We start from the raw sequence: 57,671 nt of genomic DNA, 5'->3' as shown, positions 1-57,671 counted from the left end.
GCCTCGGCCGCGGCCTCCAGGAACGGCACGGGGCCGTCCACGCGCACGCCGCCGTTGCCGTCGGAGCGCAGTGGGTAGGCCGTCAGCGTGTGCCTGATCGCCGGGTACATCACCACGGCGTCGCGATCGACCATCGTGCAGACGGTGTCGAGGTGCATCGTGGCGCGTTCCTGCTCGATCGGCACCGCCAGCACCGTGTGCGCGAGACCGTCCGCGAGAGCGGAGCGGGCGAACGACTCCGCGCCCGCCGGGGTGGTGCGCTCGCCGACGCCGATGGCGATCACACCCGGCGCGAGCAGCAGCACGTCGCCGCCCTCCAGCGGGGCCGAGTGGGCGCCGTACGCGCGGCCCGTGCGGCGGAACCGCGGGTGGTAGGCGTAGATCAGGTCGGTCAGCGTCGTCTCGCGGTCGCGGGCGGGCAGTGCGAGCGACGTGATGGCCACGCGGTCGCCGACCCAGACCGACGAGTCGCGGGTGAAGAGCAGGTTCGGCAGCGGGTCGACGGCGAAGTCGATCGGCAGGTGCATCTTGCGCACCAGCGACGCGCCTTCGGCGGCCGGCATCTCCTCGAACGTCATGCCGGTCATCAGCACCTGCGCGAGCTGCGGCGCGTCCAGCGACGTGAGGTGGCTGCGCAGCGCGTCGGCCAGGTCGATGCCGAGGCGGCGCTCGTTGACGGCGCTGTGGACGCCCGCGATGCGCGCGCGGTTGTCCTCCAGCGCCTGGACCAGCACGTCCGCCAGCAACAGGACCTCGACGCCCTTCGAGGTCAGCGTCGCGGCGAACGCGTCGTGCTCCTCCTGGGCCCTGCCGACCCACGGCACGCCGTCGAACAGCAGCTGGTCGTTGTTGCGCGGGGTGAGCCTCTTGAGCTCGTTGCCCGGCCGGTGCAGCAACACCGTGCGCAGCGGGCCGACCTCGCTGTCCACGCGGGGCGCGGCGTCCGGAAGTGCTTCGGTCTCAGCGATCGTGTGCGCAGTCACCGAACGAGCGTAACGCCGAACAGCACAAATCGCCGCTGCTGAGCCCTGAAACGCAACGAATGAGGTGTGAATTTCGATTCAACAGTCAAATCATTAGGGCAACCAGCTCACTTTGCCGCGCAACATTGTGTAGCCCACGAACGCGACGACGTCGAGGATCGTGTGGGCGATCACCAGCGGCCACAGCCGCTTCGTGCGCTGCCAGTAGAACCCGAACACCAGGCCCATGACCAGGTTGCCGACGAACCCGCCGAAGCCCTGGTAGAGGTGGTACGAGCCGCGCAGGACGGCGGCCGCGAACAATGCCGTGTACTGCCGCCACCCGAGCTGCTGCAGGCGCGTGATCAGGTACCCGACGACGAGCACCTCCTCCGCCCACGCGTTGCCGGCGGCGGCGAGGATCAACGCCAGGCTCATCCACCACTGGTTGTCCAAAGTGGACGGCTGCACGGCGAGGTTCAGCCCGAGCGCCCACGCGCCGAAGTAGAACGCCAGGCCGGGGATGCCGATGATCGCGGCCAATCCGAGCGCGCCCAGCGAGTCCGCGAGCTTGCGGGTGCCGTCGAGCCCGATGACCTTGAGCTTGATCCCGGTGCGCCACAACAGGTACAGGCCGATGCCGCCCCACGCGGCCAGCTGCAGCACGCCGAGCAGCTGCGCCACCAGGTCCAGCAGATCGGCGCGCGCCTGCGGGACGTTGATCGCGACCGACTGCTGGTTGAGCGGGGTCGGCTGCAACAGGCTGTCGATCAGCCGCACGAGGCTGCGCAGGCCCGAGAGCCCGAGCGTCATGCTGAAGACGATCAGCAGCTCGATCTGGTAACCGCGCTTCTCGTCATCGGGGATCAAGGTCACCCGCGCGAGGCTACCTCTGGGACAAGAACGGGCAGCCCATCAGCCGACGCAGCTCGGCGGCGAGTTCCGTCGGCGTGCTGACCGGCTTGGAGAACGCGATCCGCACGTCGTGGTCCTCGCACTCCGCCTCGACCCGCAGCCGCAGCCCGAACCGGTCGAGCCCGAGCGGCCGCACGTGGCCGTTCCGCAGCTCCTCCGGAAGGTGCCGGGCGAGCTGGCCGACGACGTCGCGATGCGCCGCCTCCAGGTGTCGCAGCCAGTGGTCCTCGTTGCGGCAGAACGGGTCCGGCGTCGCGCTCGCGAACTGGTCCGGCCGGATCGACGACGTGCCCTCGGCGTCCGCGATCACCATCGACGCGGGTGTGAGCCTCAGCACCGAAGCGCCGTGACCCGCGTCCAGCAGGCGGTGGTCCGGCCGCACGTCGGCGATCGCGAGGATCTCGTCGCGCGCCTCCTGACCGTCCAGCGGGGCGATCCAGCCGGTGAGCCACAGCAGCCCGCGGACGGGTTCGCGCAACGCCACCGGAGCCTGGTCGGCGATCTCCAGCATCGCCGTCACCTCGGCGCGCGGGCTCTGCCACAGCTGCCCCACCAGCGGATGTTCGTCGGCGAGCAGCAATATCGCGGTGCCGCACGGGCGCACGTGGTGGAACAACGGACTGGTGCGGGACCCGGCCTGAGGAAGCAGCGCGGCCTGACCGCCACGAGCCGCGATCGTGCGGGCGCGCTCCGCGGCGTGCGGCGCCGGCGGGCGCTTGGTCTGGGTGTCGGTCACCGCTCCACCTCCTCGAAGGTTAGGCAAGCCTAACTTAGCTTTGCCCATCATGGGAAGGTCCACCTGTACGGTGGTCAGGTGGTCGTGCCCAACAAGCCGTCCACCGAGGTGACGGCGCTCGACGATCGGTGGACCCGGCACTGTGTCGACCGGGCGAGCCGTCGTGCCCTGGTGTGGACCGTTCTCGCGGGCTCGGCCTTCGCGCTCCAGTTCGTGCTGGTACTTGTGTGGTCGTGGTCCTCACCGGTGGCGCTGGTGCTGCTCTTCTTCGCCGCGGCCGTGCTGTGGGTGGTGACGCGTCGCCGTCCGGTGCGTTTACCGGAAGGTGAACCGTGGCATTTCGCCCATGTGCAGTGGGAAGGAGGGCGTCTGGTCGTGTTGTCGTCGCCGCCACTTCTGTTGACCGTGCGCGTCGGTCCTTTGCTGCGCGGACGAATCGCGCGCCATCGTCGCGTCTGGTTCGTGCCGCCGGACTCGGCGGGCAACACCGTCATCACGTTTCGCGGGGTACCGCAGCTGATCCCGGCGCGCGTGAAGAGATGATCATTGAGAACTGGAGCGACACCTGTCTCGTGCGGGCGGATCGTCGCGCTGTGGGGCACATTCTGTTTGCTCTGGCGACCTTCGCGGTCGTGCTCATGATCGGCTGGCTCTGGCTCACCGTGTTGTCCGTCCCGGTCGTGCTGGAACTGGCCGCGCCGGGGTTGCGGCACTTCTTCACCCGCCGCGGCACCCTGCAGCTGATCGCGCAGTTCCCGTTCCGCCCGGTGTCGGTGAGCTTCGTGGCCGGCCGGCGGATCGGCCGTCAGGCGTACCTGAAGGTGCACGACTCGGAGAACAACCTGAGGCTGCCCGAACTTCCGGAACGCGCGCGGGTGCTCGTCCGGCACACCGGCCGGATCTGGATCGCCGGTCCGGACGAACGCGGGCGTCTGGTGGCGATGACGCGCGGGCTGGCGTTCCTCACGCGTGGACGGGTCGTGGACCGCTAACGGCCCGTTGCGATGCCTTCGGACTCCGCCCACTGCGTGAGGTCGTCCTTGCGCAGCGCGGCCGCCAGCAGTTCGGGGAACTTGTCCGGCGTGCAGGCGAACGCGGGCGCACCCAGCGCGGAGAGCTTCGCGGCGAGTTCGTGGTCGTAGGCGGGGGTGCCGGAGTCGCTGAGCGCCAACAGGTTCACGACCGTGACGCCGCTCGCGACCAGTTCCCGGACCCGGCGCTGCAGTTCGGTCTCCGAGCCGCCCTCGTACAGGTCGCTGATGATCACGACGACCGTGTCGGTGGGCCTGCGGACCTGCGTCTGCGCGTAGGCGACCGCTCGGTTGATGTCCGTGCCGCCGCCGAGCTGGGCGCTGAACAGCAGGTCCACCGGGTCGCTGAGCTGGTCGGTCAGGTCCGCGACCTCGGTGTCGAACACGACGAGCCTGGTCGAGATCGAGCGGATGGACGCGAGCGCCGAGCCGAGAACGGCCGCGTGCACCAACGAGTCCGCCATCGAACCGGACTGGTCGACCAGCAGGATCACGTCCCGCATGGCCGCGGCCCGGCTGCGCCTGCGGTGACCGATCAGGTCCTCGACGATCACGGTCTTGTGCTGCGGCTGGTAGTTCTTGAGGTTGGCCTTGATCGTGGTCGCCCAGTCGACGTCCGGCAGCTGCGGCCGGTGGGTGCGCTTGGAACGGTCCACGGCGCCTCGGACGGCCTCGACGAGCCGGTCCTTCAGCCGTTTCTCGATGTCCTCGACCACCTTCTGCACCACGGCTTTCGCGGTGTCGCGGGTGCGGGCGGGGATGGCGCGGGAGAGCTGCAGCAGGGTGCTGACGAGGTGCACGTCCGGTTCGACGGACTGCAGCAGTTCGGGTTCGAGCAGCAGCTGCCGCAGACCGAGCTTTTCGACGGCGTCCCGTTGCATCACCTGCACGACGGACGTGGGGAAGTACTTGCGGACGTCACCGAGCCACCGGTGCAACTGGGGCGAACTCGCGCCCAGACCGGCACCTCGGTCGCCGCCACCGCCGTAGAGGCCGGTCAGCGCGCCATCGCGCCGTTGGTCGTCATCGCCCAGCTGCGCCACGTCTTCAGCACTGGGGCCTAACAAGAGCCGCCAGCGCCGCAGCCGTTCGTCGGTCATTTGAGGGCCGCCGCCACTTCTTCGGCCGCACGCACGACGTGAGGGCCGACAACGTCCGCGTCGAGCCTCTCCAGCGCCACGACGCCAACGGACGCCCTGAGGCCGGGAACGCCGCGCACAGGTGCCGCGACGCCGTACGCGTTGGGCTGCAGCTCACCCGTGGAGACGACCCAGTTGTCCACGGGCTGCGAGATGGCCTTGCCGGCCGCCCCGCGGTGCACCGGGTGACGGGAACCCACCCGGTACGCCACGTGGAAAGCGGTCCACGACGGTTCGACGACGGCGACGGCCTGGGCCTCGCTGCCGTCCGCGACGGTGAGGTGCGCGGTGGCGCCGACCTTCTCCGCGAGTTCGCGCAGAGCCGGGTTCGCGGCCATCCGGAGCTGGGGGAGGACGTTGGAGGCGAGCCGCAGCACGCCCAGGCCGAGCCGGACCTTCGAGCCCTCCCTGCGCACGAGACCGCGCGCCTGGAGCGGCACGAGCAGCCGGTAGACGGCGGCCCTGGACGCGCCGATGGCCGTGGCGAGCTCCGAGATCGACGGTGCCTCGGACTCCGCCTCAGCGACCGCCTGGAGCAGCGCCAGACCCCGTTCCAGGGTCAGCGAGCTCTCCTTCGTCGCTCCGACCATCACGCACTCCGAACTGTGCCCACCACCTCGGCGAGACCGACCACGGAACCGCCTTCACCGGGAGCCGTCGCGGTCAGCCTGACCGTGTCGCCGTCTTCCAGGAAGGACCTCGTGGAGCCGTCGTCGAGCTTGAACGGTTCCTTGCCGCCCCAGCTGAGTTCGAGGAACGAGCCGCGCTCGTCCTTCTCCGGTCCGGAGACCGTGCCGGAGGCGAACAGATCACCTGGGCGCACCGTAGCGCCGTTCACCGTCATGTGCGCCAGCTGTTGCACAAATGACCACGACATCTCCCGGAACGGAGGCCGCGCGACGATCGTGTCGTTCAGCTCCACCGTGATGGTGATGTCGAGGCCCCAGGGCTGATCGCAGGTCAGGTAGTCGTGCAGCTTGTTCGGCAGCGGCGGCGTCGGGACGCGTGCAACTGAGAACGCTTCGAGCGGGGTGATCCAGGCGCCGATCGACGTGGCGAACGACTTGGCGAGGAACGGGCCGAGCGGCTGGTACTCCCACGCCTGGATGTCGCGCGCCGACCAGTCGTTGACCAGCGCGACGCCGAAGACGTGCTCGGCGGCCCTGCTCGTGGACACGTTGGCGGCCTGCGGACCACCGCAGACGAACCCGACCTCGGCCTCGATGTCGAGGCGTTCGGAGGGACCGAACTTCGGGCCCTCGCTGCCGCGCCTCTGGCCGTTCGGGCGGACGATCTCGGTGCCGGAGACGTACACCGTGCCCGCCCGGCCGTGGTAGCCGATCGGGAGGTGCGTCCAGTTCGGCGTGAGCGCGTCGCCGTCGGGGCGGAACATCCTGCCGACGTTCTCCGCGTGGTGCCTGCTCGAGTAGAAGTCCACGTAGTCGCCGACCGTGAACGGCAGCTTCGCCGTCTCGATGCTCGTCAGTTCGGCGCCCTTGGGAGCGGACGTCGCGGTGACGATCTCCTTGAGCTTGGCGCGCAGGGCGCTCCAGACCGGGCGCCCGGCCTTCAGCAGCGGGTCCAGCGAGTCCGTCTGCACGTACTCGCTGCACTTGCCCAGGGCGAGGCTCCCCAGGAGCAACGCCTGGTCGCCGACGCGGACGGCCACGCCCCCGTCGACGACGCCGTAGGGGAGGGTCTGCGGTCCGAACGGCTGGTCTTCGGTGAAGTTCGGGTCGCTGATCCAGCTCAAAGCAGTCCAAGCCCTTCGAGGTCGGCGATCGGTTCGGCGAGCGAGCACGAGCCGTAGCTCGCGAAGACACCGCGGACGGCGTGCGCGGCCTGGTCGCTGAGCGCCTTGGCCTCGGCGGTGAGAGCCTCGGCGTCGGTGCTCGCGAGCGCCTCGCGGACGTCGCGGCCGGACAAGCTTCTGGCCGTGGCGACGAGGAGGTTCAGGAAGCCGTGGTGCGTGAAGCCCTGCTCGTCGGTGTAGCGGACGGCCTTGTGCAGGCCCGCCGTCGCCTTGAACGCGACGCCGCCACCGCTGACGACGGACAGGAAGTCCGCGACCTCGTCGACGCTGGGGAAGTTCTCGGTGCTCAGGCCTCCGCAGCGGAGCTTGGGCCAGCTGCCGTGCTCGATGACCCGGCGGACGCCGTCGAGCCACTCGGCCCCGCCGCGGCGGGGCTCGACGACGCGGATGACGTCCTCGGGGACGAACTCCGACACGCGTTCGAGCCACACCTCGTCCACATCGGACGGTGCGGGCATCTCGACCATGCGCAGAGCGAGGAGCTCACTGCGGCTCTCGACGATGGACACGGCCTTCGGCACGCCGCCGAGGCCGGTGTCGATCACGAGGCTGAGAGCGATCGGTTTCGGCGGCTTGACCTTGATGAGTTCGGTGATCAACTCGGCGAGGCGGGAGGCCGGGCACAGGAAGAGACCCATGACGCCAGACCACTCGCCGACTCGTCCGTCGAGGTGCCCGCGCACCGCGTCGGGCATCGGCGCGTTCCCCGGAGGGAACAGCGCGGCATCGTCCACAAGCCTCGCGAGCAGGGGCGGAGTACCGCGCGGACCGGGCGCACGGAGTTCGACAGCGCTTGACACGGCTGACACGCTAGCTGGGTATCGGTAAGTGAACAAAGATGTCCGATAGTCGAACGCCTCGGAGACGTCATGGCCTACTACCGCCAGGTGGGGGAGATCCCCCGAAAGCGCCACACCCAGTTCCGCAAACCGGACGGTGGGCTCTACGCGGAAGAGCTGATGGGAGTCGAGGGGTTCTCGGCGGATTCGGCCCTGCTCTACCACCGGTACCTGCCCACGGCGATCGTGAACGCGGAGACCGTGAAGGACGAGCGCGGGAGCGCTTCCCCGAACCTGCCGTTGAAGCCCCGGCACTTCAAGACCACGGATCTGACCTGGGCTTCTGACGACGTCGACGCGGTGACCGGTCGGCGGAAGTTGTTCGGGAATCCGGACGTGACCATCGGCTTTGTGGTCGCTTCGGTGCCTTCTCCGTTGTACCGCAACGCTTTCGGTGACGAGCTGCTGTACGTGCAGGGCGGCTCGGGCGTGATCGAGACGATCTACGGGGCGTTGGAGGTGGGGGACGGCGACTACGTGGTGATCCCGACCTCGTGCACCTACCGGGTCGTGCCCTCGTCGCCGATGTCGTTGCTCGTGCTGGAGGCGACCGGGCACATCGGGCCGCCTCGTCGCTACCTGTCGGCGAAGGGCCAGTTCCTGGAGCACTCGCCGTACTGCGAGCGGGACATCCGGGGACCTTCGGAGCCGCTGCTGGTGGAGGGCACGGACGTCGACGTGCTGGTGCGGCACCGCGCTGGGCTGACGCGGTTCACCTACGCGAACCACCCGTTCGACGTCGTCGGCTGGGACGGGCACCTGTACCCGTGGGCGTTGAACATCCGCGACTTCGAGCCGATCACCGGCCGCGTGCACCAGCCGCCGCCCGTGCACCAGACGTTCGAGGGCCCGAACTTCGTGGTGTGCTCGTTCTGCCCGCGCAAGGTCGACTACCACCCGCTGGCCGTGCCGGTGCCGTACAACCACGCGAACGTCGACTCGGACGAGCTGATGTTCTACGTGGGCGGCAACTACGAGGCGCGCAAGGGTTCCGGCATCGGCATCGGCTCGATGTCGCTGCACCCGTCGGGCTGCACGCACGGCCCGCAGCCCGGTGCGGTCGAGGCGTCGCTCGGCGTGGACTACTTCGACGAGACCGCGGTCATGGTCGACACGTTCCGCCCGCTGGAACTGGGCGAGGCCGCGGAGGCCTGTGAGGACCCGGCTTACGCGTGGACGTGGGCCCGTCGAGGTCCGGCCTGATTTCTTGTCGGGGGTGCTCGCTACTTTGGTTCCGTGAGGACACGAGCCGTTCCGATGCGCTGGCAGGGCCTGGGCAAGGCCCTGCCGGTGCTGTGGGGCCTCTACACGGGTTCCGGCAGCGTGCCGTACCGCGTGTGCGTCGACCTGGCCGCGGGCTCCGCGAAGTGCACGTGCCCGTCCCGCAAGTTCCCCTGCAAGCACGCCGTCTCGTTGCAGGAGCTGGACATCCCGGACGCTCTGCCGCCGGACTGGGTGGAGGAGTGGACCACCCGCCGCGCGGCCCGTGAGCTCGACTCCTCACCGGAAGCCGTGGCCCGCCGCCTCCGAGCGCGCGAGAAAACCGCGGCCAACCGCGCTCTGGCGATGTCCTCCGGCATCGACGGCCTGCGCGACTGGCTGCTCGACGTCGCCTCCGCGGGCGTGGCGTCCCTGCCCGGCCGCCCGGCCACCTGGTGGCAGGCCTTCATCGCCCGCATGATCGACGCGCAGGTCCCCGGCGTGGCCGCGGCCGTCGCCGAAATCCAGGAGATCGTCGCCCGCTCGGGCCCCCGCTGGACCTCCGACGTGGCCGACCGCCTGGGCGGCCTGCACCTGCTGTGCTTCGTCCAACCGCGCTCCCGCCTGGGCGTGACGATCCCCGAGGAAACCGTCAAGGCCACTCCGGGCGTCTCAGACCGCTGGGTGGCCGTGCTCCGCCTGGAAACCGACGACGGCCGAGTCCGCACCGTCCGCCAGTGGTGCTGGGGCCGCCAGACCGGCCGCTGGGTCGTCGCCATCCGCCACTCGGCCGTGGGCGCCCCCGTACCCCTGCTGCCGCACGGCCTGGAGTCCTCGGCCCTGGTCCACCCGTACCCCGGCTCAGACCGCGTGGCCCTGGGCGAACTGGCCGGCTCCCGCACCCCGGACCCGATCCCGGCACCGCCCTCCTGGCGCGCCTCTCTGGCCGCGTTGGAGCCGATGCTGATGGCCGACCCGTGGCAACGCCTGTTCCCAGTCGGCTGCGCCTCCGTCCGCCTGTGCGGCACCTCGCTGGCAGACGCCTCGGGCCACGGCCTGCCCGTCCGCGACGACAGCGGCCTGGACATGGCCCTGGCGCTGACCGGCGGCGCCCCCTTCGACGTCTGGGGCCTGTGGGACGGCCACGCGCTCCGCATCGGCGCCATCGCCCGCGACGGCGCCCTGGAGGTGGTGGCATGACCGCCGCGCCGTCACTGAACCGCCGCAGGCCTGTCGTGTTGGCGCCGCTTCACCTCACGACTGCCCCGCATCCGCGTCCTGGGGATGGCGGGATGGCTGCCGCACCGCCACAAACCCGCCGCCAACCCGCTGAGCCGGCTCCGTCCCGTCCGCGAGGCCTGGGAGGTGGCGGCGGGTCCGCCGTCCCGCCCCGCCCCTCGACCGTCGCCATCCCCATCCCGGAGGTGGCGGCGTGAAGGCCGAGTGGTCCAAGACCGTCCAAGACCTCCTGATCGGCACCACCCGAGGCGGAGGCTCCCCGACCGACCTGCTCGCCGACTGCGCCGCCCTGGGCGTCGCCGCGTTCGGCGCCACCCTCCCCCAGGAAGTCGCGGCCGACCCGCTGCCGCCGGCCCCGCCCGAGCCCGCCGCACTGCCGAGGCCCGCCGCCAGAGCCGTCCTCGAGGCGATCATGAGCGTCGACGACGAGGTCCTCCTCACCGAGTGGTGCGCGCTGGCCAAGGCCGGCAACGTCGTCGCCGAACACCGCATGCTCCCCGCCCTGCTCGCCCTCGGCACCGCCCGCCCAGGCCTGCGAGCCGCCGTCGTGGAGGTCCTCGGCACGCGAGGCCGCTGGCTCGCCGGCACCCGTCCCGGCTGGTCCTGGGCGAGCGGGACCTCCCCGCTGACCGAGGAGGTCCCGCTCGCGGAAATCCTCGACCTGCCCAGCGCCCAACGGGTTCGCGCGCTCCGCCGCAAGCGCAGGGCCGACCCGGAAGGTGTCGGCGCGTTCATCGCCGGGGAGTTCGAGACCTCTCGCCGTTCCGCCGACCGCCAGGTGCTCATCAGCGCCCTGGAAACAGGGCTGGGGCCGGGAGACGAAGAGCTCCTCGAAGCAGCCCTCGACGACAAGGCGGCCGCCGTCCACGACGAGGCCCTCCGCCTGCTGCGCAAGCTGCCGACCTCAGCCCTGGCCGCGAGAGCGACCCGACGCCTGAACCAGGGCCTCCAGCTCACCGAGGACGGGTTCGACGTCCAGACCGACGGGCTCTGGACCGAGCAGGCCGACCTCGACGAGCAGCGCGACCTCATGCGCGACGGCTCGGAGAAGGGGGTGGCGGGCCGCATCAGGGCCGCGGCCGCCAGCGTTCCGCCGTCGTACTGGACCGCCCGCCTCGACACCGACGACGTGAAGGCCGCCAACGTCCTCAGGAGGGGGCCCTGGGCCGCCGCGCTGCTGCGGGGCGTCGCCGATCAACTGGGTGCGGCCGCAGACCCGCGTCCCTGGGCCGCGGTCGCCGCCGAGACGTTGACCGGCATGGAGCAGCTCGAAATGCTGGCGGCGCTGCCCGCGAGCGTGGCCGAGCAGGCGGTGGTCGCGGTGTCCGTGAACTGGCATTACGACCTGCTCGACCACGCCTGCGCGCAGCTCCCGGCGCCGTGGTCGCCCGAGACCACCCGCGCTCTGCTGCACCGCTACGCTGCGCTGCCCGACCCGCGCTGGCGGAGTGGCCGGCCGCCGGCCGTGCTGCTGGCGCGCGGGGACGCCGACCTGCTCGGGGCCAACTGGGAGGGGCTCACGCGGCGGTGGCCGGAGAACTCGCTCGAGCTCGAGGTCCTTCGGCTGCGCATCCGGCTGCGCGAGTCGTTCGCCCCGCCGCCGGACGACTCCCGGTGACCCACCACACTTCGACGTACCCGAACCCAGGAGGCCCACTGTGACCGCCGTGCTCAGGCCGACGGCCGAACAGCAGTACGCCGCCGAACTGGAGGCCGTCGCGGCCCAGGACGACCGGCAGCGGCCGCCGAACTGGCGGCTGTCCCCGCGGGCCGTGGTCACCTACGTGCTGGGGGGCACGCTGCCCGACGGCACCGTGATCACGCCGAAGTACGTGGGGGCGCGCAGGCTGGTCGAGGTCGCGGTGGGCACGTTGGTCACCGACCGGGCGCTGTTGCTCGTGGGTGTGCCGGGCACGGCCAAGTCGTGGCTGTCCGAGCACCTCGCGGCGGCGATCAGCGGCGACTCGACGCTCGTGGTCCAGGGCACCGCCGGCACGAGCGAGGACCAGGTCCGCTACGGCTGGAACTACGCGCGGCTCATCGCCGAAGGCCCGAGCGAGAACGCGCTCGTGCCGAGCCCGGTCATGAAGGGCATGCAGAGCGGCGCGGTGGTCCGGGTCGAGGAGCTGACCCGCATGCCGTCCGAGGTGCAGGACTCGTTCATCACGATCCTGAGCGAGAAGTCGCTGCCGGTGCCGGAGCTGAACACGCAGATCCAGGCCGTGCCGGGGTTCACGGTGATCGCCACGGCGAACGACCGCGACCGCGGCGTGAACCAGATGTCGTCGGCGCTCGCGCGGCGCTTCAACACCGTCGTGCTGCCGCCGCCCGCGACCGAGGACGCCGAGGTCGAGATCGTCATCACCCGAGCCCAGCAGCTCGGCAAAGCGCTTCAGCTGCCCGCCGAGCCGCCCGCGCTCGACGAGGTGCGCCGGGTCGTGCGGATCTTCCGGGAGCTGCGCAACGGGTCCACTGTGGACGGTCGTACGCAGCTGAAGAAGCCGAGCGGCAGCCTGTCGACGGCCGAGGCGATCTCGGTCATCGCGAACGGCATGGCGCTCGCCGGCCACTTCGGCGACGGCACGCTGGGCGCGGACGAGCTGGCGAGCGGGCTCATCGGGTCCGTCATCAAGGACCGGGTGTCGGACGCGACCGTGTGGCAGGAGTACGTGGAGACGGTGCTGAAGGAGCGCGCCGAGTGGCGCGACCTCTACCGCGCCTGCCTGGACGTCAGCGGTGACTGAGCCGGTCCTCCTCGGCATCCGGCACCACGGCCCCGGCTCGGCCCGGATGGTCAAGCGAGCGCTGGAGCAGACCGAACCGGCGCTCATCCTGATCGAAGGGCCGCCGGAGGCCGACGCACTCCTCGAACACGTCCACGCCCTCACGCCGCCGGTCGCGATCCTGCTGCACGACGAGGCAGAGCCCGAGAACGCCGCCTTCTGGCCGTTCGCGGAGTTCTCCCCGGAGTGGCAGGCACTTCGCTACGCCGACGAGAAGGGCGTCCCGGCACGCTTCTTCGACCTGCCGGCCGCCGCGTCGATCGGTGACGACGGCCCGAGCGGCAACGTCGACCCCATCGGCCTGCTCGCCGAGGCCGCAGGCTTCGACGACCCCGAGCGCTGGTGGGAGGACGTCGTCGAGCACAGCGCGTCCGACCCGATCGACCTCGCGAACGCCATCGCCGAAGCCATGGTCGCCGTGCGCGCGGAGTTCGAGGACGAGGTCGGCGAACGAACGCTCAGAAGAGAAGCGTTCATGCGCCAGACGATCCGCAAGGCGCGCAAGGAAACCGACGGCCGGATCGTCGTCGTCTGCGGCGCCTGGCACGTCCCGGCGCTGCTCACCAAACCGACCGTCACGGCGGACACCGCACTGCTCAAAGGCATGCGCCGCCGCAAGATCTCCGGTACCTGGGTCCCGTGGAGCCACGGCCAGCTCGCCGCCGAGTCGGGCTACGGCGCCGGCGTCGACTCGCCCGGCTGGTACGCACACCTCTGGCAGCACCAGGACGACGTCGTGCCGCGCTGGTTCGCCAAAGCCGCCGCGGTGCTCCGCGAAGAAGACCTCCCGGCTTCGACCGCGAGCGCCGTGGAAGCCGTCCGGCTCGCGGAAACCCTTGCCGCGTTGAGGGAACGTCCGTCAGCCGGCCTGAGCGAGGTGAACGAAGCAGCGCTCGCCGTCCTCTGCGGCGGCGACGAGATCCCGCTCCAGCTCGTGCACCGCAAACTCGTCGTCGGCGAACGACTGGGTGAGGTCGGCGAAGCCGTCCCGCGCTCCCCGCTGGCCGCGGATCTCCAGCGACTGCAACGGAAACTCCGCCTCCCCGCGGACGTCCAGCCCAAGCAGCTCAAGCTGGACCTCCGCAAGGACACCGACCGCGAACGGTCGAAACTGCTGCAACGCCTGGAAGTCCTCGGTGTCGGGTGGGGCAAGCCGGACCGCTCCAACTCCCTCGGCACCTTCGCCGAGGTCTGGCAACTGCGCTGGGACCCGATCTTCGCGGTGTCCGTGGCAGTAGCGGCCCGGCACGGCACCACCGTCCACACGGCCGCCGAGAACGTCCTCGCCCAGGCCGCCGAGGACGCGACCCGCGTGGCCGTCGCCGCGGCGACCCTGAGCAAGTCCGTCGGCTGTGAGCTCCCCGCGGCCGTCACCGCCGCCCGCAACGCCCTCGACCGCTGCGCCGCCATGGCCACCGACGCGCTCGAACTGCTGGCCGCCCTCCCGGACCTGGCCAGGACAGTCCGCTACGGCTCGGTCCGCGGCACCGACCCGGAACTCCTGCGCGTCGCCCTGCACGGCCTCCTGACGCGAGGCGCGGTGGGCCTTCCGATCGCCTGCCGCAACGTCGACGACGAAACCGCCGAACACGCGCTGTCGGTCGTCGACGGCGCTCACGAGGCCACCCGCCTGGCCGCCGACGAGGACCACCAGAAGACCTGGTGGCGAGCCCTGCACGCGCTGGTCAAGGCCGAAGCCCACGGCCTCCCGACAGGTCGAGCCACCCGCCTGCTGTGGGAAGCGGGCGAACTCACCAGCGACGACGTCGCCGCCCGTCTCCACCGAAGCGTCGCCACCGCCTTCGTGGCCGGCTTCCTGCGCGGCTCGGCCACCCTCCTGGCCGCCGACCCGCGCCTGTTCGGTCTCATCGACGAATGGCTGAGCGGCCTGCGCGGCGAGGCGTTCGACGACGCCCTGCCGCTGCTCCGCCGCGCCATCACCGACTTCACGCCCGCCGAGCGGCGCCTGCTCGGCGAACGCGTCGTCGCAGGCGAGACCCCGGGGCCGGCCTCCGACGACGAGTGGGACCTGGAGATCGCGCAACGCCTGGCAGCCCACGTCCGCGGCCTCATGGCCGGAGTTTCACCATCGTCGGATCCGCCGATCCCAGAGGCGTGACCGCACCGGAAGAAGATCGCCTCACCGCGCCCGACGAAGGCCGCCTCGAAGAGTCGCAGGAACTCATCGACGAGGCCAAGAAGATCGCCCGTGACCTCCGCGAAGAGGTCCCGGACACGGCCGCGGAGCCTCCGGAAGAGGGCTCGCCGGCCAACTGAGCACCGGGACTAGACCGACCAGGGCGGCGTGATCGTCTGCCCGTCGGCCAGCGTGCCCTTGATCCCCACCGTGGTCGCCACGAGGACCCGCGCGGGCCCACCCGTCAGCGACAGCTCGGTGTTCGGCGGCACCACGATCACGTCACCGGCCCCGGCCGTCTGCCCCTGGATCGTCACGGACCCGGACAGCACGTAGAACACCTCCTCCTTCGACGCGCGATGAGGCGTCCCGTCGCCCCCTTCCGGCACGTCAACGGTCCACAGCAGCACTTCGCTGCTCCCGCGTGACGGCACGGCCAGCGGCCTGAACTCGAACCCGCCGAACTCGAACAGCTCCGCGGAATCCCCCGTAACCAACAAGACAACCTCCAAAGTAGTCAACCAGGTTGTCCAACCATAGAATACGGTCAACCAGGTTGTCTACTAGGAGTGGTGAAATGGACCCGGTGCCGATGCTGCTGGCGATGACGTATCGCGCCATGGGCGACCAGTTCCACGACCGCCTCAGGCAGATCGGCCTGGAACCGCTGCGGCCGGCGCACGGCTACGTCTTCCGGTTCCTCAAGGCCAGGCGCGCCACCACCGTCGACATCGGGCAGCACCTCGGCGTCACCAAGCAGGCGGCCGCGAAGATCGTCGCCGAGCTCGACGAGTGGGGCTACGTCCTGCGCGAACCGCACCCCACGGACAAGCGCGCGCAGTACGTCACGCTGACCACGAAGGGTCGCGACTACCTGAAGTTCGCGGACAACCTCTGGTCAGACCTCGAAGGCGAGATGGCCGAGGCGATCGGGCAGGACACCTTCGACACCATCAAGGCCGGCCTCGCCGCGTACCTGCAGCACGTGCACGGCGAGGACCAGCCAGGCCTGCGCCCGGTCTGGTGACCGTCAGAACACCTGCGTCAGCGCGATCACGCCGAACACCGCGAAGATCGCCCCGGCCACCCGCTGAATCCAGTGCGTCGGCAACCGCCCGGCCAGCTTCCGCCCCACCAGCACGGCCAGCGCGGCCACGGCGACCAGCGCGAGCCAGGCGCCGAGCCCGACAGCGAACGGCGCCCCGTACCGGGCGGTGATCCCGGCGGTCGCGAGCTGCGAGGCATCGCCCCACTCGGCCGCGAACAGCACGCCGAACGACGTCAGCGCCGCCCGCCAGAACGGCACGACAGCACGTGTCCCGGCCTCGTCCGCGGCCTCGGAGTCCCGCGAGAACCCTTCGCGAAGCAGCATGAAGGCGCCCACGCCGAACAGCAGAGCCACGACGCCGGCCACCACGCGGTCGGGGAGCAAGGTGAGGGCCGAGCCGAACGCCGCGGCGACCACGCTCTGCACGGCAAAGGCCAGCACGACGCCCGTGAACACCGGCCAGGCGCGATAGCGCGTGGTCAGCACCAGGGTCGCGACCATGGTCTTGTCGGGAAGCTCGACGAGGAACACCACCGCGAAGGCGGTGATGAACGCGAGCATTGAGGTGGCCAAGAGGTTCCTCCACGTCCGAATACGAGCCCGGACGGAGGCGCAACAGACCCCGACCGGGCGTGCTGCAGCCCGGCCGGAGGTCTCGTTCGCCCGTACAAGACGGGTGTGGGACCGGATCCACGCGAAGGCGGATCAGTATGTCGATCACCACGCCACCGGCTGCGAACTCCGGTGGGAACTACTCCCCTCTGGCGCATCCATCGTAACCGACGCATGTCACTCGAAAGGCGTGACTTCGCGCACGGGACCTTGGTCCCGAGCAGGGACGGGACCGTCGTACCTCATATCCCGCAAGATCGAGACCTAGGCTCTGAATCGTGGACGTACTCGAACTCGCGCGGTGGCAGTTCGGCATCACCACCGTCTACCACTTCCTGATGGTGCCGCTGACGATCGGCCTCTCCCTGCTGGTCGCCGGGATGCAGACCGCGTGGGTGCGCACGGGCAACGAGCGCTACTACAAGATGACGAAGTTCTGGGGGAAGCTCCTCCTGATCAACTTCGCCATGGGTGTCGTGACGGGCATCGTGCAGGAGTTCCAGTTCGGCATGGCCTGGAGCGCCTACTCGCGGTTCGTCGGTGACGTGTTCGGCGCGCCGCTCGCGATGGAGGGGATCGTCGCCTTCTTCGTCGAGTCGACGTTCCTCGGCCTGTGGATCTTCGGCTGGGACAAGCTGCCGAAGAAGGTTCACCTCGCCTGCGCCTGGGCGTTCTCGCTCGCCACGATGGCCAGCGCGTACTTCATCCTCGCCGCCAACTCGTGGATGCAGCACCCGGTCGGCATCGAGCTGCACGAGGGCCGGCCGCGGCTCACCTCGATCTGGGCCGTGCTGAGCAACAACACGGTGCTCGCCGCCTTCCCGCACACCATCGCCGGGGCGTTCGCCGTGGCCGGTGCGTTCCTCGTGGGCATCGCCGCGTGGCACCTCTACCGCAAGTCGCAGGACGAGAAGGTTTGGCGCAGCTCGCTCAAGCTCGGCACCTGGGTCGGCGTCGTCGCGTTCGCCGCCCTGAGCATCAGCGGTGACCTGCAGGGCAAGCTGATGTTCGAGCAGCAGCCGATGAAGATGGCCGCCGCGGAAGCGTTGTGCCACACCGAACAGCCCGCGAGCTTCAGCATCTTCGCGGTCGGCGACGTCACCAGGCCCGACTGCGAGAACGTCAAGAGCATCACCGTGCCCGCACTGCTGAGCTTCTTGGCGCACAACGACTTCAGCAGCGAGGTCAAGGGCATCCAGGACCTCGTCCCGCTCTACCAGCAGAAGTACGGCGAGTTCTATCCGGTCGATCCCAAGCTCGGCGAGCTCAGCGGCAAGCCGATCGACTACGTGCCGGCGCTGCCCGTGACGTACTGGGGCTTCCGACTGATGATCGGGTTCGGCGCGATCTCGGCCGGCCTGGGTGTGTTCATGCTCTGGTTGACCCGCAAGAACCGGACGCCCACCGGATGGTGGTTCCCGGCTCTCGGCCTCGCCGGCATCGCGACGCCCTTCCTGGCCAACAGCGCGGGCTGGATCTTCACCGAGATGGGGCGGCAGCCGTTCGTGGTGGTGCCGAACCCGACCGGGGTGGACGGTGTCTGGATGTTCACCGCGCAGGCGGTCTCGAACAGCACCCCCGGCGAGATCCTGACCTCGCTCATCGCGCTCACCGCGGTCTACAGCGTGCTGGCGGTCGTGGAGTTCTACCTGATCCGCAAGTACGTCAGAGGCGGGATACCCGGCGTACTGCCCCAGAAGACCGACGACGGCGCCCTGGCGTTCGCGTACTAGGGGAGAGGCGACGTGGAAACGCTCTGGTTCGTGCTCATCGCCGTGCTGTGGCTCGGCTACCTGTTCCTCGAAGGTTTCGACTTCGGCGTCGGCATGCTGCTGCCCGTTCTGGGCCGCGACAACGCCGAACGCCGGGTCATGATCAACACCATCGGGCCGGTGTGGGACGGCAACGAGGTGTGGCTCATCGTCGCGATCGGTGCCACGTTCGCGGCCTTCCCCGGCTGGTATGCGGCGCTGCTGAGCGCCGCGTACCTGCCGCTTACGTTGTTCCTCATCGCGTTGATCGGGCGCGGGGTCGCGTTCGACTACCGCGGCAAGGTCGACAACCCGCGCTGGCGCAAGGCGTGGGACGTCACGATCGTCGCCGGTTCGTGGATCGCGACCCTCTGCGTCGGCCTGCTGATCTCGACGACGGTGCTGGGCCTGCCGATCGACGCGAACGGCGACCGCGTGGGTTCGCCCTTCGCGGCGATCCGGTTCGACACGGTCGTCGGCGCGTTTGCCTTCGCGGGCTACGCGTTGGTGCACGGCGCGGTGTTCACCGCCCTCAAGACCGAGGGTGAGATCCGCGAACGGGCTCGTCGCCTCGCGATCACGCTGGCGCCCGTGGCGTTGCTGCCGCTCATCGCGCTGCTCGCGATTGTCGCCGGGCTCTGGGCGGGCGTGGTGGTGGTCGTTCTCGTCGCGGCGATGTGGCGGCTGCTCGCGAACCGCGACGGCCAGTCGTTCGCGCTGATGGGGCTCGCGATCGCGGCGAGCGTCGCGATCCTGTTCGGCTCGCTCTACCCGAACGTCCTGCCGTCGACGCTGAACGACGCGTGGTCGCTCACGATCGCCAACACGGCTTCGAGCCCGTACACGCTGCAGGTGATCACCTGGGTCGCCGGGTTCGGCACGCCCGCGGTGCTCGTCTACCAGGGCTGGACCTACTGGGTGTTCCGCAAGCGCATCGGCGTCAGGCACATCCCAGCCCAATGAATGGACACAGCCCACTGATGAAACGCGGCCCGCTGGGAGCACTGCCCCAGCTCTCGAAGAACGCCAGGCGCGCCCTCGTCGGGGTGGGCGCGCTGGCGTTCCTCAACGCCCTGGCGCTCGTCGCCCAGGCCGTCGCGCTGGCGTCGGTGATCACGACCCGCGAAGGCCTTCCGCTGCTCGCCGTCGCGATCGTGGCGCGCGCAGGTCTTTCGTGGGCGACGGAAAGCGCTGCCGCCCGTGCCGCCGCCGGTGCGAAGGAAGAGCTGCGCACCCAGCTGCTGGCGAAGTCGTTCGAACGCGGTCCCGGCTGGATCGCCGACCGCGGCACGGCCGAGTTGTCGGTGCTCGCGACCAAGGGCCTCGACGCGCTCGACGCCTACTTCACCCGTTACCTGCCCGCGCTGGTCACGGCCGTGATCGTGCCACCGCTGGCCGGTGCGTGGATCCTCTTCACGGACTGGCCGTCGGCGATCCTGATCGCGATCACGGTGCCGTTGATCCCGGTCTTCGCCGCGTTGATCGGCTGGTACACCGAGAAGCGCGTGCAGAAGGCCGCGGACGTCACCGAACTCCTGTCGGCCCAGCTGCTCGAACTGCTCCGCGCCCTCCCCGTTCTGACGGTCTTCGGCCGCGCCAAGCAACAGGCGACCGCGGTCGAGCAGATCGGGGAGCAGCACCGCAAAGCCACGATGGGCACGCTCAAGATCGCGTTCTTGAGCGCCCTCGTCCTGGAGATCGCCGCTTCACTGTCGGTCGCGTTGATCGCGGTCGGTGTCGGCGTCCGGCTCGTGCACGGCGACATGACGTTGATGACCGCGCTGGTCGTGCTGATCCTGGCGCCCGAGTGCTACCTGCCGTTGCGCGCTGCCGGAGCCGCTCACCACGCCAGCGAGGACGGCCTGGAAGCCGTCCGCCGCGTCGCCGCCGTCGTGGTTGATGAGGGGAGCTTTCCCAAACCTCTGGTTTATGAAAGCTCCCCTCATAAACCACTCGTTCGGGTGAGGGACCTCCGGGTATTGCGGCGTGGGGGGTTTGCGCCGGACGGGGTGAGTTTTGAGGTTGGGGCGGGGGAGATTTATCGACTTGAGGGGGCTAGCGGGGCGGGGAAGTCGACGACGTTCCAGGTGTTGCTGGGGTTTGTGGAGCCGACGGATGGCACGGTCGAGGTCGGGGGCGAGGTCGCGTACGTGCCGCAGAAGCCCGCGTTCGCCGCTGCCACGCCGCGGGCCGAGCTGGAGCTGACGGTTCCGGGGGCGGAGGACATCGAGGACGTTGCGCATGAGGTCGTGGCGGCGCATCTGCTCGACCGGCACATCACCGACCTCTCGACCGGCGAACGGCAACGCGTCGCAGTCGCGCGCGCCCTGCTGAGGGTGCGTCACGGCGCGACGGTGCTGCTGCTCGACGAACCGACCGCGCACCTCGACCCGGTGACAAGTCGCAAAGTCGACAAAGCGATCAAGAAAGCCAGTGCCACCGCCGCTGTCGTCCTCGCCTCGCACCGCGAGAAGGAGACGACGGAGGAGGAGACGTTCGCCAGGGTCGTCACCGAGGAAACGCAGCCGGAACGCCCGAAGCGCCTGCCGATCCCGTGGAAGGGGGCCGGGCTGGGCGTGCTGGCGGCCGTGGCGGGCATCGCGCTGACCGCGCTGGCCGCTCACCTGATCGCCCGCGCCGCCGAGATGCCGCCGATCCTGACGTTGTCGGTGCTGGTCGTGGGCGTGCGGACGTTCGCGCTGAGCAAGGGCGTGTTGCGGTACGTCGAACGGCTGGTCACCCACGACGAGACGTTCCGGCTCGCCACCAAGCTGCGCGTTGAGCTGTGGTTGCGGCTCGTGCGGGTCCAACGACGTGATGGGCTGCAACGGCTCGTCGAGGACACGGACACGGTTCGCGACCTGGTGCCGCGCGTCCTCGTGCCACCGGTCGTCGCCATCGGCGCGGGCATCGCGACCACGGTCCTGTTCGCGTTCATCGACCCGGCCGCCGCGCTCACGCTGGGTGGACTGCTCCTCGTGGCAGGGCTCGCCGCACCCGCCGTCGCGGTGTGGACCGAGCGCCGGGCCAGCACGAAGCTCGCGAGGGGCCGCCGCAAGGTCGCCCGCGACACGATCAACGCACTCGCCGCCGCACCGGATCTCCTCGCGCACGACGCCCACCACCGCCTTCTGGCGCAGCTGCACGCCGAGGACGTCGAGCTGGCAGGGGAGACCCGCAAGCAAGCGTTTGGCACCGGCGCGGCCACGGCGATCGTCCTGCTCGCGACCGGTGTGGCGGCCCTCGTCTGCGCCACCACCGGCAACCCGGTGCTCGGCCTCGTCCCGCTCGCTCTGGCCGAACCACTGGCCGCCCTGCCGCTCGCCGCTCAGCAGCGCAGGGCGCTCCGGGAGGCCAGCGCACGGCTGCAGTTCGACGCGCCGGAACGTCCGGAAGCGCCGAGGGGCAAGCGGATTCGGCTGGAGAACGTCGACGTCCGCTGGCCCGGCGCGAGCGAGCCGACGCTCACCGACCTGCACCTCAACGTCGAGCCCGGCACGCACGTCGCGATCGTCGGACCGTCGGGCAGCGGCAAGTCGACGCTGTTCGCACTGCTGCTGGGCTTCCTGCCGCCGGAGCGCGGCATCGTGGAGCTGCCGGCCGCGACCTGGTGCCCGCAGGAACCGATGCTGGTCAGCACGACCGTGCGGGAGAACCTGCGGATGTCGGGGCCGCACGACGACGAGCGGTTGAAGGAAGCGCTGCGCACGGTGTGCCTGCCGGAGTGGGTGGACCGGCTCGACACGGTGATCAGGCCCGACCAGGTGTCGGGCGGCGAGGCGCAACGGCTCGCGCTCGCCAGGGCGTTGCTGCACGACGCCGAGGTGATCCTGCTCGACGAACCCACCGCACACCTCGACGAACCGACCGCGCGGAAGCTGCTGGACCAGCTCCGCGACGACCGCAGGACGATCTTGCACATCACCCACCGGCCCGATGAGGCCGCGCGGGCAGACCTCGTGCTGAACCTCGGCGCGCCCGCATACCGTTGAGGACCATGGACCCCTCCCTGGCGCGGCGCGTGCTCGTCGCGTCCACCGAGATCACGTCGGCGGCGCTGGAAGACCCGGAGAACGTGCTGCGGCTCGTGGTGGAGGCGGCCGCGGAGATCGCGGACGCCGACCTCGGGCTGGCCATGCTCGCCACCGGCGAAGACGACGGCACGCTCACCGTCGAGGCGTCCAGCGGCGAACCGGTCGTAGCCACGCTCAGCCCGCGCAGCGCCGCCGCGAAGGCCGCGCGCACCGGGGTCCCGGTGATGGCCGACGACGTCACGAACGACCCGCGCACGGCCCCGTACGTGCCACAGGCGTTGCGCAGCTACGGGCCGTTCGCGGTCGCGCCGTTCGGCACCTCTGACCGCAAGATCGGTGCTTTGGCCGTGTACCGGCGGCGGGACAAACCGCCGTTCACGCAGGAGACGGTGGACGTGCTGACGGCGTTCGCGGCCCAGGCGGGGCTCGCCGTCGTGTTGTCGGAAGGCTTCACGGCACGGCAGCGCGTCGCGGTCTACGAGGAGCGCGAACGGATCGCCCGTGACCTGCACGACGTGATCATCCAGCGGCTCTACGGTGCCGGTGTGCAGCTCAGCCTGCTGGAACGGCGGCTGGGCAAGAAGCTCGACTCGGGTCAGCGCGCCCGGATCGAGGAGGCCGTCGAGCTGGTCGACGAGACGATCGCCGAGGTGCGCGCGACCGTCCGCGCGCTGCGCAACACCGACCCAGCCGACTCCGCCGACCTGCACGACTCGATCAAGGCCGAGGTCCGCACCGCCGGCGAGCTGCTCGGGTTCGCCCCGCGCCTGCACGTGGTCGGCGACCTGGCGAACGTGCCGCGCAAGCACGCCGACGACGCACGGGCAGCGCTGCGAGAGGCGTTGTCGAACGTCGTGCGGCACTCAGGCGCGACACACGTCCAGATCGACGTACGGCGAGACGAGAAGCATCTGCTGCTGCGTGTCGCGGACAACGGGTGTGGCATCCCGTCCGGTGTGACTCAGCGCGGATTGCGGCATCTCGCGGAACGGGCGAAGTCCGCGAACGGCGATTTCCGCGTCGTGAGTTCGCCGAACGGGACGACTCTCACCTGGTCCGTCCCCGTTTAGCCACCCAGGCGGCGGCCTGCGTCCGCCGTTCCATGCCGAGTTTCGAGAGCACGGACGTCACGTAGTTCTTCACGGTCTTCTCCGCGAGGAAGAGCCGTTCACCGATTTGGCGGTTCGTCAGGCCCTCGCCGATGAGTTCGAGCACGCGCTGTTCCTGGTCGGTGAGGCCAACCGGGGCTGGGTTGCGCATCCGTTCGAGTACTCGGCTTGTGGTGGCGGGGTCCAGAAGGGACCGTCCAGCTGCGACCTCGCGCACGGCGGTGACGACGTCCTGGCCGCGAACCTGCTTGAGGAGGTAACCCGACGCACCGGCCATGATGGCGCCGACCAACGCCTCTTCGTCGTCGAATGCAGTCAGCACGAGGCAACGGATGCCCAGGTCCCGCAACGACCGGCAGAGGTCCACACCACTGCCGTCGGGGAGCTGAACGTCCACGACGGCCACATCGGGCGGCGTCGCTCGGGCGCGGGTCACCGCCTCGTCGACGGACCCGGCCTCGGCGATGACCGAGATGTCGGCCTCGTCGTCGAGCATCTCGCGCAGTCCTCTGCGCACTACTTCGTGATCATCAACCAACAAAACGCGCACTGGCACGAATCCACCGTACGTCGAATGGCTGTTCCTGAGTGTGACTCGGATTGGCACAGTTCTTGTCATGGCAGAAGGCTCGGTAAGGCCGATCGAGGAAGCAGATCGCATAGTTGTCGCCCGATTGGTCCTAGAGCTATGGGGAGCGCACACCGCCGTCGCGCACGGTGAGGTGTTCTTCCCGGCGAGTCTGCCGGGCTTCCTCGTGGAGAAGCAGGGCCACGTGCTGGGTCTGCTGACCTACGCGGTGGCGAACCACCAGCTGGAGATCGTCACGATCGACGCGCTTCGGCGGGGCCGCGGCGTCGGCACCGCGCTGGTCGACGCCGCGGTCCGCCAGGCGCGCACACTCGGTTGCACTCGGGTGCGCCTGACGACCACCAACGACAACCTGGACGCGATCCGCTTCTACCAGCGGCGCGGGTTCAAGCTGGCGGCGTTGAGACCCGATGCGGTGCGCGAAGCCCGCAAGCTCAAACCGGAGATACCCGCGGTTGGGGATTTCGGCATCCCCATCACAGATGAGGTCGACCTGGAACGATGGGTCGCGCCACGGCAGTAGTCCACAAGCATCCACAACTCTGTCCACAGGGTTGTGCACAACCTGGACTACACGTGGAGCGGGTTGAACGCCTCGTCCCAGGCGGCCGCGACCTGATGCGCGCACGTGGACGGCGCGACGCCTCCCACCCCGGTGCCGAGCCCCGGCATCGCGATGGTGCGGACGGCGTCGCGCACCGGCGTGCCGTCCTCCATGCGTCCTTCGAGCCACAGCCGCAGGACCGCTCGCGCCGCCAGGTACGGGTGGACGGTGTCGACCGGCAGCCGCTCGCCGGGCCGGCGCATGGTCGGCGCGCTGATGAGCCAGGCCGGCTCGGTCTCACCGGTCGCCACGATCTGCGCCTCGCCCACCGGGAGCTCACCGCCGTGCAGCGTGAGGACCGCGCTGCGGACGTTGGTCTCGACCTCGGGGAACGCCGTGGCGTAGACGGCGTCGATGCCGCCGCGCATCCAGCCCTGGGAGTTGGCCGGGCTGACGATGGCCTGCGCGTGGATGTCCAGCACGGACCCGCGATGCACCCGCACGCCGGTGCGTCCGTCCGCGACGGCGTGCCAAGCGTTCGCCATCGGTTCGTCGACCGCGCACAACACGAGTTCAGGCGCTAGAGCGGGCACGCCTCAAGCATTCCAGTTCGAACGGTCCTGGCGGAACCCAGGTTTGGCCGCTGACACACGCGTGATTCTCGCCTCTAGGCTGACCCGATGCCGCGCATTGCGTACTTCGGACCACAGGGAACCTTCACCGAGCAGGCAGCGCTCCGCTTCGAGGGCGAGCTCGTCCCGGTCGAGACGATCCCGCTCGCCTTCGCGGCGCTGCGCAAGGGCGAGACCGAGTTCGCGTGCGTGCCGATCGAGAACTCCGTCGAGGGCGCCGTGCCCGCGACGCTGGACGCTCTCGTGCGGGACGAGCCGGTCGTCGCGGTGGCCGAGACCGTGCTGGACGTCCGCTTCAGCATCCTGGTCCGGCCGGGCACTCGGGAGATCAAGACGATCGCCTCCCACCCGCACGCGCTGGCCCAGGTCCGCGAGTGGATCGCGGCGGAACTGCCCGGCGTCACCTCGATCGCCACCTCGTCGACCGCGGCCGCCGCCGCCGCCGTGGAGCGCGGTGAGTTCGACGCCGCCGTGACCGCCCCGGTGGCCGTGCACCACTACGCGTTGGAAGAGTTCGCGGTGGACGTCCTGGACGTGCCCGACGCGCGCACCCGGTTCCTGCTGCTCGCCCAACCGGGCCAGTTGCCTGAGCCGACCGGAGCAGACCGCACCAGTGTCGTGGTGACCACCCCGAACCGCGTGGGCGTGCTGTCCGAGCTGCTCACCGAGCTCGCGTTGCGTGGCATCAATCTCACCGGCCTCGAATCACGTCCGCAGAAGGGCAAACTGGGGACGTACCGCTTCTACATCGACGTCGAGGGGCACATCGCAGAACCGAGGATCGGTGACGCGCTGGCCGCGCTGCACCGACACTCGCGCGAGATCCGGTTCCTCGGGTCCTTCCCGAAGGCCGACCACGAGCCCGTTGAGGCTCACAACGACGAGTTCGCCGCAGCAGCCGCTTGGGTCGATGCTGTCAGAAAGGGCGAGCGCGGGTGAGGTTGCTGCTGGTCAGGCACGGTGAGACGGCGTCGAACATCGAACGCAAGCTGGACACGGCCATGCCGGGTCCCCCGCTCACCGAGCTGGGCCACAAGCAGGCCCGCGAGCTCGCCGACACCCTCGGCGCGGAAGACCTGGTGGCCGTCTACGCCAGCATCGGCCTGCGCGCCCAGCAAACCGCCCAGCCCACCGCCGAACGCTTCGGCCTGCCCGTGCAGGTGCTGGAGGGCGTCGAGGAGATCCAGGTCGGCTCGCTGGAGGGTCGCAACGACACCGCGGCGTACAAGGCCTACCTGGAGACGGTGATCAGGTGGGCCGAAGGGGCGTTGGACGTCGCGTTCCCCGACGGTGGTGAAAGCGGGCAGCAGGTGCTGGACCGGTTCCTCAGCGCCATCGAGTCGATCCGCCAGGACGGCACGGTCATGGTCGTGACGCACGGCGGTGCGGGCCGGATGGGCGCGCTGGCGCTGGCGTCGAACGTGCCGGTGGAGCTGGCGGAGAACCTGCTGCCGAACACCGGGGTCGTGGTGCTGGAGACCGAGGGCGACGGCTGGATGTGCCGCTCCTGGGCCGGCGTCGAGGTGTCCTAACCCCAGCCCAGCTCGTGCAGCTTGGCGTCGTCCACCCCGAAGTGGTGCGCGATCTCGTGCACCACGGTGATGATCACTTCCTCCACGACGTCGTCCTCCGTGTCGCAGATGTCGAGGATCGCCTCGCGGTAGATGAAGATGTGGTCGGGCAGCGAGCCGCCGTAGTCGGTGTTGCGCTCGGTCAGCGCGATGCCCTGGTAGAGCCCGAGCAGTGACGGCTCGTCGGGGTTGCGGTCCTCGACGAGCACCACGACGTTGTTCATCGCGTGCATGAAGTCGGGCGGGACCAGGTCCAGCGCCTCTTCGACCAGCTCGTCGAAGCGAGCTCGGGTCATCTCGACGGTCATCGGGTCTCCGTCGTCGTGGCGGGCGCGCTGGAGGAGGGCTTGTCGGGCTTGCCGGAGTCGGAGGGCTTGCCGGACTCCGAGGGCGGCTGGCCGGACTCCGAGTGCAGCGGGGCACCGGTCGGTTCGGCCTGCGGCTTGACCGAGGTGGTCTGCGGCGGGTTCGAGGTGGTCAGCGGGGCGCCGTTGGGGTTGCGGACGGTGCCCTCCCACGCCACCAGGTTCTCGCCCTGGGGTGGGGCGCCGACTTTGCAGTTGGCCTTGCGGGACCCGACGGCCCAGCTCTTCTCGGAGCGGTTGTCCCAGGTGATCAGCAGGCCCTTGGCCTTCAGGTCGGCGCCACCGGTGTAGTCGGCGGCGATCGCCGCGCACTTCTCCAGCATCGCCGCGTCCTGCGCCGCGTCCGCCGGGAACGGTCCTTCGGGGTGCTGCACGACGCCGACGATCTCGAACACGTGCGGCTTGGCGCACTCGATCGGGTCGCCGACCGTGTTCTTGTCGCCGAGCGCGACGCACACGCCGGGGTCGTACACGTTCGACTGGTCCTGGGACTTGGCGCTGCCGAACGACGGCAGGGCGGCGCCGGAGGGTGCGGTGACCTGCAGGCCGCAGCGGATCTGGCGGTAACCACCGGACCAGCGCTTCTCGTCGGGGTTCAGCGTGCTGACGCCGTACTTGCCCTCCGGGTCGAGCTTGCCGGACATGTAGGTGGTCGCGGCCTGCGCGCAGTTGTCCTGAGCGATTTTCTCCCAGGCGTCCGGCTGCGGGAACGGCGCTTCCTTCGGGTAGGCGCCGGTGATGTCCGCCGTGCCGGTGACCTCGAACTTGTGGGCCGCCGAGCAGTCGACCTTCTGCGCGTCGGACAGATCGGGCTTTTCCCAGTTCAGGCACTCGCCGGGGGCGGCCTGGTAGGCCGCGTTGACCTGTTCGCGCTTGAGCGAGAGCGGCCCGCCGGCCAGCACCGAGGTGAACGCGGACAACATCAACAAGCCGAACGCGCCCACGAAAGCGCCGACCATCACAAGCCGCGTGTCGCGGATGTGACCAGATCGACTCAACCAACCGGCGCTCGGAGACATCTCATCCATGATGCCCGTGCCGTGTGAGGCGGCTGTGCGCCGGGTTGGTGGAGTGTTGCTATTAGGACACTCGTCACTGAATCGGCCGTGTTTGAGTCGCCTCGCTAGGTACCTTGCCCGCGGGAGTGGTGATGACTGACAACAACCTGCCAGGACCTGGCCAGCCGACGCCCCAGCCGGGACAGCCGTCGGGACCGGCCGGCCAACCTCAACAGCCGCCGCCGTACCAGCCGGCTCCGCAGCCGAACGCGCCCGTCAAGGGCAAGGGCAGCATGCGTGAGCAGCAGGCCGGCGTGACGAAGCCGCGCCAGGCGACGGTCGCCGAACAGCGCGCTCGTGCCGCCGCGCTGAAGGCTCAGCAGGAGCGGTTCGCCGCCGAGTCCGCCGCCTTCGAGAAGCGCCGCAAGACGCGCAAGCGCTGGCTCATCGGCGGCGGTGTCACCGTGGGCGTCGTCGCGCTGGTCGCGATCTGGTACGCGGCCGCCAGCCCGAAGAACGTCACCGCGCAGTGCACCGACTCCAACAACGTGATCGTCGACGACGACTACTGCGACGAGTCGTACTACCGCAGCCACGGCGGGTACAGCAGCGGCGGCTTCATCTACATCGGCGGCAGCTCGTACCGCTACAACTACGGCGGCTCCGGCGTGGTCGGTCAGAAGGCGGTCGGCGGCAGCTACACCGCCCCCAAGGGCGCGAACGTCACGACCAAGTCGGGCACGTCCGTCCAGCGCGGCGGGTTCGGCGTCAGCAGCGGCTCGTCCAGCAGCGGAGGCTGATCCGAGTTGCGTCGTGAAACCTCGCAACCGCGGCCGAACTGGCAGCGCACGGTTTCGGACCAGGGGTTGGTGTTCGGCCTGCCCGCGAAGTACGCCGACGGCGCCGACCGTCCGTACTGGGACGAGTCGGTGCACTACGTGTTCGAGATGAGCGAGATCCTGTCGCTCGAAGCCGACGTCGAGCTGCTCCACTCCATGTGCCTCGACGCGGTGGACAACGTGGTGCTCACCGAGCGGTACCGCGACTTCGGCATCCCCGAGTGGGTGTGGCCGCACATCGCCGAGTCCTGGCGGCGCCGCGACCCGCACGTCTACGGGCGCTTCGACCTGCGCTACGACGGCTCCGGCCCGGCGAAGATGCTCGAGTACAACGCCGACACGCCGACGTCACTGCTGGAAGCCGCGATCGTCCAGTGGCACTGGAAGACCGACGTGTTCCCGGACGACGACCAGTGGAACTCGTTGCACGAGCAGCTGGTCGCCCGGTGGACCGAGGTGGGCTCGAAGCTGCCGTCCAGCGAGGTGCACTTCAGCTGGTCCGGCGCCGACCCGTCCGGCGAGGACCACCTCACCGTCGCCTACCTGCAGGAGACGGCCGCCGAGGCGGGCCTGAACACCGTGGGTCTCGCGATCGAGGACATCGGCTGGGACACGCTGCTCAACCGGTTCGTCGACCTCGAAGAGGCCCCGATGAACACGGTGATCAAGCTCTACCCGTGGGAGTGGGTGGTCGAGGAGCAGTTCGGCCGGCACGCCGTCGAGTCGCTGCCCGGCACCCTGTGGGTCGAGCCGCTGTGGAAGATGTTGCTCTCCAACAAGGCGCTGCTCGCGATCCTGTGGGAGATGTACCCCGGCCACCCCAACCTGCTCCCGGCCTACCTGAACGACCCCGGCATGCTCACCGAGTACGTGCGCAAGCCGCTGCTCGGCCGCGAGGGGTCGAACATCCAGATCGTCGCCCCGGGGTACGAAACGCAGACCGGTGGCGTGTACGGCAAAGAAGGGTTCGTGTACCAGCTGTTCGATCCGCTTCCGGACTTCGACGGCTACCGCCCCGCGTTGGGCGCCTGGGTCGTCGGCGACACGTCGGCCGGCCTCGGCATCCGGGAAACAGTCGGTCTCGTGACCGACGATGGCGCGGCGTTCGTGCCGCATCGAATTGTCGAGTAAGACTCCGAAAGGGAACAGCAAATGACGACCACGCTGCTCGCGTTGGATCCCGGCTTCGGCGCGACCTTGGGTCGGAACATCGGCGCTATCGCGCTGTACGCCGTCGTCGGTCTCGTCCTCATGGTGTTCGGGTTCTACGCCATCGACTGGACGACGCCGGGCAAGCTGTCCGCCCTCGTCCGCAACGGCGCCCCGAACGCGGTGATCGTGACCGCCTCCGGTCTCGTCTCGATGGCGTTCATCGTCGTCATCGCGATCACCAGCTCGGTCGGCAAGCTCGACGAGGGCCTGCTGTCCGCGTTGATCTACGGCCTGGTCGGCATCATCGTGCAGGTCGCCGCCGTGCGTCTGCTGGAGTGGGTCACCAAGCTGGACATCGGCTCGATCATCGAGTCGGACCGGTTCGCGCCGGCTTCCGTGGTCGTCGCGTCGGCGCACGTGGCGCTCGGCCTCGTGGTCGCGGTCGCCATCAGCTAGTAGCGCTTCGTCGAGGGACCCGGTGCCTGTGGCGCCGGGTCCCTCAGCTTTTCCACCAGCGCCGCAGACGCCACGACCCGAAGCCGAGCACCAGCAACCCCAGTACGCCGAACGCGATCGGCCCCAGGAACGGCCAGCCGGTCTCGCTCTCCTGGAGGAACACTCGTCCCTGCTCGCCGACGTCGAACGCGCGGACGCGGTCCCCGCGCTTCACCGGCTTCGGGATCCCCCGCAGGTAGACGCCGGTGCGGACGATCGTGCCGTCGTCGCTGACGAAGCTGCCGGTGGTGCTGATGCAGGTCCTGCCGCCACGGCCGCAGGACGGGGAGCCCTCGACGAGGTAGGTGCCGGGCACGGCCTGGTTGGAGTTGAGCCTGATCGCGGTCGGCGTGTTGCTGCCCTGAGTTCCGATCTGGCAGGAAGTCGTCCCGCACCGCGCACCTCCCCGGACAAAATTCGGATGAACCGCAGGTCTACCCTTCAAAGGGTGATTGACCTCAAGGTGTTGCGCGAGAACCCGGAGATCGTGCGCGCTTCGCAGCGCGCTCGCGGCGAGGACGAGGGTGTCGTCGACTCCCTGCTGTCCGCTGACGAGCGGCGCCGCAGCGCGATCTCCCGCGCGGACACCCTGCGCGGCGAGCAGAAGGTGCTCGGCAAGGAGGTCGGCAAGGCCAAGGGTGACGAGCGCGCGGCGCTGCTCACCAAGGCGAAGGACCTGGCCGCCGAGGTCAAGGCCGCCGAGGCCGAGCAGAACGCCACCAGCGAGCTGGTCAACGACCTGCTGGCCAAGATCCCGAACCTCGTGCACCCGGACGCACCGGTCGGTGGCGATGACGACTTCGTGGTCGTCAAGACGGTCGGCGAGCCGCGGCAGTTCGACTTCGAGCCGCTCGACCACCTCGACCTGGGCACCAGGCTCGGCGCGATCGACATGGAGCGCGGCGCCAAGGTCGGCGGCAGCCGGTTCTACTTCCTCAAGGGCGTCGGCGCGCAGCTGGAGCTCGCGCTGCTCAACATGGCGGCGGCGCAGGCCACGGCCAACGGGTTCGACCTCATGATCACGCCCACGCTGGTGCGGCCGGAGATCATGGCGGGCACCGGGTTCCTCGGGGCGCACTCGAGCGAGATCTACCACCTGCCCGACGACGACCTGTACCTCGTCGGCACGTCCGAGGTGCCGCTGGCGGGTTACCACGCCGACGAGATCCTCGACGGCGAGAAGCGGTACGCGGGCTGGTCGTCGTGCTACCGGCGCGAGGCCGGCTCGTACGGCAAGGACACCCGCGGCATCATCCGCGTGCACCAGTTCAACAAGGTCGAGATGTTCTCCTACGTCAAGCCCGAGGACGCCGAGGCGGAGCACGCCCGGCTGCTCGGCTGGGAAGAGGAGATGCTCGCCAAGATCGAGGTGCCCTACCGCGTCATCGACACGGCGACCGGTGACCTCGGCATGTCGGCGCACCGCAAGTTCGACTGCGAGGCGTGGGTGCCGACCCAGCAGAAGTACCGCGAGCTGACCTCGACGTCGAACTGCACCACGTTCCAGGCGCGCCGGCTCAACGTGCGCTACCGGGACGAGAACGGCAAGACGCAGATCGCCGCCACGCTCAACGGCACGCTGGCCACGACCCGGTGGATCGTCGCGATCCTCGAGAACCACCAGCAGGCCGACGGCTCGGTGGTGGTTCCCGAGGCGATGCGCCCGTTCATGGGCACGGACGTGCTGAAGCCCCGCTAGGCGGGCTGAGGGACCAACGCAGGTTCGGCCGCGACGACCGGATCCGCCTTCTTCCGGCGGTTCACGACGTTGCGGCCGACCTCGATCAGCGGCTGCTCGACGTAGCGGAACAGCAGGTCCGCGAGGGCGAGTGACACCAGGCCGACGCCGATCCAGTTCAGCGTCGGCCAGTTGAGCAGCTTCGGGAACATCGCCGCCACCGCGACGCCGGCCATGCCCTGCACCAGGTAGATCGAGTAGGACCGGTCACCGATGTACCTCATGACCCCGGTGCTCAGCAGCCGGCGGCCCGGTCCGGGCGCCAGCAGGGTCGGGATCAGCAGCGTGACCACCACCGAGTAGGCCGGGATGATGATCAGGTAGGAGTCGTTGAACGACACGACGCCACCGCTGAGCCACTGGAAGACCGGCCAGATGCTCCAGTGGGCCGCGAGGAACATGATCCCGACGACCCACACGGCGACCGGCCTCGTCAGGCCGCTCAGCAGCGCGAAGCCCTTCGGGTTGTGCAGCACGATCGCGAGCAGCGACCCGAGGATCAGCGGGATGTAGTGCACGGCGATGCTGTCGTGGTTGTCGGTGGCGGGCAGCAGCGTGAGGACGAGCACGGCCAGGGTCGTCAGCGTCATCGCGAGGCGGCGGGCGAAGACCCGTGCGCACAGGACGAACGCGAGCAACGGCCACACCAGGTAGAACTTCTGCTCGATGCCGAGCGTCCAGGACTGCGCGAACGGCGCCACCGGAAGGTCCACGAACTCGCTCGTGAAGGTGAGGTAGTAGGCCAGGTTGTCGACGAGGCCGGAGCTGCGGAAGTCACCGCGCATCACGTGCACCGCGACGTTGAGACCCAGCACCGCGAAGTAGACCGGGAGGATCCGGAACGCGCGCCGGAGGTAGAAGTCCCGCAGGGAGACCCGGCCGCTGCGGTCTTCCTCGCGCAACGCGAGGGTGGTGATCAAAAAGCCGGAGAGGACGAAGAAGATGTGGACGCCGATCCACCCGGAGATCCAGCCCCATTGACGGCCGCCGTAGTGGAACATGATCACGAGGATGGCGGCGACGGCACGCAGGCCGTCGAGCGCCGGGAATCTTCGCAGCGCCAGAAAGTCGGCATGGCTGAACGAGCGCACGTTGAACCTTCCCCCAGACAGGCCTCACGATCGTGGCCTGATTCATCGATCGGGTGAGGGTACTTGACGTGTCCAGGTACTCTGCGTGCTTGCCCAACCTGGGGGAACGGAAGTGCGCAGCAGCAACAGGCCGTACATGGCCTCCGTGGACCAGCTCCGCGCGTACGCGGTGTTGCTCGTCATCTTCTTCCACGGCACGCAGATCTTCGGCACCTGGATCGCGCACGACCGGCCGTTCCAGTTCGGCGAGGACTGGCTGTACTCCACCAACCCGGCCGCCACGGTGATCTTCGAGGGACACACCGGCGTCACGCTGTTCATGGTGCTCAGCGGGTTCATCTTCGCCGTCGGCACGATCGGCAAGGACGTCTCGTACCCGCGGTTCATGGCCAACCGGCTGCTGCGGATCTACCCGCTGTTCATGGTGATCGTGCTGATCGCGCTCGCGGCCAACCCCGGCGCGTTCGGCTTCCTGCCGTTCCTGCAGACCGTGCTCGGCCTCGGCAATCTGCCCGGCGCGCTGGTGCTCGGCGACATCTCCTCCGGCGCGCTGTGGGCCGTCGCCGTGGAGATGCAGTTCTACCTGCTGTTCCCGCTGCTCAACAAGCTGCTGACGCGGTTCGGGCTGCCGACGTTCCTGCGCCTGTTCGCCGCGATCGCGGTGATCAGGGCGCTGGTCTGGTTCGTCACGACGGTGCCGAACCCCGACTCGATCCTCTACTACAACCTCGTCGGCAGGATCGACCAGTTCCTGATCGGCATGATCGCCGCGTGGCTCTACCTCAGGTACGCGGACCACTTCCGCGGCTGGTGGAAGATCGGCGCCAGCGCGGGGATCGTCGTCGCGGCGCTCTGGGCCTTCAACCAGGTGCACGGGTTCTTCAACCACGGCTGGTGGCGCCTGGTCTGGGTCGACGTCGAGGGCGGCATGTGGGCGCTCGTCGTCCTCACGTACGTGGCGACGGTCCGGGCGACGAACGTCGTCGCCCGCACGGTCACGAAGATCGGTGAGCTGAGCTTCTCGCTGTACCTGCTGCACCTGGTGATCGCGGGCGTGCTGGTGAACAACCGCTGGTGGATCGAGATTCCCGGCATCGGCGCGATGGCGAGCGCGCTGGTCACCGTCGCGGCGCTGTTCCTGCCGGTCTCGATCGCGGTGGCAATGGTGACCTATCACGGCATCGAGTCGCCGTTCCTGCGGCTGCGGGTGAAGTACCTGATCGAGCCGAAGGTCCCGATCGAACTCCAGCAGCTCGACCGGGACCTCGAACGGGCGACTCGGTCGAGCTGAGCTGGGATCCAGCCCCACGCGGACTCGCGGCGCGAGGTCGCCCCCGCGCCGCAACCCGCGTCAGAAGATCAGGAAAGCGACGACTCGGCCTGGTCGGCCACGTGCTTGGCGATCTCCAGCGACGACGTGGCCGCCGGCGACGGGGTGTTCAGCACGTGCACCTGACGCGCCGCCGTCTCGAACAGGAAGTCGTCGACCAGCGAACCGTCGGCCAGCATCGCCTGCGCCCGCACACCGGCCTCCGCGCGCACCAGGTCCTGCTCCTGCACGGCCGGCACGAGCCGGGCGAGCGAAGCGGCGAACCGCTTGCGGGAGAACGACCTCAGCACCTCCTCGACACCGGTGCGGGCGAACTTCTTCGCCAGCCGCCAGGTGCCGGGGAACTTCGCGACCTCGAACAGGTCGGTGGCCGAGAACTGCGACCACTTGTACCCCTCGCGGCGCAGCGCCAGCACCGCGTTCGGTCCGGCGTGGACACTGCCGTCGAGCATCCGGGTCAGGTGGACGCCGAGGAACGGCAGCGTGGGGTCCGGCACCGGGTAGATGAGGCCGCGCACCAGGCCGCGGCGCTCCGGCGTGAGCTCGAAGTACTCGCCGCGGAACGGGACGATCGTCGCGGACGGGTTCAAACCGGCCATCCGCGCGATGCGGTCGCTGTGGAGTCCGGCACAGTTCACCAGCGCGTCGGCGCGGACGATCCCCTGCGGAGTGGCCAATTCCACACCGGCGCCGACCGGCGAGGAGCGAATGCCCAGCACCGGGCTGTTCAGGCGCAGGTCAGCGCCGTGCACGTTGAGCAGCTTCACCAGCGCGCGGCACACGGCGGGGAAGTCGATGATGCCGGTGGACTCGACGCGCAGCGCGGCGACGGTCGCGACCTCCGGCTCGTACTCGCGGGCCTCGGCGGCGGAGATCATCCGGGCGGGGACACCGTTGGCCTCTGCCCGCTCGGCGAGCACGTTGAGCCGCGGGATCTCGTCCTCAGAGGTGGCGACGACGAGCTTGCCGCAGACCTCGTAGGGGACGCCGTGCTCCTTGGCGAAGTCCACAATGGATGCGTTGCCCGCCACGGACATCCGCGCCTTGAACGAACCCGGCTTGTAGTACAGACCGGCGTGCACGACGTTGCTGTTGTGACCCGTCTGGTGCGCTGCCCAGTGGGATTCCTTCTCCAGCACGGTCACCTGATGACCGCGTCCCGCCAGCTCGTTGGCGACCGCCAAACCGACGATGCCACCGCCGATCACCGCGATGTGTCGCACGTCAAATCCTCGTCTTCCGGGTCCGTTCGTGTTAGGAGAACAGTACGGCCCACGGAGGAATGATCCTCTCCAGCACCTATACACTCGGGCCCATCCAGCCAGGGAGAGGTATGTCCGACAGCATTGCTTTGGGTCAGCCGACGGTGGGCGAGGAAGAGCTCGCGGCGGTCGCCCGAGTCTTCGAGTCCGGTTGGCTCTCCGGTGCCGGTCCGACCTGCAAGAAGTTCGAGGAGCGCTTCAGCGAGGTCGCCGGTGTCGACCACGTGCTGGCGACCAACAACTGCGGGGCGTCGCTGCACCTGTCGCTCGAAGTCGCGGGGGCCAAGCCGGGTGACGAGGTCATCGTCGGCGACTACACCTTCCCGGCCACGGGGCACTCGGTCATGTGGACCGGTGCCAAGCCCGTCTTCGCGGACGTCCGCCCGGACATCTGGAGCGTCGACCCGGCCGCGGTCGAGGCCGCCATCACCCCGCGCACCGTCGGCATCCTCGCCGTCGACGTCTTCGGCCAGCCGGCCGACTACGACGAGCTGCGCGCGATCGCGGACAAGCACGGCCTGTTCCTGATCGAGGACGGCGCCTGCTCCGCCGGTGCGAGCTACAAGGGCCGCCCGGCCGGCAGCCTCGCCGACGCCGCGACCTTCAGCTTCCACGGCCGCAAGGGCATCACGGCCGGTGAGGGCGGTGCCTTCACCACGAACAACGCCGAGTGGGCCGCCAAGGCCCGCAAGATGCACACCTACGGCATCGAGCCCGCGCTCAACCGCGAGGGTTCGAGCGACCTGCCGGTGCCGTCGTTCGACGTGGCGGGCTACAACTACCGCATGTCGGACGTGATGGCCGGCATCATGCTCGCCCAGCTCGACCGCCTGCCCACGCTGCTCGCGAACCGCGCCCACGTGGCCAAGTCCTACGAGGCGCTGCTCGGTGACCTGGAGGGCGTGACCCTGCCGGTCGCGCTCGAGGACCGGGTCCACCCGTGGCAGTCCTACGTCATCACGCTCGACGCGGACATCGACCGCGGCGCCGTGGCGAAGGGCCTGCGGGAGAACGGCGTGCAGTGCAACTTCGGCACGTACGCCTCGCACGTCCAGCCCGTGTACGGCCAGTCGACGCCGTGCCCGGTCTCGGCCGATCTGTTCCGTCGTCACCTGGCGATCCCGATGCACGCCAACCTGACCGACGACGAGGTGGAGCGAGTCGCCAAGACGCTCCGCGAAGTGCTCAGCACCGTCCGCTAAACCACCCCGAGCAAACGCACAGGAGTTTCCGCATGTCCTCGTCCCAGCGCACCGTTTTCGTCACGGGTGGCGCGGGCTTCATCGGTATGCACGTCATCCCGATGCTGCTCGAGCGTGACTACAAGGTTCGCATCTTCGACAACATGTTCCGCGGTGACCGCGAGGCGGTCGGCCAGCTGGTGGCGACGGGCAACGTCGAGCTCATCGACCAGGACGTCCGCTACGGCGGTGCGGTGCAGAACGCGATGAAGGGCTGCGAGAGCGTCATCCACCTCGCCGCCGTCTCCATCAACAAGAGCGTCGCGGACCCGTACGAGAGCGTCGACATCAACATGGTCGGCAACCACAACGTGTTCGCGGCCGCCGCGGACCAGGGTGTGCGCCGGCTCGTGTTCGCGTCGTCCGCCTCGGTGTACGGCGACCCGAAGAAGCTGCCGATGCACGAGGACGACGAGCTCTCGCCGCTCACCCCGTACTGCATCGCCAAGCGCTCCGGTGAGGACCTGCTCGGCTTCTACGAGCGGACCAAGGGCCTGTCCTGGGTCGGCCTGCGCTTCTTCAACGTCTACGGCCCCGGCCAGAAGACCACCGCGTACTACACCTCGGTGATCAACCACTTCGTCAACCGCCTCCGCCAGGGCCTGCCGCCGGTCATCGACGGCAAGGGCGAGCAGTCGATGGACTTCATCCACGTCACCGACATCGCTCGTTCTGTCGTCGCGGCGCTCGAGTCGGAGAAGGACAATGTTCCGGTCAACATCGGAACGGGTATCGACACCTCGGTCGCCGAGCTGGCCAAGATCCTGATCAACGCGGTCGGCGTCGACGTCGAGCCGCAGTTCAACCCGCGCGACGTCCTCGTCTCCCGTCGTGCCGCGGACATCACCCGCGCCAAGGAGGTGCTCGGCTGGGAGCCGACCATCACCGTCGAGGACGGGATGACCGAGCTGGTCAAGCTCAGCGCTTCCAGCTGACGCTCGGCTGCCGAACTAGCGTGGACGCGGCAACCCGGCCGCGTCCACGTGAAAGCGGATAGGAGCTGCCAGGTGCGCATCGCTGTCGTGAACAACTTCTTCCCGCCACGGGTGGGAGGGAGTGCGCACCTCGCGGAAGCCTTGGCCGAGAAGTTCGTCGAACGCGGGCACGAGGTGATCGTGCTGACCGCGGCCTATCGCGACGCTCCGGCCGAAGAGCAGGTCAACGGGTATCGCGTGCACCGGTTGCCCGCGTTCAAGATGCCCAAGCTCGGCCTGTCGATCGACTTCGACATCACCTTCGCGTCCCGGCCCTCGAACGTCCGCCGGGTGTTCCGGCTGCTGGACGAGTTCCAGCCGGACGTCATCCACCAGCACGGCCAGTTCCTCGACCTGAGCTGGCTCACCGGCTGGTACTCCCGCCGGCGCAAGGTTCCCGCGTTGCTGTCCGTCCACACGCGACTGGAAAGCACGCTGCGGCTGTACGCGATCCTGTTCCGCCTGCTCGACCGCTTCCTCGTGCGCCCGATCCTGCGGCTGTACCGGCCGCGGTTCGTGATCATGGACGAGATGGCGGAGAAGTACTGTGCGCAACGCTACGGCGCCACCCAGGGAGAGTTCGACCACATCCCGGTGGCCGTCGATCCCCGCGAGATCACCGCGCTGCCGACGTTCGACGTGCGCGACCGCTACGGTTTGTGCGCGGCGCCGTTGATCGTCTCGCTCGGTCACGTCATCCCGCTGCGCAACCGGTTGGCGCTGGTCAGGGCCATGCCCGCGGTGCTGGAGAAGCACCCCAAGGTCAAGGTGCTCGTGGTCGGCCGCATCTACTACGACAGGTTTCTCCAACTCGCTCAGCAACTGGGCGTGCGCGACGTCTTCGTGGCCACCGGGCCGGTGGCGAAGGGCGAGGTGCCGTCCTACCTGGCGGAGGCCGATGTGGTTGCGCACGATCTGCAGGGCATAGGGTGTGGCACTGCGAGTCTGGAGGCGATGGCGGCGGGCAAGGCCACCGTCTGCGCCGTGCGCGAGACGAACTTCCCCTGGGTCGAGCTGCGCAACTGGGACAACGCGCTGCTGGTCCGGCCCGACGATCCGGCCGGGCTGGCCGCGATGCTGAACCGGTTGCTCGACGACCCGGACGAACGGGAACGGATCGCCGCCAGGCAGCGGGACGTGGTGCTCGGCGACTTCACGCTCGACGTGGTGACGGACAAGCACCTCGCCGTGTTCGACCTGATGACCGCTCCGACCCCGGCAGGTACGCGCTGATGTTCTTCGACGACGAGCGGAGCAACCGCCTCCGCAAGCACATCCTCACCGACCTCGTCGGGCAGTACATGAACGACTCGGAGCGCGCCGCGCTCTACGGTCTCCCCGCCACCACGCGCATCCGCGAGCGCGCCAAGGTGATCAGCCCCGACCAGCTGAAGATGGGCGACCACTGCTGGATCGGCGAGGGCGCCGTGCTCGACGCGAGCGGCGGCATGGAGATCGGCGAGCACACCAGCATCGGGCTGAACTGCCTGATCTTCACGCACTCCAGCTGGCTCGCGAACATGGCGCTGGAGAACCACTCCGGCAGCGACCTGATCGAGCGCAAGCCGGTCCGCATCGGCAAGGGCTGCTTCATCGGCGGCAACAGCGTGATCATGCCGGGCGTGACCATCGGCGACTTCGCCACCGTGCAGCCGTTGTCCGTGGTGGCCAAGGACGTGCCCGCGCGCTCGCTCGTCGCCGGCAACCCGGCCCGCGTGTTCCAGAAGTACGAGCAGGAGTACATCGACGCCGAGATCGAGCGGGTGCGCGCGGAGAACAAGCGCCGTCGCGAGCTCGCCGAGGCGCGCGGTGAGGAAGTCCTCTGGGGCGCGCCAGCGGGCGAGTTCGCGAAGGCCGAGGAAGAAGCCTAAGCCGCTGCCGCGGTCATCACGTTCAGCAGGATCTTCGACGCCACCGTGTCCACGGCGAGCGTCCCGTTGAACGAGATCGAGCCGGTGCTGAACACCCAGCCACCACCGGACCGCGTCCACTTGTACATGTGACCGCCGTTGGGGCCGCCGCTGTTGTTCCCCACGGCGATGATCTCCGTGCCCGACTTCGGCGGAGTCGGGCAGCGGTCGGTCTCCCAGCCGCTGCCGGAGATGTTGTACGACACGGCGCCGAACGCGGCGCCCGACGTGAGGCCGGTGCCCGCGAGGAACGGGTGCGCGGGCAGCAGGGTCTCGTAAGCGCCCCAGGTCAGGAACTCCGAGTCGTCCCAGTCGGCGCCGAGCACGTCGCGCGTGGGCTGGCCGAGGTTGGCGTACCAGTTGTCGGTCTGCGAGCCGTTGGCGGCGCGGAAGACGACGGCGTCGCCGCCCGCGTTCCACGAGATGCGGGCGAACAGGGTGTTGCCGCCGGTGTTCACGACCCGGCCGCCGTTGGACAGGTAGGTGTTGACCCGGTCCTTCATGAGCTGCGACCAGTACTCGGAGTGGCTGCCGAGGACGAGGCCCTTGTACTGACCGAGCCACGTGCCATCGGCGTTCAGGTCACCGTCCTGGTAGAGGTCGAACTCGATGTTGTTCTGCACCATCCACCGCAGCAACAGCAGGTCCGTGTAGTAGGTGTGGCTCAGGATCGCACGGTCGTCGGTCCACACGGCGTTGTTCGGACGGTACGACGTGCAGACGCGCTGCACACCGCCCTGGCCGACGGACGTGTAGTTGTTGTGACCGCCCCAGGTGTTGTACGCGTTGTAGGTGTTCGTCGGCAGGAGCACCGCGAGCTTCGCCGTCGGTGCCGGGGGCTTCACGGCGAACGGGATCTCGTAGCGCAGGTGCGGTGTTCCGTTCAGCAGGCCGCGCAACCGGCACACGTACGCGCCGGACTTCCAGGTCGCCGGGATGGTCAGCGAGAACGTGGTGGCCCAGTCGCAACCGCCCGACCGGTAGTCACCCGGCACGTACTGCAGGGTGCCGGCCACCGACTGCGGGCCCCACACGACGGTGCCGGACGTCTGGCCCGGCACGGCGAGGCGTTCGATCGTGGCCTCGACCGTCGTGAAGCTGCTCGACACCGCGAAGCCCTGCGGGTAGGTCGGGCGCGGACTGGTGTCGGTGGCGTAGCCCTGCAGCGCCGCGGTCTTCTCGGTGGTGAACCCGGAGCCGACCTGCCGCGGTGCGCCGCCGTTGACCCACAGGCCGGTCCAGTGGCCGCTGATCGTCTCGGAGTTCAGCAGCCGGAACCACATCAGCTTGTCGTCGAACCCCGGTGTCGTGGAGCCGTCCAGCCACACGACGTAGTGGGTGCCGGAGCCGTTGGAGAGCCACGTCTTCTGGGTGTCGTCGGACCAGCCGCTGCCGATCGTGTAGGCGTCGCCGCCGTTCACCCACGTGCCGTTCGTGCCGTCGCCGGACGTGTAGCGCCACCAGCTCAGCAGGTTGCTGCCCGTGTGGATGCCGTAGATGACGCCGTTCGGGTCGGCCCACAGCTCGTAGAACGGCTTCCAGCTGTTGTTGCTGATGATGTTGCCGCTGTTGGTGTGCCACGAGTTCGTGCCGTCGCCGGCCAGGTACTTGAACCACCGCAGCTTGCCGTTGGTGTCGACGGCGTAGAAGACGCCGTTCCAGCCACCGAAGATCCGCGGGTAGACCTGCAGACCGGTGCGGATGGTCGAGCCGCTGTTCACGTGCCAGGCTCCGCCGCCGAGGTGCTTGTACCAGCGGAGGTCACCACTCGCGGTGACGCCGAAGATCTGACCGTCCGCCGCGGCGAAAACGGTGCGGAACTGCTGGAAGCCGTTGCCGATCTGCGCCCCCGCGCCGTTGGCCCACGTCGGCGTTCCGGTCAGCCAGCCCGCGTGCTCGTAACGCAGCAGCAGACCGTCTGCCTGAATGCCGTAGATGACACCATTCCCCCCAGGAACGAATTGCACGAACCGTTGGTGCTGGTCGTACGCCATGTGTCCCCCCTCTGAGTCAGCCCAGGCTTGTGGCCTGGTACTGGCGAGTCGTCGGTGAGGGGCTCGGCGTTTGCCGGATTTTCGCGTCGTGACGCAAACGTATCTGAACTGAAACTAAAATGGCCGGAACGCGCTGTATAAGCGCGTTCCGGCCATCAATTAGTGCTATCAGACGCTGGCCACCTGCGTCCGCTGGTCGAACACCTTCGCCACAACGCGGTGCGACGGCAGGATCGCGGAACGCTCGGCGTCCGCGTCGGCCTTGCCCGCGACGATGTCGAGGAAGTGGTCGAGCTGCGCGGCCAGCGGTTCGCGGGCCGAGATCAGCTCGGGGATCTCGATGATCGTCTGCTGGCGGTAGCCGCGGCCGTCCGGCGTGGCGGCGTCGTTCGAGACGTGGCGGTAGATCGTCACGTCGCGGCGCAGCAGGTCGGCCTCGATCAGGCGGTCGACCTCGGTGATCGTCAGCGACCGGACCTTGCGCTGGCCGATGCGGCTCGCGGACACGGTGGCGAGGCCGCCGTTGGCGAAGCCGAGCACGGTCTCCGCCACGTCCTCCGCACCCTGGACCGAGGTCGGGTGGAAGTAGCCGAACGTGCCCTGCACGTCCGTCGGGTCCTGGCCGCCGAACACGCGGATCGCCAGGTCGACGTCGTGCACCAGCAGGTCCCACGAGACGCCCGTGCGGATGCGCGGCGCGTACGGGGAGTGGCGGGTCGCCGTGACGTGCACCGGGTTGTCGACCAGCGACAACGCCGTGAGGACGGCCGGGTTGTAGCGCTCCAGCAGACCGCACATCAGCGGCACACCGCGCTGGGCGGACAGCGCCACGACCTCCTCGGAGGCCTCGATGCCGGGACAGACCGGCTTCTCGATGAGCAGCGGCTTGTCCTGGTTCAGGACCTCGACCGCGAGACCGTGGTGGTACTCGGTCGCGGCGGCGATGACGACGGCGTCCACGTCGGACAGGTCGCCGATCTCGGGGCTCCACTGCGCGTCGTAGCGCTCGGCGATCATGCGGCCGGCGTCTTCGCGGGGCTCGGCCACGCGGACCAGATCGCAGCGGTCGGAACCGGCGAGCACGCGGGCGTGCAGCGAGCCCATCGTGCCGGTGCCGACGAGCAGGATGCGGGGGTTCGCGGTCATGCGCCCAGCACCTCCCGGATGGTGCCGATGACGGTGTCGAGCTGGTCGTCGGTCAGGTGGGCGTGCACGGGGATCGACAGGCACTGCTGCGCGATCTTCGCCGCCACCGGGGTCTCCGACATGACGACCTGCGCGTGGCCGCGGTACGCGTCGTAGTCCGTGACGAGCTTCGGGTAGTAGATGCCGTTGCCGATGCCGCGCTCGGTGAGCTTGGCGGCGAACTCGTCACGGGTCAGCGCGGCGTCGTCGCCGATCAGGACCGTGTACTGGTGCCACACGTGCGAGCGGCCGGGCAGCTCGGACGGCGTGCGCAGGCCGGTGATGCCGGCGAGGCCCTCGTTGAGCTTGGCGGCGTTCGCCTTGCGCTTCGCGGTGATCTCGTCGATCTTCGCGAGCTGCGGGATGGCGACGGCGGCCGCGAGGTCGGTGAGGCGGTAGTTGTGACCGGCCATCACGTACTCGTAGCGGGCGCGCATGCCCTGGTTGCGCATGACCCGGAGCTTGTCGGCGATCTCGGCGTCGTTGGTGGTGATGATGCCACCCTCGCCGGTCGTGATGTTCTTGGTCGCGTAGAAGGAGAAGCAGCCGAGGCCGAAGCTGCCGGCGCCCTTCCCGTCGAACTTCGCGCCGTGCGCCTGCGCGCTGTCCTCGACGAGCGCGAGACCGTGCTCCTCGGCCAGCGGGGCGATCTTGCCCATGTCGGCGGTCTGGCCGTACAGGTGGACCGGCATGAGGACCTTGGTCCGCGGCGTGATCGCGGCCGCCATCGCCTCGGGGTCGACGCAGAAGTCGTCCTCGCGGATGTCCGCGAACCGGGCCGTGGCGCCGGCCTCGAGGATCGCGTTCAGCGTGGCGATGAAGGTGAACGGCGAGGTCACGACCTCGTCGCCGGGCTGCAGGTCCAGCGCCTGGATCGCCGCGACGAGAGCCGTCGTGCCGTTGTTGACGGCAATGGCGTGGTCGACACCCGCGATCTCGGCGAAGGTGTCCTCGAAGCGCTTGACCATCGGACCCTGAGCGATGACGCCCGAGCGAAGCACCTCGAGCACATAGGGCTCCGCGTCGCTCACGTCGACAACGGTGATTGGGATCATTACTCCGTACTTCCCTCGGGAGACCGCTCCCGCTCCGACCGGTCCGGCCTGCGCGAATGCGGATTGTCATGGGCTGCCGGGCACGTCAGCGCCGCGAACACCGTCGCAGGCTACCTGTGTTACGAGAGACGAAACGGCCGGGGTACGAGCCCGTAACCAGCCTCACCCCGTACCACGGCAAGACGGCCCTCCACGACCAGTTACCCTCGTAGTCCGGGCGGCCGCACGTCACGCAGGCCATAACACGGGAGAGCACAGCATGGACTTGCAGCAGCGGCTGCGGAACACGTTCGTCGAGGCGCTCGCGCTCGGTGAGGACGTCGACGTCGAGAACCTGAAGTACCGCGACATCGACGAGTGGGACTCGGTCGGCCACATGGCGCTGGTCGCGGCCATCGAGGACGAGTTCGACGTGCAGTTCGAGACCGAGCAGGTCATCGACATGAGCAGCTTCAAGGTCTCGCTCGACATGCTCAAGGACCTGGGCGCGGAGTGACTCTCTCCGGCAAGGTCGCAGTCGTCACCGGTGGTACCAGGGGCATCGGTCTCGCCACCGCCGCCGCGCTGGCCGAAGCCGGTGCGACGGTCGTGCTGACCGGCCGGGACTCCGCAATCGCCAAGCAGCGGGCCGCCGAGCTGGGTCCCCAGGTCAGCGGCCTCGCGCTCGATGTGACGGACACCACCGCGGTGAAGGACGTGTTCCGGCAGATCGCCAAGGAGCACGGCCGGATCGACGCGCTGGTCGCGAGCGCCGGCGCCATGGAGGGCGCGCTGATCGGCATGATCGGCGACGACCACGTGGCGCGCATGTTCGACACGAACGTCACCGGTGCGATCGCGTCCGTCCAGGCGGCCGCGCGCGCGATGATGCGCAAGAAGACCGGCTCGATCGTGCTGCTCGCCTCGATCGTCGGTGAGCGCGGCAACGCCGGTCAGTCCGTGTACGCGGCCACCAAGGCCGCGGTCGCGTCGCTCGCGAAGTCCTCCGCCAAGGAGCTCGGCCGGTACGGCATCCGCGTCAACGCGGTCGCGCCCGGCGTCATCGAGACCGACCTGACCGCCGGCCAGTCCGAAGAGGTGCTGGACCGCGTCCGCAAGGACACCCCGCTCGGCCGCCTCGGTGCCGCCGACGAGGTCGCGAAGGTCATCAGGTTCCTGGTCAGCGACGAGGCCTCGTTCGTGACGGGGCAGGTGCTCGGCGTCGACGGGGGGCTCGTGCTGTGAGCCTGCTGGCCCCCGGCGCACGCCTCGTGGACGCGACGTCCGGCGAGGTGCTCGCCGGACCCGAGCTGCGCGCTGCCGTTGACAAGATCTCCGCCGAACTCGCTGCTCTGCCGGCCGGTGTGCTGTTCGCCCGCACGTCCGTCGACGTGCCGAGCGTGCTGCGCTACGTCGCCGCGTTCGAGTCCGGCCGGGCCGTCGCACTGCTCGACGCCGGTCAGGACCGCGAGGTGCTGCTGGGCCTGGTCGCCCGGTTCCGCCCGGCCGCCGTGCTCGGTGGCGAGGGCGAGCCGCCCGCCGGTTACACCGCCGACTGGGTCCGCGAGGACGCCGACGGTGTCGTGCCGCACCCCGACCTGGCCGTGTTGCTGCCGACCAGCGGCTCGACCGGCAACCCCAAGTTCGTCCGGCTGTCGCGGCAGGCCGTGCTGGCCAACGCCGAGGCGATCGCCGAGGTCCTGGGCATCACCGCGGACGAGGTGGCGCCGACCAGCCTCCCGCTGCACTACAGCTACGGCATGTCCGTGCTGAACAGCCACCTGCTGCGCGGCGCGACCGTCGTGGTGGAGCCGACCGGCGTGATGGGCCGCCCGTTCTGGCAGGCCGTCGAGGAGCACAAGATCACCTCGCTGGCCGGCGTCCCGTACCACTACGAGATGCTCAAGCGGCTGCGGTTCGACCCGGCCAAGTACCCGAGCCTGCGCACCATCACGCAGGCAGGCGGCAAGCTGCGCGAGGACCTGGTCGTCGAGTTCAACGACAAGATGCTCGCCGCCGGCGGCCGCATGTTCGTCATGTACGGCCAGACCGAGGCGGCGCCGCGGATGGCCACCGTGCCCGCGGAGAAGCTCGCCGAGAAGATCGGCAGCGCCGGTCCCGCGTTGCCCGGTGGCGCGTTCTCGATCCGCCTCGAAGACGGCACCGAAACCTCCGTTCCGGACGTCGTCGGCGAAGTGCTGTACCGCGGGCCCAATGTGATGATGGGGTACGCGGAGTCCGAAGAGGAGCTGGCCGAACCGGACAGCCGGGGCGGTCTGCTCGAAACGGGCGACCTCGGCCGTCTGGACGCGGACGGTTACCTGTTCATCACCGGCCGGTTGAAGCGGATCGGCAAGGTCTTCGGCAACCGGGTCAACCTCGACGACCTGGAACAAATGCTGCGCGGTTCCGGGTTGGACATCGGTGCGGCGGCCGCGGTGCCGGCCGGCGACAAGGTCGTCGTCTGGGTCGAGAACTGCGCCGCCGACACGCGCAAGGCGGCTGCCAAGGCACTGTCCGAGAAGCTGCACATGCACGTGTCCGGATTCGACGTGCGGGACATCGACGCACTTCCGCTGCTGGCCAGCGGCAAGATCGACTACCGCTCCCTGGAGGGACGCGCGTGACCACCACTGCCGAGAGCGTGTTCGGCCTGAGCCAGGCCGAGCGCGAGGCGGCGCTGCTGCCCGTGCTCACCGAGCTGACCGAGCACCACCGCACCGGCGGCGAGCCGTACGACCGCATCCTGAGCTCGCTCGGGATCGCCCGCGGCGCCTCGTTCGACTCCGTCGAGCAGCTGCCGTGGCTGCCGGTGCGGATGTTCAAGCACCACGTCCTCAAGAGCGTGCCGGACGACGAGGTCTTCAAGGTGCTCACCTCGTCCGGCACCACCGGCGCCGAGGTGTCCCGGATCTACCTGGACAAGGAAGCGGCGGCCGACCAGCCGCGCTACCTCGGCAAGACGCTGCGCACCGTGCTCGGCGACCAGCGCCTGCCGATGCTGATGGTCGACACCATCGGCATCATCAAGAACCGCCGCTCGTTCTCCGCCCGCGGCGCGGGTGTGCTCGGCATGGCGAACTTCGGCCGCAAGCACGTCTACGCGTTGGACGAGAACGACCGTCCGGACGTCGAGGCCATCAAGGGGTTCCTCGCGAACCACGGCAACGAGCCGTTCCTCATCTTCGGCTTCACCTTCATGGTGTGGCAGTACCTCTACGAGGTCGCGCGTGAGCACGAGCTCGACCTGTCGAACGGCATCCTCATCCACTCCGGTGGCTGGAAGAAGCTGATCGACCGCGCCGTCGACAACGCGGAGTTCCGCCGCCGGTTCGCCGAGGACACGGGCCTCACCCGGATCCACAACTACTACGGCATGGTCGAGCAGCTCGGCACCGTCTTCCTCGAGGGTCCGAGCGGCAACTCGCTGTACTGCCCCGACTTCGCGGACGTCGTCATCCGCGACCCGGAGACGTGGCGTGAGCAACCCGTCGGCGTGCCGGGCGTCATCGAGGTGGTGAGCACGGTGCCGCGGTCGTACCCCGGCCACGTCCTGCTCACCGAGGACCTCGGTGTCGTGCACGGCATCGACGACGGCGACTGGCCCGGCAAGCGCTTCTCGGTGCTCGGCCGTCTTCCCCGCGCCGAGGCGCGCGGATGTTCCGACACGTTCAGCGGGAGCCCGGCGTGAGTGTTGAGCAGCGTTTCCCGGCAGGCCCGGCCGTCGAGGTCGACGCCCTGCTCGCCGAGATCACGGCGGAACCGGAGGGCGGTTACCTCACCGTCGGCGACGAACGCGTCGTCCAGTTCCTGGTGAAGTTCGCGCGCAAGCTCCTCGCGCCCGCCACCGCGCGGCGCTACCCGGAGCTCGCGTCGCTGGGCTTCTTCCTGCGCAAGGGTGAGATTGCCAAGGCGCTGTCCACTCTGGAGACCTCCGGCGACAAGCTGAGGTTCCCGCGCGGCGTCGTCTTCCACGTGCCACCGGCCAACGTGGACACGATCTTCGTGTACTCGTGGGCGTTGTCCGCGCTCGCCGGCAACCCGAACGTCGTGCGCATCTCGCCGCGCTCGCAGGGGGCCGCGCAGGCCGTCATCGAGGCGCTGAACGAGTCCCTGGCGGAGGCCCACCCGGCCATCGCGCAGACCCAGCGCATGATCACCTACGGCCGCGACGAGGCCGTCACGTCGGCGTTGTCCGCGGCCTGCGACCTGCGGGTCATCTGGGGTGGCGACCGGTCGGTGGCCGAGGTGCGCAAGTCCGCGCTGGCCCCGCACGCCCGTGACCTCACGTTCCCGGACCGCGCTTCGTTCGCCGCCGTCTCGGTCGCCGGCTGGGAGGCCGCGACGCCCGAGCAGCGCCGGGACGCGGCCATCGGGTTCTACAACGACTCCTACTGGTTCGACCAGGCCGCTTGCTCGTCGCCGCGCACCCTCTTCTGGGTCGGCGACGCCGAGCGCGCCAGGCCGGCCCGCGAGGAGTTCCGCGCGCTGCTCGCCGAGGTAGTGGCGAGCAAGCAGTTCGTCGTCGAGCCGGCGATGGCCGTGCAGAAGCGCGTCTCCGCGTACGGGGTCGCCGCCGAGGGCCACGCCACGGAGATCCGGTTCGAGGGCAACGCGGTCGCGACGCTCGAACTGGTCGCGCCCGCCGACGTGCCGCGCGAGTGGCTCGGCGTCGGCACCTTCCCGCAGGCGACGATCGCCGACCTGGCCGAGTTCGGCCGGATCGTGCAGCGCAAGGACCAGACGCTCAGCGTGTTCGGTTTCGACCGCGACGAGGTGATGACCTTCACCCGCTCGCTCGCCGGGCGTGGCATCGACCGGGTCGTCCCCTTCGGGTCGGCCCTCAGCTTCGCGGCTGTTTGGGACGGCTACGATCTGCTGTCCGAGTTCAGCCGCATCACGACGGTCACCGTCTGAGTCGATGCCGCCTCAACCACCAACCTCCACCGGAGACCACAGGATGACCACTGTCGAGGCAGATGCGGACATCGCAGAGGTTCCGCCAGAGAGCACGAAGACCACCAAGGGCAAGATCATCCAATGGGGTCGCCGGCTCATGGTGGTCCTGGTCATCGGGTTCACCGCCTACGCGTTGATCACCAAGTGGAACGACGTGTGGCACACGATCTCCGCGGTGGCGTGGCAGTCGAGCCTGCTCAGCCAGATCGCGGTCATGGCGGCCATCGGGTTCAACACCATCGCGTGGCAGACGATCATCGACGACCTGGGCAAGCCGATCGGCGTGTTCCGCGGCGGCATGATCTGCCTGGTCGGTGGCCTCGGCAAGTACGTGCCCGGCTCGGTGTGGGCCTACCTGCTGCAGATGGAGCTGGGCCGCAAGGCGGGCCTCCCGCGTGCCCGCATCTTCACCGGCTCGCTGATCCAGCTCGGCGTAGCCACGGTCGCGTCGCTGCTGCTCGGCATCATGGCGCTGCCGGTCATCTTCAAGGAGACCCCGCAGGCGGTCTGGCTCTTCGCCCTGCTGCCGATCGGCCTCATCGCGCTGCACCCGAAGATCCTCACGTGGGGCACCTCGCTGGTGCTCAAGACGCTGCGCCGCCCGCCGCTCGACCACCAGCTGCGCTGGGGCACGATCGGCAAGGTCCTCGGCTTCTCCATGCTCGGCTACATCGCGTTCGGCGCCCACATGTGGCTGCTGGCGAACTCCGTCGGCGCACCCGGCGTGAGCGGTCTGGTGCTGTGCATCGGCGCCATGGCGATCAGTCTGACCGCCGGCCTGTTCGCGTTCTTCCTGCCGTCCGGTGCGGGTGTGCGTGAAGGCGTCATCGTCGCGGTGCTCGCCGCCAGCGGCATCGACCCGGTGCAGGGCCTGGCCTTCGCGGTCGCCTCGCGCCTGATGTTCATCATCGCCGACATCGTGACCGCGGGTGCGGCCGCCGGTATCGCGACGTACCGCAAGCGTCAGGCGGAGGCGCGGATCGCCGCGGCCGCCGCTGCCCAGTAACTCATTCAAGACTGATCGTTTTCGTTCAAAGAATCATTCCATCGATCCGGCGGACAGTTTCGTTACACACGGAACTGTCCGCCGGATGTGTTTCAAGCATCTCCAGATTTTTCTCGCCAGAGCGCCATTCTTCGGGCAGACTGACGGCGTTTCCTGCTGATCGAACCCACTGGTGGGGTATTCGGGTTCGGCGGCAGACGGATCAGATCCTGGGGGAGCAGCAGCATGTCTCGTCGTGCTGTCTCGCTCGTCGCTGCCATTGCGGCCGCGACGGCGGGACTTTTGCCAATCGTCACGTCCACCGCAGCCTCCGCCGCGCCCGTGGTGCAGCAGCAGGCTCCGGTCATGAGGGCGCAGGCCGGTGTGTGGGAGGACTCGCCGGTCTACAAGAAGTGGGTGGCGCTGGGCGGCGCCGCGTTCGCCGGCGACAAGGTCCACGAGGAGGTCGTCCAGGAGGACGGCATCCGCTACGCCAAGTTCTCCAAGAACGTCGTCATCACCTGGAAGGAAGGCGTCGGCGCCTTCTGGTTCTCCGGTGCCGTGGCCGCGAGGTGGCAGCTGTGGCTGGACACCAACGGCGTCACGAAGACCGTCGCCATCATGGACCAGGTGCAGACGAACCGCGGTTCCCAGCTCGGTGTCGCGTCCGCGTTCGACAACGGCAACTCGGTCTACTACTCGGATGCCTACGGCGCCTTCGCCATCAGCGGAACCAACCGGGCCAAGTACTGGGCCAACGGCAGCATCACCGGCCGGTTCGGCTGGCCGACCTCCGACGAGGTCATGCACACCGCCGGTGGCACCCACCAGAGCTTCAGCGAGGCCGTCAGCTTCTTCAAGAAGGCCGGCGACGAACAGCCGTACTGGATCAGCGGCGCGCTGCGTGACCAGTACAACTCCGACCACGGCCCCAACGGCCCGGCCGGTTGGCTGTGGCGCGACCAGGCGGAAGCCGCCAACAACGGCTGGAGCGTCGGCATCACCGGCGGCAACATCTACTGGAGCGCCGCCACCGGTGCCCAGCGCCTGACCGGTGACATCGACCTCAAGTACTACCAGCAGGGCGGCCCCGGCGGTCACGCCGGTTACCCGACCAGCGGCGTCACGGCGGTTGGCGCCGGCACCGTCGCCACGTTCAAGAACGCCGTCGAGATCTACCACTCGCCGGCGACCGGTGCGCACTGGCTCAGCGGCGCGCTGCGTGACCGCCTCCGCAACGCCGGTGGCGTGACGGGTTCCCTCGGCTTCCCGACCTCCGACCAGTTCGCGACGAACGGCCCCAACGGCCTGTACGTCCTGTTCGGGCCGAACAAGGTCATCCTGTGGGGTCCGAGCACCGGTGCGCAGATCGTGGGCGACCAGTACCTGGCGAAGCTTCGCGCTGACGGCGACGTCTACTACTACGGCCTGCCGAACACCGAGATCAGGCAGATCGGCCCGTACAACTTCCAGGAGTTCCAGGACGCGTCGATCTTCGACGGCAACGGCCGCAGCACGATCACCATCGGCTGGGACTTCCGCGCCGGCTGGTGGCAGCTCGGTGGCTACTCCGGCCAGCTCGGCATGGCCACCAGTGACGTGCAGTTCGGCTCGGAGCCGAACACCTTCGTCCAGCTCTTCGACGGTGGTTACCTGCTCTGCGACTACAACGAGAACCAGTGCTACTACGACTACTGGACCTCGTCGTCGGCGCAGCACCAGGCCGCCTCGCAGCCGAAGGTGACCCTGGAGCAGGCGAAGACCGAGGGCACGAAGCTCGGCGCCGCCAAGTCGGCTCCGCGCAAGTGATCTTGCAGTTCTGAAAGGTGAAGGGGCTGGTGTCCGCACTCGGACATCAGCCCCTTCTCATGTTCGTGCAGTTCACACGGGGGTTTTGAAAGCATGTCCGTCAGACGTTCTGTCGCGCTGGTCGCCGCCCTCGCGGCGTCGACCGCCGCACTCATGCCGATCACGCTCGGCACCGCGAGCGCGGCTCCTGTTCCGGTCCACCAGGCCGCGGACGACGAGGTCGTGCAGCTGCCGGCCGGTCGGTGGGAGGACTCGCCGATCTACGCGAAGTGGCAGGCCCTCGGCGGCGCCTCGTTCGCCGGCGACAAGGTGGGCGACGAGATCTACCTGTCCAACGGCATCCGCTGGGCCAAGTTCGCGAAGTACGACATCGTCATCACCTGGAAGGAAGGCCTGGGCGCGCACTGGATGTCCGGTGCGATCTCCCGGCTGTGGCAGCCCGGCGACGCCATCGTCAAGTCGGCCGCGACCATGGACCAGGTGCCGGTGAGCCGGGGTTCGCAGGCGGGTGCGGCGATCGCCTACGACACGGGTTACTCGGTCTACTACTCCGACGCGTACGGCGCGTACGCGGTCGCGGGCAAGCAGCGCGACAAGTACTGGGCCAACGGCAGCGTCACCGGCAAGTTCGGCTGGCCGATCAGCGACCAGATCGCGATGGCCGACAACGGCGGCGTCGAGCAGCGGTTCAGCGAGGCCGTGAGCCTGTTCCAGCAGGTGCCGAGCGAGTCGGAGACGTACTGGATCAGCGGTGCGCTGCGCGACGAGTACCGCGAGAAGGGTGGCCCGAACGGCTTCGGCTGGCTCACCCGGGACCAGGTCGCCGAGGCGGGCAACGGCTGGAGCGCCCAGGCCGCGAAGGGTTCGATCTACTGGTCGGCCTCGACCGGTGCGCACGCCCTCTCCGACTTCAGCACCGGCGGGTACGTGAACAAGGGCGGACCCAACGGCCACCTCGGCTATCCGACCACGGACACGAGCGAGCACGACGGCGGTGAGACCACCGACTTCAGCACCGGCAAGACGCTCTACGCGAGGGTCCAGAGCAGCGGCTTCATGTGGATGGGCGGCCGGGTTCGCGACACGTACGACGTGAACGGCGGCACCGCCGGTCCGCTGGGCTGGCCGCGGTCGGACCAGACGCCCGCTCCCGGCACGGACGGCCAGTACGTGAGGTTCGGCGACAACTTCGACAAGGTCATCCTGTGGGGCCCGCGCACCGGTGGGAGCGTCGTCGGCGGCCCGATCCTGCAGCGTCTGCGCGCCGATGGTGACGTCGCCGTCTACGGCCTGCCGCAGTACGGCGAGATGACCACGGGCGAGTACCGGTTCCAGCAGTTCGAGAAGGCGACGGTGTTCGTCCGCGGCAGCAACGTCTACACGCTGGGCTGGGACTTCCGCGCCGGCTGGTGGCAGACCGGCGGCACGCAGAGCCCGCTCGGCATGGTCGCCTCGGACATGTACCTGGTCGCGAACAACGTCATTCAGCAGGAGTTCGTCAACGGCTGGATCACCTGCGACTACAACGTCGGCGAGTGCTACTACGACCTGAAGCAGTCGGCGGCGCAGGCGACGTCGAAGCCGACGCTGGAGCAGGCCCGCGAGAAGGGCACCAAGTTCCGCGCGACCGGTTCCGGTCCGCGCAAGTGATGTTGTGAAGAAGAGGGCTGGTGCCGGGCAACCGTCACCAGCCCTCTTGCGTTCTCGTCCTGGGGGTTGAGAAACATGTTGATCAGAAGTTCGGTCGGGTTGGCGGTCGCCGCCCTGGTGGCGTCGTTCACGTGGGGGAGTGCGAACGCCGCACCCGCCGACGAGTGGGAGAAGTCGCCGGTCTACGCCAAGTGGCAGGCGCTCGGCGGTGCCGCGTTCGCCGGTGAGAAGGTCGGTGACGAGGTGGTCGTGCCCGGCGGCCGCACGCGTTGGGCGAAGTTCTCGAAGTACGACATCGTGATCACCTGGGGTGACACCGCCGGTGCGCACTGGATGTCCGGCGCGATCTCGCGCAAGTGGCTGTCCAACGACTACGTGTTCAAGTCGGTGCCGACCAACGACCAGGTGCCCGTGAACCGCGGTGGGCAGGCCGGCGCGGCTGTCGACTTCGGACCCGATTCCTCGATCTACTACTCCGACGCCTACGGGGCGTTCTTGGTCACCGGCGTCGAGATGGACGTCTACCGGTCGAACGGTGGTGTCACCGGCAAGTTCGGCTGGCCGGTCAGCGACCTGCTGCAGCTGGGTTCGGGGTGGGAACAGCAGTTCAGCGAGGCGGTGAGCATCTACCGCGAACCGGAGCGGTGGGGCTTCTGGATCAGCGGTGCGCTCCGCGACAAGTTCCGCGCCGAGCTCGCCGCGGGCCGTCCGAACTGGCCGGCCGCCTCGCAGATGCCGGAGCCGGACGGCGGCTGGTCGATCAGGATGACCAGGGGCGCGATCTACTGGTCGGCCTCCACCGGAGCGCGCCTGGTCGAGACCTCGACGGCCGATTACTTCAACTCGGAGGGCGGCCCCAGACGCTTCGGCTATCCGACCTCGGACAGCGCGGCGCACCACAACGGGTTCATCACCGACTTCGTCGCCCAGACGACGTTCTACCGCGGTCCTGACGACTCCATCGCCTACTGGATCAGCGGCCAGGTGCGGGACACCTACCGTGCGCAGGGCGGCCCCGGCGGGTCGCTCGGCTGGCCGAGGTCGAGCCAGCACCCGGCGCCGGGCACCGACGGCCACTACGTGCTGTTCGGCGACAACAGGGACAAGGTGATCCTGTGGGGCCACCGCACCGGTGGCCACGTCGTCCAGGGCTCGATCCTGACGAAGCTGCGCAACGGCGGTGACGTCGCGGTGTACGGCCTGCCGCAGTTCGGTCAGCTGCCCGCGGGGCCGACGGCGGAGTTCCAGCAGTTCGAGAACGCCAGCGTGTTCCTCCGCGCCGACAACCACGTTCCGACGCTGGGCTGGGACTTCCGCGCCTTCTGGTGGGACCTCGGCGGGCTCTCCAGCCCGCTCGGCCTTCCGCAGGGAGACGTCCACCCGCTCGGCAACGACAAGTTCCTGGTGCAGAAGTTCGACAACGGCCTGATGTGGTGCGACTACGAGGTCGGCGAGTGCGGCTACAGCATCTCCGACGGCAACTCGCAGGCCGCGCTGAAGCAGGCCGCCCGGGAGAACTCGAAGTTTCGCGTGCGACTACAAAACCGGTGAGTGTTATTACGGCATGAAATAGAGGCCCAGAAATCCCCCGTGACCACGTATGGTCCGCGCAACTGATTGCGCTGGGGGTGGAAGTTGTACGTCAGACGTTGCTTTGCGGTGGTCGCCGCCTTCGTGGCGGCGACCGTCGTCGTGCCCGGTACGGCGCACGCCGCCGAATGGGAGACCTCGCCTGTGCGTGCCAAATGGCAGGCGCTCGGTGGCGCGTCGTTCGCCGGTGAGAAGGTCGGCGACGAGGTCGTGCTGGAGAACGGCATCCGGTGGGCCAAGTTCGCGAAGTACGACATCGTGATCACTTGGCGCGAAGGTGCCGGTGCGCACTGGATGTCCGGTGCCGTCTCACGGCTGTGGCTCGGCACCAGCCCGGCCACGTCGGCCGCGATCATGGACCAGGTGCCGGTCAGTCGCGGTGCACAGCTGGGTGCCGCCACCGCCTACGACACGGGGTACTCGGTCTACTACTCCGACGCGTACGGCGCGCACGCGATCGGCGGTGCCGCGCGCGACAAGTACTGGGCGAACGGCAGCGTCACGGGCCGGTTCGGCTGGCCGATCAGCGGTGTCGTCGACGTGTACACCGGCGCCAAGGAACAGCGGTTCAGCGAGGCCGTGAGTTTCTACCAGGCACCGGGCCAGGCGCAGCCGTACTGGATCAGTGGCGCGCTTCGGGACAGGTACTTCTACTACGGCCTCGACAAGGGTCCGCAGGGCCCGCTCCGGGCCGACCAGGTCGAGCAGCCGGGCAACGGGTGGAAGGCCCAGTTCGAGAGCGGTGCGATCTACTGGTCGGCCGCGGCCGGAGCGCACATGCTCAATGCGGAGATGAACGACACGTACCAGGCGAACAGCGGTCCCGTCGGTGCGTTCGGCTACCCCAAGACGGACACCTCGCCCCGCACCGGAGACTCCGGTTCGGGGAACATCGCCGAGTTCACCGGCAACGTGACGCTGTACCAGGGGGCGGACGTCGGCGGCGCCTACTGGATGGGTGGCCCGGTCCGCGACAAGTACGAGGAGAACTGGCGCAGCCCATACGGCCAGAAGCTCTACTGGCCGACGTCGAACCAGACCTCGGCTCCCGGCACGGACGGCCAGTACGTGCTCTTCGGTGCCGACACGGTGCTCCTGTGGGGGCCGCGGACCGGTGGACACGCCATCCGGGGCGAGGCGCTGAGGAAGTTGCGCGCGGGCGGCGACGTCGCGGTGTACGGCCTTCCCCAGTTCGTCAACGGGACGGAGTACGGCCAGAACGGCTTCGTGCAGTTCGAGCGGGCCTCGATCTTCGTCACGGAGAGCTACAGCGTGACCATCGGCTGGGAGTTCCGCGACGTCTGGTGGCTGACCGGCGGTGGGAACAGCACCCTCGGCCCGGCCCGCGAGGACCAGCACATGATCGAGCCCGGCGTGTGGGTGCAGGGCTTCCAGCACGGCTGGATCGTCTGCGACTACAACATCGCCGAGTGCCGCTACGGCAAGCAGATCACGGCGGAGGAGGTTCGGCGCGAGGGCACTAGGGTCGCCATCGCCCGCCGTTGATCTTCCTGCACGTGAGAGGGCCGGTGTCCGTCAGGGCACCGGCCCTGCGCTACGTAGACTCCGGGCATCCCCAACGTCCTGAGGAGCATCGTGAGCAAGGTCCACCCCAGCGCCTTCGTCGGCGAAGGCGTCGAGCTCGGTGAGCGGGTCACCATCGGCCCGAACGCGGTCGTGCTCGGCCCCGCGCGCATCGGTGACGACGTGTGGATCGGCCCCGGCTGCGTCATCGGCACCCCGCCGGAGATCAGCAGCGAGCCCCACAACAGGGCGTGGGACGGCGAGCTCGCGCACATCGGCGTCGAGATCGGCCCGCGCACGGTGATCCGCGAGCTCAGCACGATCCACCAGGGCAGCTACCGCCCGACCAGGATCGGCGCCGACTGCTGGCTGCTCAACCGCGTCTACGTGGCCCACGACTGCCAGGTGGGCGACGCGGTGACGTTGTCCGCCGGTACCAGCCTCGGCGGTCACATCCAGGTCGGCGACCGCGTCAACGTCGGCATGAACGCCGTCGTGCACCAGCGCCGCGTCATCGGCCCCGGCGCGATGGTCGGCATGGGCAGCGCCGTGACCAGGGACGTGCCGCCGTTCGCCAAGGCGTACGGCAGCCCGGCCAAGCTGCACGGCGTGAACGCGGTGGGCATGACCCGCTCGGGCGTCCCCGAAGACGTCGTGCGCCTGCTCGACGCCGCCTACGCCGAGCTGCGGGTGCCGAGCGAGATCCCGGAGTCGCTCACCGAGGCCTTCGCCTGGTGGAACTCGGTCGAGCCGGCCCGCCCGCTCGCCCAAACCTTCTCCGGCCACCTCTGACACCTGCTGTCCGACTGCACGCGGGGGCCTTTCGTACTGTCACGCAGTACGAAAGGCCCCCGCGTGCCGG

55 protein-coding genes (1 of these 55 only partly in view) are annotated in these 57,671 nt (G+C 69.1%); 36 read left to right on the top strand and 19 right to left on the bottom strand.

All coding sequences use genetic code 11. The annotated features are described in order from the left end of the window. The 3 genes from G7043_RS22580 to G7043_RS22570 all read right to left on the bottom strand — a co-directional run. Positions 1-929, bottom strand: the 5' portion of a protein-coding gene (locus G7043_RS22580) for an arginine deiminase (protein WP_166049337.1). Its footprint begins 259 nt before the window's first position; 929 of the gene's 1,188 nt are visible here — the first part of the coding sequence; the start codon lies at positions 927-929; its stop codon lies beyond the left edge, outside the window. Between the two features lie 147 nt (positions 930-1,076). Then, complete coding sequence (locus G7043_RS22575) at positions 1,077-1,775, bottom strand: CPBP family intramembrane glutamic endopeptidase (RefSeq protein WP_166049335.1); 699 nt, start codon at positions 1,773-1,775, stop codon at positions 1,077-1,079. 73 nt (positions 1,776-1,848) lie between these two features. Then, a complete protein-coding gene (locus G7043_RS22570) occupies positions 1,849-2,613 on the bottom strand; it encodes a DUF2470 domain-containing protein (RefSeq protein WP_166048491.1) in 765 nt (254 codons plus the stop codon). A 78-nt stretch (positions 2,614-2,691) separates the two neighbouring features. On the opposite strand from G7043_RS22570, the gene G7043_RS22565 reads away from it, so the two are divergent. Together G7043_RS22565 and G7043_RS22560 are read left to right on the top strand one after the other, a co-directional pair. Then, entirely contained in the window at positions 2,692-3,156 is a 465-nt protein-coding gene (locus tag G7043_RS22565; protein ID WP_242642568.1) for a hypothetical protein, read from the top strand. A gap of 50 nt (positions 3,157-3,206) precedes the next feature. Further along, complete coding sequence (locus G7043_RS22560) at positions 3,207-3,605, top strand: hypothetical protein (protein WP_166048489.1); 399 nt, start codon at positions 3,207-3,209, stop codon at positions 3,603-3,605. Here G7043_RS22560 and G7043_RS22555 read toward each other — a convergent pair. The 4 genes from G7043_RS22555 to G7043_RS22540 are packed head-to-tail and all read right to left on the bottom strand — an operon-like array spanning position 3,602 to position 7,396. Next, entirely contained in the window at positions 3,602-4,744 is a 1,143-nt protein-coding gene (locus G7043_RS22555; RefSeq protein WP_166048487.1) for a VWA domain-containing protein, read from the bottom strand. The genes G7043_RS22560 and G7043_RS22555 overlap by 4 nt on opposite strands. After that, complete coding sequence (locus tag G7043_RS22550; protein WP_166048485.1) at positions 4,741-5,373, bottom strand: IclR family transcriptional regulator; 633 nt, start codon at positions 5,371-5,373, stop codon at positions 4,741-4,743. Before G7043_RS22550 ends, G7043_RS22555 begins: the two co-directional genes overlap by 4 nt. After that, positions 5,373-6,536, bottom strand: coding sequence for a fumarylacetoacetate hydrolase family protein (locus tag G7043_RS22545; RefSeq protein WP_166048484.1), 1,164 nt, complete (start codon positions 6,534-6,536; stop codon positions 5,373-5,375). The genes G7043_RS22550 and G7043_RS22545 overlap by 1 nt, the downstream gene beginning before the upstream one ends. Beyond that, positions 6,533-7,396, bottom strand: coding sequence for a hypothetical protein (locus G7043_RS22540; RefSeq protein ID WP_313888024.1), 864 nt, complete (start codon positions 7,394-7,396; stop codon positions 6,533-6,535). Before G7043_RS22540 ends, G7043_RS22545 begins: the two co-directional genes overlap by 4 nt. A 69-nt stretch (positions 7,397-7,465) precedes the next feature. Here G7043_RS22540 and G7043_RS22535 point away from each other — a divergent pair, with 69 nt between their 5' ends. The 6 genes from G7043_RS22535 (at position 7,466) to G7043_RS22510 (ending at position 14,934) form a co-directional block, all read left to right on the top strand. Continuing rightward, entirely contained in the window at positions 7,466-8,638 is a 1,173-nt protein-coding gene (locus G7043_RS22535; RefSeq protein ID WP_166048481.1) for a homogentisate 1,2-dioxygenase, read from the top strand. A gap of 33 nt (positions 8,639-8,671) precedes the next feature. Beyond that, positions 8,672-9,835: an SWIM zinc finger family protein gene (locus G7043_RS22530; protein ID WP_166048479.1), complete on the top strand. Its 1,164-nt coding sequence runs from the start codon at positions 8,672-8,674 to the stop codon at positions 9,833-9,835. A gap of 232 nt (positions 9,836-10,067) precedes the next feature. Next, positions 10,068-11,492, top strand: a complete 1,425-nt coding sequence (locus G7043_RS22525) for a DUF5691 domain-containing protein (protein WP_166048477.1) — start codon at positions 10,068-10,070, stop codon at positions 11,490-11,492. A gap of 40 nt (positions 11,493-11,532) precedes the next feature. Then, entirely contained in the window at positions 11,533-12,618 is a 1,086-nt protein-coding gene (locus G7043_RS22520; RefSeq protein WP_166048475.1) for an ATP-binding protein, read from the top strand. Further along, positions 12,611-14,776 (top strand): DUF5682 family protein, encoded by a 2,166-nt coding sequence (locus G7043_RS22515; protein ID WP_207311563.1) that lies wholly within the window; start codon positions 12,611-12,613, stop codon positions 14,774-14,776. Before G7043_RS22520 ends, G7043_RS22515 begins: the two co-directional genes overlap by 8 nt. Continuing rightward, positions 14,773-14,934: a hypothetical protein gene (locus tag G7043_RS22510; protein ID WP_166048473.1), complete on the top strand. Its 162-nt coding sequence runs from the start codon at positions 14,773-14,775 to the stop codon at positions 14,932-14,934. The genes G7043_RS22515 and G7043_RS22510 overlap by 4 nt, the downstream gene beginning before the upstream one ends. Before the next feature lie 9 nt (positions 14,935-14,943). Here the strand turns inward: G7043_RS22510 and G7043_RS22505 are convergent, their stop codons facing one another. After that, positions 14,944-15,291, bottom strand: coding sequence for a cupin domain-containing protein (locus G7043_RS22505; RefSeq protein ID WP_242642567.1), 348 nt, complete (start codon positions 15,289-15,291; stop codon positions 14,944-14,946). 80 nt (positions 15,292-15,371) lie between these two features. Here G7043_RS22505 and G7043_RS22500 point away from each other — a divergent pair, with 80 nt between their 5' ends. Further along, the gene (locus G7043_RS22500; RefSeq protein ID WP_207311562.1) at positions 15,372-15,821 is read left to right on the top strand and encodes a MarR family winged helix-turn-helix transcriptional regulator; all 450 of its coding nucleotides are present in this window, start codon (positions 15,372-15,374) and stop codon (positions 15,819-15,821) included. Between the two features lie 3 nt (positions 15,822-15,824). Here G7043_RS22500 and G7043_RS22495 read toward each other — a convergent pair whose 3' ends face one another. After that, on the bottom strand, positions 15,825-16,403 hold the full coding sequence (locus G7043_RS22495) for a TMEM165/GDT1 family protein (protein WP_166049328.1): 579 nt from the start codon (positions 16,401-16,403) through the stop codon (positions 15,825-15,827). Positions 16,404-16,732: 329 nt separating this feature from the next. Between G7043_RS22495 and G7043_RS22490 the strand changes: the two genes are divergently transcribed. From G7043_RS22490 to G7043_RS22475, 4 genes are read left to right on the top strand one after another with little or no spacing between them, the layout of a single operon-like run. Beyond that, positions 16,733-18,187: a cytochrome ubiquinol oxidase subunit I gene (locus tag G7043_RS22490; RefSeq protein ID WP_166048469.1), complete on the top strand. Its 1,455-nt coding sequence runs from the start codon at positions 16,733-16,735 to the stop codon at positions 18,185-18,187. A gap of 12 nt (positions 18,188-18,199) precedes the next feature. Then, positions 18,200-19,168, top strand: a complete 969-nt coding sequence (gene cydB / locus G7043_RS22485) for a cytochrome d ubiquinol oxidase subunit II (protein WP_166048467.1) — start codon at positions 18,200-18,202, stop codon at positions 19,166-19,168. A 17-nt stretch (positions 19,169-19,185) separates the two neighbouring features. After that, positions 19,186-22,197, top strand: a complete 3,012-nt coding sequence (gene cydD, locus G7043_RS22480; protein WP_242642566.1) for a thiol reductant ABC exporter subunit CydD — start codon at positions 19,186-19,188, stop codon at positions 22,195-22,197. Positions 22,198-22,202: 5 nt separating this feature from the next. Continuing rightward, positions 22,203-23,309, top strand: a complete 1,107-nt coding sequence (locus G7043_RS22475) for a GAF domain-containing sensor histidine kinase (RefSeq protein WP_166048463.1) — start codon at positions 22,203-22,205, stop codon at positions 23,307-23,309. Here G7043_RS22475 and G7043_RS22470 read toward each other — a convergent pair. After that, on the bottom strand, positions 23,287-23,904 hold the full coding sequence (locus tag G7043_RS22470) for a response regulator transcription factor (RefSeq protein WP_313888023.1): 618 nt from the start codon (positions 23,902-23,904) through the stop codon (positions 23,287-23,289). The genes G7043_RS22475 and G7043_RS22470 overlap by 23 nt on opposite strands. 118 nt (positions 23,905-24,022) lie before the next feature. Here G7043_RS22470 and G7043_RS22465 point away from each other — a divergent pair, with 118 nt between their 5' ends. Then, positions 24,023-24,460, top strand: coding sequence for a GNAT family N-acetyltransferase (locus G7043_RS22465; RefSeq protein WP_242642565.1), 438 nt, complete (start codon positions 24,023-24,025; stop codon positions 24,458-24,460). 47 nt (positions 24,461-24,507) lie between these two features. On the opposite strand, the gene G7043_RS22460 is transcribed toward G7043_RS22465, so the two are convergent. Continuing rightward, positions 24,508-25,026, bottom strand: a complete 519-nt coding sequence (locus tag G7043_RS22460) for a macro domain-containing protein (protein ID WP_166049326.1) — start codon at positions 25,024-25,026, stop codon at positions 24,508-24,510. A 135-nt stretch (positions 25,027-25,161) separates the two neighbouring features. Here G7043_RS22460 and pheA point away from each other — a divergent pair, with 135 nt between their 5' ends. Both pheA and G7043_RS22450 read left to right on the top strand, forming a co-directional pair. Then, positions 25,162-26,052: a prephenate dehydratase gene (gene pheA, locus G7043_RS22455; protein ID WP_166048456.1), complete on the top strand. Its 891-nt coding sequence runs from the start codon at positions 25,162-25,164 to the stop codon at positions 26,050-26,052. Further along, positions 26,049-26,645 (top strand): histidine phosphatase family protein, encoded by a 597-nt coding sequence (locus tag G7043_RS22450; RefSeq protein WP_166048454.1) that lies wholly within the window; start codon positions 26,049-26,051, stop codon positions 26,643-26,645. Before pheA ends, G7043_RS22450 begins: the two co-directional genes overlap by 4 nt. Here the strand turns inward: G7043_RS22450 and G7043_RS22445 are convergent. After that, positions 26,642-26,992: a metallopeptidase family protein gene (locus tag G7043_RS22445; RefSeq protein WP_166048452.1), complete on the bottom strand. Its 351-nt coding sequence runs from the start codon at positions 26,990-26,992 to the stop codon at positions 26,642-26,644. The two genes, G7043_RS22450 and G7043_RS22445, sit on opposite strands and share 4 nt — an antisense overlap. Further along, positions 26,989-27,993, bottom strand: a complete 1,005-nt coding sequence (locus G7043_RS22440) for a septum formation family protein (RefSeq protein WP_166048450.1) — start codon at positions 27,991-27,993, stop codon at positions 26,989-26,991. Before G7043_RS22440 ends, G7043_RS22445 begins: the two co-directional genes overlap by 4 nt. A 206-nt stretch (positions 27,994-28,199) precedes the next feature. Between G7043_RS22440 and G7043_RS22435 the strand changes: the two genes are divergently transcribed. From G7043_RS22435 to G7043_RS22425, 3 genes are read left to right on the top strand one after another with little or no spacing between them, the layout of a single operon-like run. Further along, entirely contained in the window at positions 28,200-28,847 is a 648-nt protein-coding gene (locus tag G7043_RS22435; RefSeq protein WP_242642564.1) for a hypothetical protein, read from the top strand. A 6-nt stretch (positions 28,848-28,853) separates the two neighbouring features. After that, a complete protein-coding gene (locus G7043_RS22430) occupies positions 28,854-30,017 on the top strand; it encodes a glutathionylspermidine synthase family protein (RefSeq protein ID WP_166048448.1) in 1,164 nt (387 codons plus the stop codon). Positions 30,018-30,038: 21 nt separating this feature from the next. Beyond that, positions 30,039-30,494 (top strand): DUF350 domain-containing protein, encoded by a 456-nt coding sequence (locus G7043_RS22425; RefSeq protein WP_112275936.1) that lies wholly within the window; start codon positions 30,039-30,041, stop codon positions 30,492-30,494. Positions 30,495-30,537: 43 nt separating this feature from the next. Here G7043_RS22425 and G7043_RS22420 read toward each other — a convergent pair whose 3' ends face one another. Further along, positions 30,538-30,849 (bottom strand): hypothetical protein, encoded by a 312-nt coding sequence (locus tag G7043_RS22420; protein ID WP_166048446.1) that lies wholly within the window; start codon positions 30,847-30,849, stop codon positions 30,538-30,540. 132 nt (positions 30,850-30,981) lie between these two features. Here G7043_RS22420 and serS point away from each other — a divergent pair, with 132 nt between their 5' ends. Then, positions 30,982-32,232 carry a serine--tRNA ligase gene (serS, locus tag G7043_RS22415; RefSeq protein WP_166048444.1) on the top strand — a complete coding sequence of 417 codons (1,251 nt, stop codon included), beginning with the start codon at positions 30,982-30,984 and terminating at the stop codon, positions 32,230-32,232. On the opposite strand, the gene G7043_RS22410 is transcribed toward serS, so the two are convergent. Next, entirely contained in the window at positions 32,229-33,362 is a 1,134-nt protein-coding gene (locus G7043_RS22410) for an acyltransferase family protein (RefSeq protein ID WP_313888022.1), read from the bottom strand. The two genes, serS and G7043_RS22410, sit on opposite strands and share 4 nt — an antisense overlap. Positions 33,363-33,474: 112 nt before the next feature. On the opposite strand from G7043_RS22410, the gene G7043_RS22405 reads away from it, so the two are divergent. Beyond that, positions 33,475-34,653 carry an acyltransferase family protein gene (locus G7043_RS22405; protein WP_166048442.1) on the top strand — a complete coding sequence of 393 codons (1,179 nt, stop codon included), beginning with the start codon at positions 33,475-33,477 and terminating at the stop codon, positions 34,651-34,653. A 68-nt stretch (positions 34,654-34,721) separates the two neighbouring features. Here G7043_RS22405 and lhgO read toward each other — a convergent pair whose 3' ends face one another. Further along, complete coding sequence (gene lhgO / locus G7043_RS22400) at positions 34,722-35,915, bottom strand: L-2-hydroxyglutarate oxidase (RefSeq protein WP_166048440.1); 1,194 nt, start codon at positions 35,913-35,915, stop codon at positions 34,722-34,724. Positions 35,916-36,025: 110 nt separating this feature from the next. Between lhgO and G7043_RS22395 the strand changes: the two genes are divergently transcribed. From G7043_RS22395 to G7043_RS22380, 4 genes are all read left to right on the top strand, one after another. Then, entirely contained in the window at positions 36,026-37,156 is a 1,131-nt protein-coding gene (locus tag G7043_RS22395) for a DegT/DnrJ/EryC1/StrS family aminotransferase (RefSeq protein ID WP_166048438.1), read from the top strand. A gap of 32 nt (positions 37,157-37,188) precedes the next feature. Then, the gene (locus tag G7043_RS22390) at positions 37,189-38,130 is read left to right on the top strand and encodes an NAD-dependent epimerase/dehydratase family protein (RefSeq protein ID WP_166048436.1); all 942 of its coding nucleotides are present in this window, start codon (positions 37,189-37,191) and stop codon (positions 38,128-38,130) included. A 72-nt stretch (positions 38,131-38,202) separates the two neighbouring features. Next, on the top strand, positions 38,203-39,402 hold the full coding sequence (locus G7043_RS22385) for a glycosyltransferase family 4 protein (protein ID WP_166048434.1): 1,200 nt from the start codon (positions 38,203-38,205) through the stop codon (positions 39,400-39,402). Then, a complete protein-coding gene (locus tag G7043_RS22380; protein WP_166048432.1) occupies positions 39,402-40,040 on the top strand; it encodes an acyltransferase in 639 nt (212 codons plus the stop codon). Before G7043_RS22385 ends, G7043_RS22380 begins: the two co-directional genes overlap by 1 nt. On the opposite strand, the gene G7043_RS47685 is transcribed toward G7043_RS22380, so the two are convergent. The 3 genes from G7043_RS47685 to G7043_RS22365 form a co-directional block, all read right to left on the bottom strand. Then, positions 40,037-42,073, bottom strand: coding sequence for a N,N-dimethylformamidase beta subunit family domain-containing protein (locus G7043_RS47685; RefSeq protein ID WP_242642563.1), 2,037 nt, complete (start codon positions 42,071-42,073; stop codon positions 40,037-40,039). The genes G7043_RS22380 and G7043_RS47685 overlap by 4 nt on opposite strands. 168 nt (positions 42,074-42,241) lie before the next feature. Then, positions 42,242-43,219 (bottom strand): Gfo/Idh/MocA family protein, encoded by a 978-nt coding sequence (locus G7043_RS22370; protein WP_166048430.1) that lies wholly within the window; start codon positions 43,217-43,219, stop codon positions 42,242-42,244. After that, the gene (locus G7043_RS22365) at positions 43,216-44,313 is read right to left on the bottom strand and encodes a DegT/DnrJ/EryC1/StrS family aminotransferase (protein WP_166048428.1); all 1,098 of its coding nucleotides are present in this window, start codon (positions 44,311-44,313) and stop codon (positions 43,216-43,218) included. Before G7043_RS22365 ends, G7043_RS22370 begins: the two co-directional genes overlap by 4 nt. A gap of 259 nt (positions 44,314-44,572) precedes the next feature. Between G7043_RS22365 and G7043_RS22360 the strand changes: the two genes are divergently transcribed. The 11 genes from G7043_RS22360 to G7043_RS49450 all read left to right on the top strand — a co-directional run bounded on the left by G7043_RS22360 (position 44,573) and on the right by G7043_RS49450 (position 57,601). Beyond that, positions 44,573-44,809, top strand: a complete 237-nt coding sequence (locus G7043_RS22360; RefSeq protein ID WP_166048426.1) for an acyl carrier protein — start codon at positions 44,573-44,575, stop codon at positions 44,807-44,809. Then, positions 44,806-45,537 carry an SDR family NAD(P)-dependent oxidoreductase gene (locus G7043_RS22355; RefSeq protein ID WP_166048424.1) on the top strand — a complete coding sequence of 244 codons (732 nt, stop codon included), beginning with the start codon at positions 44,806-44,808 and terminating at the stop codon, positions 45,535-45,537. The genes G7043_RS22360 and G7043_RS22355 overlap by 4 nt, the downstream gene beginning before the upstream one ends. Further along, a complete protein-coding gene (locus G7043_RS22350) occupies positions 45,534-46,919 on the top strand; it encodes an AMP-binding protein (RefSeq protein ID WP_166048423.1) in 1,386 nt (461 codons plus the stop codon). Before G7043_RS22355 ends, G7043_RS22350 begins: the two co-directional genes overlap by 4 nt. Beyond that, entirely contained in the window at positions 46,916-47,983 is a 1,068-nt protein-coding gene (locus G7043_RS22345; RefSeq protein WP_166048421.1) for a LuxE/PaaK family acyltransferase, read from the top strand. The genes G7043_RS22350 and G7043_RS22345 overlap by 4 nt, the downstream gene beginning before the upstream one ends. Then, positions 47,980-49,209, top strand: coding sequence for an acyl-CoA reductase (locus G7043_RS22340; RefSeq protein ID WP_313888021.1), 1,230 nt, complete (start codon positions 47,980-47,982; stop codon positions 49,207-49,209). Before G7043_RS22345 ends, G7043_RS22340 begins: the two co-directional genes overlap by 4 nt. Before the next feature lie 43 nt (positions 49,210-49,252). Beyond that, positions 49,253-50,257 carry a lysylphosphatidylglycerol synthase transmembrane domain-containing protein gene (locus G7043_RS22335; RefSeq protein ID WP_166048418.1) on the top strand — a complete coding sequence of 335 codons (1,005 nt, stop codon included), beginning with the start codon at positions 49,253-49,255 and terminating at the stop codon, positions 50,255-50,257. Positions 50,258-50,482: 225 nt separating this feature from the next. Then, positions 50,483-52,045, top strand: coding sequence for an LGFP repeat-containing protein (locus tag G7043_RS22330; protein ID WP_166048416.1), 1,563 nt, complete (start codon positions 50,483-50,485; stop codon positions 52,043-52,045). A gap of 93 nt (positions 52,046-52,138) precedes the next feature. Next, positions 52,139-53,695 carry an LGFP repeat-containing protein gene (locus G7043_RS22325; protein WP_166048414.1) on the top strand — a complete coding sequence of 519 codons (1,557 nt, stop codon included), beginning with the start codon at positions 52,139-52,141 and terminating at the stop codon, positions 53,693-53,695. Positions 53,696-53,770: 75 nt separating this feature from the next. Next, positions 53,771-55,246, top strand: a complete 1,476-nt coding sequence (locus G7043_RS22320; protein ID WP_166048412.1) for an LGFP repeat-containing protein — start codon at positions 53,771-53,773, stop codon at positions 55,244-55,246. 108 nt (positions 55,247-55,354) lie between these two features. Continuing rightward, a complete protein-coding gene (locus G7043_RS22315; RefSeq protein WP_166048410.1) occupies positions 55,355-56,791 on the top strand; it encodes an LGFP repeat-containing protein in 1,437 nt (478 codons plus the stop codon). A 90-nt stretch (positions 56,792-56,881) separates the two neighbouring features. Further along, positions 56,882-57,601, top strand: a complete 720-nt coding sequence (locus tag G7043_RS49450) for a DapH/DapD/GlmU-related protein (protein ID WP_166048408.1) — start codon at positions 56,882-56,884, stop codon at positions 57,599-57,601. The last annotated feature ends 70 nt before the right edge of the window (positions 57,602-57,671 follow it).

The organism is Lentzea alba (genome assembly GCF_011067745.1).
GTDB lineage: Bacteria > Actinomycetota > Actinomycetes > Mycobacteriales > Pseudonocardiaceae > Lentzea > Lentzea alba.
This window is presented reverse-complemented; position numbering and strand designations above follow the sequence as displayed.

Excerpts from the sequence above, each read along its gene's own strand:
- G7043_RS22395 (WP_166048438.1), top strand. The coding sequence starts at position 36,026 with ATGTCCGACAGCATTGCTTTGGGTCAGCCGACGGTGGGCGAGGAAGAG.
- G7043_RS22330 (WP_166048416.1), top strand. The coding sequence starts at position 50,483 with ATGTCTCGTCGTGCTGTCTCGCTCGTCGCTGCCATTGCGGCCGCGACG.
- G7043_RS47685 (WP_242642563.1), bottom strand. The coding sequence starts at position 42,073 with ATGGCGTACGACCAGCACCAACGGTTCGTGCAATTCGTTCCTGGGGGG.
- G7043_RS22445 (WP_166048452.1), bottom strand. The coding sequence starts at position 26,992 with ATGACCGTCGAGATGACCCGAGCTCGCTTCGACGAGCTGGTCGAAGAG.
- G7043_RS22335 (WP_166048418.1), top strand. The coding sequence starts at position 49,253 with ATGACCACTGTCGAGGCAGATGCGGACATCGCAGAGGTTCCGCCAGAG.
- G7043_RS22555 (WP_166048487.1), bottom strand. The coding sequence starts at position 4,744 with ATGACCGACGAACGGCTGCGGCGCTGGCGGCTCTTGTTAGGCCCCAGT.
- G7043_RS22325 (WP_166048414.1), top strand. The coding sequence starts at position 52,139 with ATGTCCGTCAGACGTTCTGTCGCGCTGGTCGCCGCCCTCGCGGCGTCG.
- G7043_RS22575 (WP_166049335.1), bottom strand. The coding sequence starts at position 1,775 with ATGACGCTCGGGCTCTCGGGCCTGCGCAGCCTCGTGCGGCTGATCGAC.
- G7043_RS22370 (WP_166048430.1), bottom strand. The coding sequence starts at position 43,219 with ATGACCGCGAACCCCCGCATCCTGCTCGTCGGCACCGGCACGATGGGC.
- G7043_RS22390 (WP_166048436.1), top strand. The coding sequence starts at position 37,189 with ATGTCCTCGTCCCAGCGCACCGTTTTCGTCACGGGTGGCGCGGGCTTC.
- pheA (WP_166048456.1), top strand. The coding sequence starts at position 25,162 with ATGCCGCGCATTGCGTACTTCGGACCACAGGGAACCTTCACCGAGCAG.
- G7043_RS22460 (WP_166049326.1), bottom strand. The coding sequence starts at position 25,026 with ATGGCGAACGCTTGGCACGCCGTCGCGGACGGACGCACCGGCGTGCGG.
- G7043_RS22535 (WP_166048481.1), top strand. The coding sequence starts at position 7,466 with ATGGCCTACTACCGCCAGGTGGGGGAGATCCCCCGAAAGCGCCACACC.
- G7043_RS22475 (WP_166048463.1), top strand. The coding sequence starts at position 22,203 with ATGGACCCCTCCCTGGCGCGGCGCGTGCTCGTCGCGTCCACCGAGATC.
- G7043_RS22425 (WP_112275936.1), top strand. The coding sequence starts at position 30,039 with ATGACGACCACGCTGCTCGCGTTGGATCCCGGCTTCGGCGCGACCTTG.
- G7043_RS22495 (WP_166049328.1), bottom strand. The coding sequence starts at position 16,403 with ATGCTCGCGTTCATCACCGCCTTCGCGGTGGTGTTCCTCGTCGAGCTT.
- G7043_RS22365 (WP_166048428.1), bottom strand. The coding sequence starts at position 44,313 with ATGATCCCAATCACCGTTGTCGACGTGAGCGACGCGGAGCCCTATGTG.
- G7043_RS22435 (WP_242642564.1), top strand. The coding sequence starts at position 28,200 with ATGACTGACAACAACCTGCCAGGACCTGGCCAGCCGACGCCCCAGCCG.
- cydD (WP_242642566.1), top strand. The coding sequence starts at position 19,186 with ATGAAACGCGGCCCGCTGGGAGCACTGCCCCAGCTCTCGAAGAACGCC.
- G7043_RS22550 (WP_166048485.1), bottom strand. The coding sequence starts at position 5,373 with ATGGTCGGAGCGACGAAGGAGAGCTCGCTGACCCTGGAACGGGGTCTG.
- G7043_RS22320 (WP_166048412.1), top strand. The coding sequence starts at position 53,771 with ATGTTGATCAGAAGTTCGGTCGGGTTGGCGGTCGCCGCCCTGGTGGCG.
- G7043_RS22380 (WP_166048432.1), top strand. The coding sequence starts at position 39,402 with ATGTTCTTCGACGACGAGCGGAGCAACCGCCTCCGCAAGCACATCCTC.
- G7043_RS22360 (WP_166048426.1), top strand. The coding sequence starts at position 44,573 with ATGGACTTGCAGCAGCGGCTGCGGAACACGTTCGTCGAGGCGCTCGCG.
- G7043_RS22500 (WP_207311562.1), top strand. The coding sequence starts at position 15,372 with ATGGACCCGGTGCCGATGCTGCTGGCGATGACGTATCGCGCCATGGGC.